The 55,259-nt window shown below is 68.5% G+C and carries 61 protein-coding genes (1 of these 61 running past the window's edge); 44 read left to right on the forward strand and 17 right to left on the reverse strand.

What is annotated here, in order from left to right; all coding sequences use genetic code 11:
• The 4 genes from infB to MHN84_RS24505 all read left to right on the forward strand — a co-directional run.
• A partial coding sequence (gene infB / locus MHN84_RS24490) for a translation initiation factor IF-2 (protein WP_241207118.1) occupies window positions 1-1,972 on the forward strand: 1,972 nt, incomplete at its 5' end.
• Window positions 1,972-2,487 carry a 30S ribosome-binding factor RbfA gene (gene rbfA / locus MHN84_RS24495; RefSeq protein ID WP_241207119.1) on the forward strand — a complete coding sequence of 172 codons (516 nt, stop codon included), beginning with the start codon at window positions 1,972-1,974 and terminating at the stop codon, window positions 2,485-2,487. The genes infB and rbfA, both read left to right, overlap by 1 nt.
• Complete coding sequence (locus MHN84_RS24500; protein WP_241207120.1) at window positions 2,468-3,460, forward strand: bifunctional oligoribonuclease/PAP phosphatase NrnA; 993 nt, start codon at window positions 2,468-2,470, stop codon at window positions 3,458-3,460. The genes rbfA and MHN84_RS24500 overlap by 20 nt, the downstream gene beginning before the upstream one ends.
• A gap of 6 nt (window positions 3,461-3,466) precedes the next feature.
• Window positions 3,467-4,789 (forward strand): MATE family efflux transporter, encoded by a 1,323-nt coding sequence (locus MHN84_RS24505; RefSeq protein WP_241207121.1) that lies wholly within the window; start codon window positions 3,467-3,469, stop codon window positions 4,787-4,789.
• A 150-nt stretch (window positions 4,790-4,939) separates the two neighbouring features.
• Here MHN84_RS24505 and MHN84_RS24510 read toward each other — a convergent pair whose 3' ends face one another.
• Window positions 4,940-5,701, reverse strand: coding sequence for an enoyl-CoA hydratase (locus MHN84_RS24510; RefSeq protein WP_241207122.1), 762 nt, complete (start codon window positions 5,699-5,701; stop codon window positions 4,940-4,942).
• Window positions 5,702-5,746: 45 nt separating this feature from the next.
• Here MHN84_RS24510 and MHN84_RS24515 point away from each other — a divergent pair, with 45 nt between their 5' ends.
• Together MHN84_RS24515 and MHN84_RS24520 are read left to right on the forward strand one after the other, a co-directional pair.
• The gene (locus MHN84_RS24515; protein WP_241207123.1) at window positions 5,747-6,013 is read left to right on the forward strand and encodes a DUF2277 domain-containing protein; all 267 of its coding nucleotides are present in this window, start codon (window positions 5,747-5,749) and stop codon (window positions 6,011-6,013) included.
• A complete protein-coding gene (locus tag MHN84_RS24520) occupies window positions 6,010-6,570 on the forward strand; it encodes a DUF1802 family protein (protein ID WP_241207124.1) in 561 nt (186 codons plus the stop codon). Before MHN84_RS24515 ends, MHN84_RS24520 begins: the two co-directional genes overlap by 4 nt.
• Here the strand turns inward: MHN84_RS24520 and MHN84_RS24525 are convergent.
• The gene (locus MHN84_RS24525) at window positions 6,559-8,196 is read right to left on the reverse strand and encodes a CocE/NonD family hydrolase (RefSeq protein WP_241207125.1); all 1,638 of its coding nucleotides are present in this window, start codon (window positions 8,194-8,196) and stop codon (window positions 6,559-6,561) included. The genes MHN84_RS24520 and MHN84_RS24525 overlap by 12 nt on opposite strands.
• Before the next feature lie 21 nt (window positions 8,197-8,217).
• Complete coding sequence (locus MHN84_RS24530; protein ID WP_241207219.1) at window positions 8,218-8,790, reverse strand: DUF3558 domain-containing protein; 573 nt, start codon at window positions 8,788-8,790, stop codon at window positions 8,218-8,220.
• 138 nt (window positions 8,791-8,928) lie between these two features.
• On the opposite strand from MHN84_RS24530, the gene MHN84_RS24535 reads away from it, so the two are divergent.
• From MHN84_RS24535 to MHN84_RS24550, 4 genes are read left to right on the forward strand one after another with little or no spacing between them, the layout of a single operon-like run.
• Window positions 8,929-9,876, forward strand: a complete 948-nt coding sequence (locus tag MHN84_RS24535; RefSeq protein ID WP_241207126.1) for a metallophosphoesterase — start codon at window positions 8,929-8,931, stop codon at window positions 9,874-9,876.
• Window positions 9,873-10,550 carry a 4'-phosphopantetheinyl transferase gene (locus MHN84_RS24540; RefSeq protein WP_241207127.1) on the forward strand — a complete coding sequence of 226 codons (678 nt, stop codon included), beginning with the start codon at window positions 9,873-9,875 and terminating at the stop codon, window positions 10,548-10,550. Before MHN84_RS24535 ends, MHN84_RS24540 begins: the two co-directional genes overlap by 4 nt.
• A complete protein-coding gene (truB, locus tag MHN84_RS24545; protein WP_241207128.1) occupies window positions 10,547-11,428 on the forward strand; it encodes a tRNA pseudouridine(55) synthase TruB in 882 nt (293 codons plus the stop codon). Before MHN84_RS24540 ends, truB begins: the two co-directional genes overlap by 4 nt.
• 11 nt (window positions 11,429-11,439) lie before the next feature.
• Complete coding sequence (locus tag MHN84_RS24550) at window positions 11,440-11,631, forward strand: hypothetical protein (RefSeq protein ID WP_241207129.1); 192 nt, start codon at window positions 11,440-11,442, stop codon at window positions 11,629-11,631.
• 28 nt (window positions 11,632-11,659) lie between these two features.
• Here MHN84_RS24550 and MHN84_RS24555 read toward each other — a convergent pair whose 3' ends face one another.
• Both MHN84_RS24555 and mntR read right to left on the reverse strand, forming a co-directional pair.
• Window positions 11,660-12,091, reverse strand: a complete 432-nt coding sequence (locus tag MHN84_RS24555; protein ID WP_241207130.1) for an SRPBCC family protein — start codon at window positions 12,089-12,091, stop codon at window positions 11,660-11,662.
• A 13-nt stretch (window positions 12,092-12,104) separates the two neighbouring features.
• Window positions 12,105-12,818: a manganese-binding transcriptional regulator MntR gene (gene mntR, locus MHN84_RS24560; RefSeq protein ID WP_241207131.1), complete on the reverse strand. Its 714-nt coding sequence runs from the start codon at window positions 12,816-12,818 to the stop codon at window positions 12,105-12,107.
• Between the two features lie 93 nt (window positions 12,819-12,911).
• Here mntR and MHN84_RS24565 point away from each other — a divergent pair, with 93 nt between their 5' ends.
• From MHN84_RS24565 to bla, 6 genes are all read left to right on the forward strand, one after another.
• Window positions 12,912-13,886 carry a bifunctional riboflavin kinase/FAD synthetase gene (locus MHN84_RS24565; RefSeq protein ID WP_241207132.1) on the forward strand — a complete coding sequence of 325 codons (975 nt, stop codon included), beginning with the start codon at window positions 12,912-12,914 and terminating at the stop codon, window positions 13,884-13,886.
• Between the two features lie 119 nt (window positions 13,887-14,005).
• The gene (gene rpsO, locus MHN84_RS24570; protein WP_060999682.1) at window positions 14,006-14,275 is read left to right on the forward strand and encodes a 30S ribosomal protein S15; all 270 of its coding nucleotides are present in this window, start codon (window positions 14,006-14,008) and stop codon (window positions 14,273-14,275) included.
• Window positions 14,276-14,293: 18 nt separating this feature from the next.
• Window positions 14,294-15,109, forward strand: a complete 816-nt coding sequence (locus MHN84_RS24575) for a class I SAM-dependent methyltransferase (protein WP_241207133.1) — start codon at window positions 14,294-14,296, stop codon at window positions 15,107-15,109.
• Window positions 15,110-15,389: 280 nt separating this feature from the next.
• On the forward strand, window positions 15,390-17,651 hold the full coding sequence (locus MHN84_RS24580) for a polyribonucleotide nucleotidyltransferase (protein WP_241207134.1): 2,262 nt from the start codon (window positions 15,390-15,392) through the stop codon (window positions 17,649-17,651).
• On the forward strand, window positions 17,629-18,984 hold the full coding sequence (locus tag MHN84_RS24585) for a pitrilysin family protein (protein ID WP_241207135.1): 1,356 nt from the start codon (window positions 17,629-17,631) through the stop codon (window positions 18,982-18,984). Before MHN84_RS24580 ends, MHN84_RS24585 begins: the two co-directional genes overlap by 23 nt.
• Window positions 18,981-19,880 carry a class A beta-lactamase gene (gene bla, locus MHN84_RS24590; protein ID WP_241207136.1) on the forward strand — a complete coding sequence of 300 codons (900 nt, stop codon included), beginning with the start codon at window positions 18,981-18,983 and terminating at the stop codon, window positions 19,878-19,880. Before MHN84_RS24585 ends, bla begins: the two co-directional genes overlap by 4 nt.
• Here bla and MHN84_RS24595 read toward each other — a convergent pair.
• Window positions 19,863-20,420 (reverse strand): DUF4334 domain-containing protein, encoded by a 558-nt coding sequence (locus MHN84_RS24595; RefSeq protein WP_241207137.1) that lies wholly within the window; start codon window positions 20,418-20,420, stop codon window positions 19,863-19,865. The genes bla and MHN84_RS24595 overlap by 18 nt on opposite strands.
• 45 nt (window positions 20,421-20,465) lie before the next feature.
• Between MHN84_RS24595 and MHN84_RS24600 the strand changes: the two genes are divergently transcribed.
• On the forward strand, window positions 20,466-20,834 hold the full coding sequence (locus tag MHN84_RS24600) for a YchJ family protein (RefSeq protein ID WP_241207138.1): 369 nt from the start codon (window positions 20,466-20,468) through the stop codon (window positions 20,832-20,834).
• Between the two features lie 7 nt (window positions 20,835-20,841).
• Here MHN84_RS24600 and ald read toward each other — a convergent pair whose 3' ends face one another.
• Window positions 20,842-21,957 (reverse strand): alanine dehydrogenase, encoded by a 1,116-nt coding sequence (gene ald, locus MHN84_RS24605; RefSeq protein WP_241207139.1) that lies wholly within the window; start codon window positions 21,955-21,957, stop codon window positions 20,842-20,844.
• Window positions 21,958-22,051: 94 nt separating this feature from the next.
• Between ald and MHN84_RS24610 the strand changes: the two genes are divergently transcribed.
• Window positions 22,052-22,564: an Lrp/AsnC family transcriptional regulator gene (locus MHN84_RS24610; protein WP_241207140.1), complete on the forward strand. Its 513-nt coding sequence runs from the start codon at window positions 22,052-22,054 to the stop codon at window positions 22,562-22,564.
• A 5-nt stretch (window positions 22,565-22,569) separates the two neighbouring features.
• Here MHN84_RS24610 and hypB read toward each other — a convergent pair whose 3' ends face one another.
• Window positions 22,570-23,322 (reverse strand): hydrogenase nickel incorporation protein HypB, encoded by a 753-nt coding sequence (gene hypB / locus MHN84_RS24615; protein ID WP_241207141.1) that lies wholly within the window; start codon window positions 23,320-23,322, stop codon window positions 22,570-22,572.
• Entirely contained in the window at window positions 23,315-23,680 is a 366-nt protein-coding gene (locus MHN84_RS24620; protein WP_241207142.1) for a hydrogenase maturation nickel metallochaperone HypA, read from the reverse strand. The genes hypB and MHN84_RS24620 overlap by 8 nt, the downstream gene beginning before the upstream one ends.
• A gap of 121 nt (window positions 23,681-23,801) precedes the next feature.
• Here MHN84_RS24620 and hypF point away from each other — a divergent pair, with 121 nt between their 5' ends.
• Genes hypF through hypE form a run of 4 tightly spaced genes read left to right on the forward strand, consistent with a single transcriptional unit; the run spans window position 23,802 to window position 28,510 of the window.
• The gene (gene hypF / locus MHN84_RS24625) at window positions 23,802-26,111 is read left to right on the forward strand and encodes a carbamoyltransferase HypF (protein WP_241207143.1); all 2,310 of its coding nucleotides are present in this window, start codon (window positions 23,802-23,804) and stop codon (window positions 26,109-26,111) included.
• Window positions 26,084-26,359 (forward strand): HypC/HybG/HupF family hydrogenase formation chaperone, encoded by a 276-nt coding sequence (locus MHN84_RS24630; protein ID WP_241207144.1) that lies wholly within the window; start codon window positions 26,084-26,086, stop codon window positions 26,357-26,359. The genes hypF and MHN84_RS24630 overlap by 28 nt, the downstream gene beginning before the upstream one ends.
• Window positions 26,356-27,450: a hydrogenase formation protein HypD gene (gene hypD / locus MHN84_RS24635; protein WP_241207145.1), complete on the forward strand. Its 1,095-nt coding sequence runs from the start codon at window positions 26,356-26,358 to the stop codon at window positions 27,448-27,450. The genes MHN84_RS24630 and hypD overlap by 4 nt, the downstream gene beginning before the upstream one ends.
• On the forward strand, window positions 27,443-28,510 hold the full coding sequence (hypE, locus tag MHN84_RS24640; RefSeq protein ID WP_241207146.1) for a hydrogenase expression/formation protein HypE: 1,068 nt from the start codon (window positions 27,443-27,445) through the stop codon (window positions 28,508-28,510). Before hypD ends, hypE begins: the two co-directional genes overlap by 8 nt.
• A 3-nt stretch (window positions 28,511-28,513) precedes the next feature.
• Here hypE and MHN84_RS24645 read toward each other — a convergent pair whose 3' ends face one another.
• Window positions 28,514-29,575: an AraC family transcriptional regulator gene (locus MHN84_RS24645; RefSeq protein WP_241207147.1), complete on the reverse strand. Its 1,062-nt coding sequence runs from the start codon at window positions 29,573-29,575 to the stop codon at window positions 28,514-28,516.
• Between the two features lie 229 nt (window positions 29,576-29,804).
• Between MHN84_RS24645 and MHN84_RS24650 the strand changes: the two genes are divergently transcribed.
• The 9 genes from MHN84_RS24650 (at window position 29,805) to MHN84_RS24690 (ending at window position 38,130) form a co-directional block, all read left to right on the forward strand.
• On the forward strand, window positions 29,805-30,332 hold the full coding sequence (locus MHN84_RS24650) for a DUF1641 domain-containing protein (protein WP_241207148.1): 528 nt from the start codon (window positions 29,805-29,807) through the stop codon (window positions 30,330-30,332).
• Window positions 30,333-30,392: 60 nt separating this feature from the next.
• The gene (locus MHN84_RS24655) at window positions 30,393-31,358 is read left to right on the forward strand and encodes a hydrogenase (protein ID WP_241207149.1); all 966 of its coding nucleotides are present in this window, start codon (window positions 30,393-30,395) and stop codon (window positions 31,356-31,358) included.
• Between the two features lie 20 nt (window positions 31,359-31,378).
• Window positions 31,379-32,989: a nickel-dependent hydrogenase large subunit gene (locus tag MHN84_RS24660; RefSeq protein ID WP_241207150.1), complete on the forward strand. Its 1,611-nt coding sequence runs from the start codon at window positions 31,379-31,381 to the stop codon at window positions 32,987-32,989.
• Window positions 32,990-33,050: 61 nt separating this feature from the next.
• On the forward strand, window positions 33,051-33,827 hold the full coding sequence (locus tag MHN84_RS24665; protein WP_241207151.1) for a hydrogenase maturation protease: 777 nt from the start codon (window positions 33,051-33,053) through the stop codon (window positions 33,825-33,827).
• 5 nt (window positions 33,828-33,832) lie between these two features.
• On the forward strand, window positions 33,833-34,024 hold the full coding sequence (locus MHN84_RS24670; protein WP_255730905.1) for a hypothetical protein: 192 nt from the start codon (window positions 33,833-33,835) through the stop codon (window positions 34,022-34,024).
• Window positions 34,021-35,250: a hypothetical protein gene (locus tag MHN84_RS24675; protein ID WP_241207153.1), complete on the forward strand. Its 1,230-nt coding sequence runs from the start codon at window positions 34,021-34,023 to the stop codon at window positions 35,248-35,250. Before MHN84_RS24670 ends, MHN84_RS24675 begins: the two co-directional genes overlap by 4 nt.
• Window positions 35,247-36,110, forward strand: a complete 864-nt coding sequence (locus MHN84_RS24680; RefSeq protein WP_241207154.1) for a NifU family protein — start codon at window positions 35,247-35,249, stop codon at window positions 36,108-36,110. Before MHN84_RS24675 ends, MHN84_RS24680 begins: the two co-directional genes overlap by 4 nt.
• Complete coding sequence (locus MHN84_RS24685; RefSeq protein ID WP_241207155.1) at window positions 36,107-37,300, forward strand: NHL repeat-containing protein; 1,194 nt, start codon at window positions 36,107-36,109, stop codon at window positions 37,298-37,300. Before MHN84_RS24680 ends, MHN84_RS24685 begins: the two co-directional genes overlap by 4 nt.
• Window positions 37,297-38,130 (forward strand): hypothetical protein, encoded by an 834-nt coding sequence (locus MHN84_RS24690; RefSeq protein ID WP_241207156.1) that lies wholly within the window; start codon window positions 37,297-37,299, stop codon window positions 38,128-38,130. Before MHN84_RS24685 ends, MHN84_RS24690 begins: the two co-directional genes overlap by 4 nt.
• Here the strand turns inward: MHN84_RS24690 and MHN84_RS24695 are convergent.
• Together MHN84_RS24695 and MHN84_RS24700 are read right to left on the reverse strand one after the other, a co-directional pair.
• Entirely contained in the window at window positions 38,117-38,482 is a 366-nt protein-coding gene (locus MHN84_RS24695; protein ID WP_241207157.1) for a hypothetical protein, read from the reverse strand. The two genes, MHN84_RS24690 and MHN84_RS24695, sit on opposite strands and share 14 nt — an antisense overlap.
• A 23-nt stretch (window positions 38,483-38,505) precedes the next feature.
• Window positions 38,506-39,864, reverse strand: a complete 1,359-nt coding sequence (locus MHN84_RS24700; protein ID WP_241207158.1) for an HNH endonuclease signature motif containing protein — start codon at window positions 39,862-39,864, stop codon at window positions 38,506-38,508.
• A 125-nt stretch (window positions 39,865-39,989) separates the two neighbouring features.
• On the opposite strand from MHN84_RS24700, the gene dapB reads away from it, so the two are divergent.
• The 4 genes from dapB to MHN84_RS24720 are packed head-to-tail and all read left to right on the forward strand — an operon-like array spanning window position 39,990 to window position 42,114.
• Window positions 39,990-40,727: a 4-hydroxy-tetrahydrodipicolinate reductase gene (dapB, locus tag MHN84_RS24705; RefSeq protein ID WP_241207159.1), complete on the forward strand. Its 738-nt coding sequence runs from the start codon at window positions 39,990-39,992 to the stop codon at window positions 40,725-40,727.
• Window positions 40,724-41,191 (forward strand): hypothetical protein, encoded by a 468-nt coding sequence (locus tag MHN84_RS24710; RefSeq protein WP_241207160.1) that lies wholly within the window; start codon window positions 40,724-40,726, stop codon window positions 41,189-41,191. The genes dapB and MHN84_RS24710 overlap by 4 nt, the downstream gene beginning before the upstream one ends.
• Entirely contained in the window at window positions 41,188-41,643 is a 456-nt protein-coding gene (locus tag MHN84_RS24715) for an NAD(P)H-dependent oxidoreductase (protein WP_241207161.1), read from the forward strand. Before MHN84_RS24710 ends, MHN84_RS24715 begins: the two co-directional genes overlap by 4 nt.
• Window positions 41,644-41,655: 12 nt before the next feature.
• On the forward strand, window positions 41,656-42,114 hold the full coding sequence (locus tag MHN84_RS24720; protein WP_241207162.1) for a hypothetical protein: 459 nt from the start codon (window positions 41,656-41,658) through the stop codon (window positions 42,112-42,114).
• Here the strand turns inward: MHN84_RS24720 and MHN84_RS24725 are convergent.
• The gene (locus tag MHN84_RS24725; RefSeq protein ID WP_374238421.1) at window positions 42,108-43,028 is read right to left on the reverse strand and encodes a CoA ester lyase; all 921 of its coding nucleotides are present in this window, start codon (window positions 43,026-43,028) and stop codon (window positions 42,108-42,110) included. The two genes, MHN84_RS24720 and MHN84_RS24725, sit on opposite strands and share 7 nt — an antisense overlap.
• Before the next feature lie 5 nt (window positions 43,029-43,033).
• Window positions 43,034-43,771: a dienelactone hydrolase family protein gene (locus tag MHN84_RS24730; protein WP_241207164.1), complete on the reverse strand. Its 738-nt coding sequence runs from the start codon at window positions 43,769-43,771 to the stop codon at window positions 43,034-43,036.
• A 43-nt stretch (window positions 43,772-43,814) separates the two neighbouring features.
• On the opposite strand from MHN84_RS24730, the gene MHN84_RS24735 reads away from it, so the two are divergent.
• From MHN84_RS24735 to MHN84_RS24750, 4 genes are read left to right on the forward strand one after another with little or no spacing between them, the layout of a single operon-like run.
• The gene (locus MHN84_RS24735; RefSeq protein WP_241207165.1) at window positions 43,815-44,615 is read left to right on the forward strand and encodes a thymidylate synthase; all 801 of its coding nucleotides are present in this window, start codon (window positions 43,815-43,817) and stop codon (window positions 44,613-44,615) included.
• Window positions 44,615-45,094: a dihydrofolate reductase gene (locus MHN84_RS24740; protein WP_241207166.1), complete on the forward strand. Its 480-nt coding sequence runs from the start codon at window positions 44,615-44,617 to the stop codon at window positions 45,092-45,094. The genes MHN84_RS24735 and MHN84_RS24740 overlap by 1 nt, the downstream gene beginning before the upstream one ends.
• Window positions 45,091-46,299 (forward strand): winged helix-turn-helix domain-containing protein, encoded by a 1,209-nt coding sequence (locus tag MHN84_RS24745; protein WP_241207167.1) that lies wholly within the window; start codon window positions 45,091-45,093, stop codon window positions 46,297-46,299. Before MHN84_RS24740 ends, MHN84_RS24745 begins: the two co-directional genes overlap by 4 nt.
• A 4-nt stretch (window positions 46,300-46,303) precedes the next feature.
• Complete coding sequence (locus MHN84_RS24750; RefSeq protein ID WP_241207168.1) at window positions 46,304-47,200, forward strand: haloalkane dehalogenase; 897 nt, start codon at window positions 46,304-46,306, stop codon at window positions 47,198-47,200.
• 6 nt (window positions 47,201-47,206) lie between these two features.
• Here MHN84_RS24750 and MHN84_RS24755 read toward each other — a convergent pair whose 3' ends face one another.
• Window positions 47,207-47,800: a nucleoside deaminase gene (locus tag MHN84_RS24755; RefSeq protein WP_241207169.1), complete on the reverse strand. Its 594-nt coding sequence runs from the start codon at window positions 47,798-47,800 to the stop codon at window positions 47,207-47,209.
• Window positions 47,801-47,928: 128 nt separating this feature from the next.
• Here MHN84_RS24755 and MHN84_RS24760 point away from each other — a divergent pair, with 128 nt between their 5' ends.
• A complete protein-coding gene (locus tag MHN84_RS24760) occupies window positions 47,929-49,005 on the forward strand; it encodes a GGDEF domain-containing protein (protein WP_241207170.1) in 1,077 nt (358 codons plus the stop codon).
• A 2-nt stretch (window positions 49,006-49,007) separates the two neighbouring features.
• On the opposite strand, the gene MHN84_RS24765 is transcribed toward MHN84_RS24760, so the two are convergent.
• Together MHN84_RS24765 and MHN84_RS24770 are read right to left on the reverse strand one after the other, a co-directional pair.
• Complete coding sequence (locus MHN84_RS24765) at window positions 49,008-50,411, reverse strand: APC family permease (protein WP_241207171.1); 1,404 nt, start codon at window positions 50,409-50,411, stop codon at window positions 49,008-49,010.
• Window positions 50,408-51,313 carry a proline iminopeptidase-family hydrolase gene (locus tag MHN84_RS24770; protein ID WP_241207172.1) on the reverse strand — a complete coding sequence of 302 codons (906 nt, stop codon included), beginning with the start codon at window positions 51,311-51,313 and terminating at the stop codon, window positions 50,408-50,410. Before MHN84_RS24770 ends, MHN84_RS24765 begins: the two co-directional genes overlap by 4 nt.
• 106 nt (window positions 51,314-51,419) lie before the next feature.
• Between MHN84_RS24770 and MHN84_RS24775 the strand changes: the two genes are divergently transcribed.
• The 4 genes in view from MHN84_RS24775 to MHN84_RS24790 are tightly spaced (at most 25 nt apart) and all read left to right on the forward strand, a layout consistent with a single transcriptional unit that may run on beyond the window.
• A complete protein-coding gene (locus MHN84_RS24775; RefSeq protein ID WP_241207173.1) occupies window positions 51,420-52,175 on the forward strand; it encodes a FadR/GntR family transcriptional regulator in 756 nt (251 codons plus the stop codon).
• A gap of 19 nt (window positions 52,176-52,194) precedes the next feature.
• Window positions 52,195-52,947, forward strand: coding sequence for an FAD-dependent thymidylate synthase (thyX, locus tag MHN84_RS24780; protein WP_241207174.1), 753 nt, complete (start codon window positions 52,195-52,197; stop codon window positions 52,945-52,947).
• A gap of 25 nt (window positions 52,948-52,972) precedes the next feature.
• Window positions 52,973-53,875 (forward strand): 4-hydroxy-tetrahydrodipicolinate synthase, encoded by a 903-nt coding sequence (gene dapA / locus MHN84_RS24785; RefSeq protein ID WP_241207175.1) that lies wholly within the window; start codon window positions 52,973-52,975, stop codon window positions 53,873-53,875.
• An 11-nt stretch (window positions 53,876-53,886) separates the two neighbouring features.
• Window positions 53,887-55,259, forward strand: partial view of a ribonuclease J gene (locus MHN84_RS24790; protein ID WP_241207176.1) — the 5' portion only. Its footprint extends 304 nt past the window's final position; the window shows 1,373 of its 1,677 coding nt (coding positions 1-1,373); it begins with the start codon at window positions 53,887-53,889; its stop codon lies beyond the right edge, outside the window.

Consider the following 55,259-nt stretch of genomic DNA (forward strand, 5'->3'; position numbering starts at 1 on the left):
CGGCTTCCGCGGACGCCCCGGCGGCGGTGGCGGACGCCCCGGCCAGCGCGGAGGCGCGGCAGGTGCGTTCGGTCGTCCCGGCGGTGCCCCCAAGCGCGGTCGCAAGAGCAAGCGCGCGAAGAGGGCCGAATACGAGAACATGCAGGCCCCCGTCGTCGGCGGCGTGCGGTTGCCGCACGGCAACGGCGAGACCATCCGGCTGGCGCGCGGCGCATCGCTAAGCGACTTCGCCGACAAGATCAACGCCAACCCGGCGTCGCTGGTGCAGGCGCTGTTCAACCTCGGCGAGATGGTCACGGCCACGCAGTCGGTGGACGACTCGACGCTCGAACTGCTGGGCGGCGAGATGAACTACGTCGTGCAGGTCGTCTCCCCGGAGGACGAGGACCGCGAGCTGCTCGAGTCGTTCGATCTCACCTACGGCGAGGACGAGGGCGGCGAGGAGGACCTCGAGGTCCGGCCGCCGGTGGTCACCGTCATGGGTCACGTCGACCACGGCAAGACGCGACTGCTCGACACGATCCGAGACGCGACGGTGCGCGAGGGCGAGGCCGGCGGCATCACCCAGCACATCGGTGCCTACCAGGTGACCGTCGATCTCGACGGCTCCGAGCGGCCGATCACGTTCATCGACACCCCGGGTCACGAGGCGTTCACCGCCATGCGTGCCCGCGGTGCCAAGGCCACCGACATCGCGATCCTCGTGGTCGCGGCCGACGACGGCGTCATGCCGCAGACGGTGGAGGCGGTCAACCACGCGCAGGCGGCCGACGTGCCGATCGTCGTGGCGGTCAACAAGATCGACAAGGAAGGCGCCGACCCGGCCAAGATCCGCGGTCAGCTGACCGAGTACGGCCTGGTGCCGGAGGAGTACGGCGGCGACACGATGTTCGTCGACATCTCCGCCAAGGCGGGCACGAACATCGAGGCGCTGCTGGAAGCGGTCATCCTGACCGCCGACGCGTCGCTGGACCTGCGGGCCAATCCGGACATGGAAGCCCAGGGTGTGGCGATCGAGGCTCACCTGGACCGCGGTCGCGGACCCGTGGCGACCGTGCTCATCCAGCGCGGCACCTTGCACGTCGGTGACTCGGTGGTGGCCGGCGACGCCTACGGTCGTGTGCGCCGGATGGTCGACGAGCACGGCGAGGACGTCGAGGCGGCGCTGCCGTCGCGACCGGTCCAGGTCATCGGCTTCACGTCGGTGCCCGGTGCCGGCGACAACTTCCTCGTCGTCGACGAAGACCGCATCGCCCGACAGATCGCCGACCGGCGCAGCGCGCGCAAGCGCAACGCGTTGGCGGCCCGCTCTCGCAAGCGGATCAGCCTGGAAGATCTGGATTCGGCGCTGAAGGAAACCAGCCAGCTGAACCTGATCCTCAAGGGCGACAACTCCGGCACCGTGGAGGCGCTCGAGGAGGCCCTGCTCGGCATCCAGGTCGACGACGAGGTGGAGCTGCGCGTCATCGACCGCGGCGTCGGTGGTGTCACCGAGACCAACGTCAACCTGGCGTCGGCGTCGGACGCGATCATCATCGGGTTCAACGTCCGGGCCGAGGGCAAAGCGACGGAGCTGGCCAACCGCGAAGGTGTGGAGATCCGGTACTACTCGGTGATCTACCAGGCCATCGACGAGATCGAGAGCGCGCTCAAGGGCATGCTCAAGCCGATCTACGAGGAGAAGGAACTCGGCCGCGCCGAGATCCGGGCGATCTTCCGGTCGTCGAAGGTGGGCAACATCGCGGGCTGCCTCGTGCAGTCGGGCATCATGCGCCGCAACGCCAAGGCGCGGCTGCTGCGCGACAACGTCGTGGTCGCCGAGAACCTCACGATCTCGTCGCTCAAGCGGGAGAAGGACGACGCCACCGAGGTCCGCGAAGGCTACGAGTGCGGTCTGACGCTGACCTACTCCGACATCAAGGAAGGCGACGTCATCGAGACCTACGAACTGGTCGAGAAGGCACGCACGTAATGGCTGATCCCGCACGGGCGAAGCGGCTGGCCAAACGCATCTCCACGGTGGTCGCCTCGGCGATCGAATACGAGATCAAGGATCCCCGGCTCGCCGGGGTGACCATCACCGATGCCAAGGTCACCAACGACCTGCACGACGCCACGCTGTACTACACGGTCATCGGGCGTTCGCTGGACGAGGAACCCGACTACGGCGGTGCGGCCGCGGCGCTGGACAGCGCCAGGGGCGTGCTCCGCACCAAGGTCGGGGCCTCGCTCGGGGTGCGCTTCACCCCGACGCTGGCGTTCGAACGGGACACCGTTCCCGACGCAGCCCACCGGATGGAGGAGCTGCTGGCTCGGGCGCGCGCCGCGGATGAGGATTTGGCGAGAGTTCGCGAAGGTGCCAAGCACGCAGGCGATGTCGACCCGTACCGTGTAACCGGGGCGGAGGACGAGGGCCGGGGGCCAGACGAGGCGGACGCTGAGGACACCGGTGACTTCGACACGCTCGATGACAGACACGACCACTGACGCGTTGATGACCGGTGCCCGGGTCGACGCCCGAGGCGCCGCGGAATTGCTCTCGGCGGCCGGCTCGGTCAGCGTGCTCTGCCACGTCCATCCGGATGCCGACACGGTGGGTGCGGGTCTGGCGCTGGCCCTGGTGCTCGACCGGGCCGGTACCAGCGTGCAGGTGACCTTCGCCGAGCCGGAGGATCTTCCCGACTCACTGCGGTCGCTGCCCGGCTGCGGGCTCCTCGTGGCGCCCGACGAACTGCGCCGCGACGTCGACCTGGTCGTCACCGTCGACGTGCCCAGTGTCAACCGGCTCGGGGCACTGTCGGATCTGGTGGCCGGCGACCGACCGGTGCTGGTCATCGATCATCACGCCAGCAACCAGCTGTTCGGTACCGCCAACTTCGTCGACGAGACCGCGGATTCGACCACCATGCTGGTCGCGGATCTGCTCGACGCCTGGGGTCGACCGATCGACGAGGCGATCGCGCACTGCGTCTACGCGGGCCTGACCACCGACACCGGATCGTTCCGCTGGGCCAGTGCCCGGGCGTTGCGGCTGGCCGCGCGGCTGGTCGAGCTCGGTGTCGACAACGTTTCGGTGAGTCGCGCGTTGATGGACACGCACCCGTTCGCGTGGCTGCCGATGCTGTCGCGCGTGCTGGGCACTGCGCAGCTGGTTCCCGAGGCCTGCGACGGGCTCGGCTTCGTCTACGCCGTGGTGTCGCATCAGGAATGGAACGACGCCCGGCCCGAAGAGGTGGAGAGCATCGTCGACATCGTGCGCACGACGCAGGAGGCCGAGGTGGCAGCGGTGTTCAAGGAGATCCGGCCGGCGCAGTGGTCGGTGTCGATGCGGTCGAAGGCACGCGATGTCGCGACCGTCGCCGCCACATTCGGCGGCGGCGGTCACCGGTTGGCCGCGGGTTTCTCGGCGACGGGCAGCGCCGAGGATGTCGTGGCGGCGCTGCGCAGGGTTCTTGGCTGACTTTTCTTGTCTGACACCGACGGGGCCGTGGCGCCCGCCACCAGCCGGCGGATCGCCGCTCTGGCTTTCCCGGCACTCGGCGTGCTCGCCGCTGAACCTCTCTATCTTCTGTTCGACCTGGCCGTGGTCGGGCGTCTCGGCGCTCTGAGCCTGGCCGGGTTGGCGATCGGTGCACTGATCATGGGTGTGCTGAGCTCGCAGCTGACGTTCCTGTCCTACGGCACCACTGCGCGTGCGGCGCGCTCCTACGGCCGCGGTGACCGTGCGGCCGCGGTCGCCGAGGGTGTGCAGGCGACGTGGCTGGCCGCTGCGATCGGGGCGGTCATCGTGGTCGCCGTGCAGATCTTCGCGGTTCCGCTGGTCACGGCGCTCGCCGCCGGCGGCGACATCGCGGCCGCGGCGCTGCCGTGGTTACGCATCGCGTCTCTGGCGGTCCCGGCCATCCTGGTGGCGGCCGCAGGCAACGGCTGGATGCGCGGCGTGCAGGACACTGCCCGCCCGCTGCGCTACGTCGTGATCGGGTTCGCGATCGCGGCGGTGCTGTGCCCGACGCTCGTCTACGGGTGGTTCGGCGCACCGGCTCTCGGTCTGGCCGGCTCCGCGGTGGCCAACGTCGTCGGTCAATGGCTCGCGGCGGCGCTGTTCCTGCGCGCGCTGCGTGTCGAGCGCGTGCCGATCCGTCCGCGCCCGGCGGTGCTCCGCGCCCAACTGGTGATGGGCCGCGACCTGGTGATCAGGACGATGGCGTTCCAGGCGTGCTTCATCTCGGCGGGCGCGGTGGCGGCGCGCTTCGGCGCTGCGGCCGTGGCGGCCCACCAGGTGGTGCTGCAGCTGTGGAGTTTCCTTGCGCTGGTGCTCGATTCGTTGGCGATCGCGGCGCAGGCGCTGGTGGGTGCCGCGCTGGGCGCGGGCAAACTGCGGCACGCGCAATCGGTGGCCTGGCGGGTGACGGCGTTCTCCGCTCTGGCGGCCGGGGTGCTCGCCGCGCTCTTCGCGTTCGGCGCCTCGGCGCTGCCTGCTGTGTTCACCGACGATCGCGCGGTGCTCGACGAGATCAGCGTGCCGTGGTGGCTCTTGGTTGCACAGCTGCCGGTGGCTGGGCTGGTGTTCGCGCTCGACGGTGTACTGCTCGGCGCGGGCGATGCCCGGTTCATGCGCACGGCGACGGTGGCCAGCGCGCTGCTGGGGTTCTTGCCGCTGATCTGGCTGTCGCTGGTGTTCGGGTGGGGGTTGCTCGGGATCTGGTCGGGGCTGAGCACGTTCATGGTGTTGCGGCTGGTGTTCGTCGGTTGGCGCACGCTGTCGGGCCGCTGGCTGGTCCCCGGCTGACCTCCCGTTGTCCCGCGAGCGCGCGCGTCTGCACAGCGGCGCGCCGCCTGCTCCGTACATCTGCGTGCGCTCGTCGAGCCGCGAGCGCACGCGTACTTTCGGCTGCACCCGCGTGTCGGCGTACAGACCCGCGCTCTCGCCGAAGGACCGTCAGCGCACCTGGCTGCGGCCGCGCTCGATCACCGTCGCGCGGCTCGCCGCGATGTCGTCGCCGGACGCGCTCTTCATCCACTCCCGCGCCGACGCGGCCTCCAACCACAGCGGCCCGCTGGTCTGCGTGTCGTCGATCAGGTGGTAGGACCGCATCAACGCACGCACGGCTTTCTGGTTGTTGCCGACGATCGACGTCGCGACTTGACGTGCGGTCTCGAGAAGCTGATCGTGCGGCACGACCTGCGTGACCAGGCCGGTGCGCAGCGCCTCGTCGGCCGACAGGTAATCCCCGGTCATGCTCATCCGCCGCGCCATCCCGACACCCACCTTCTGCGGCAGCCGCACCGACAGCCCCCACGTCGGCAGCAGCCCGACACGGGCATGGGTGTCGGCGAAGCGTGCGTGCTCCGACGCAATCAAGATGTCGCAGTACAGCGCGATCTCCAGACCCCCGGTGACAGCCGCGCCGTTGATCGCCCCGATCACCGGCTTGGACATCGGCGGCCATTTGGGAGAGATGTCGGGCAGCTCGGTGGTGTCGCCGAGCTCCTTGAGGTCGAGCCCCGCGCAGAACACCGGGTCGGCGCCGGTGACGATCACGACGTCGACGCTGTCGTCGTTCTCCGCCTCGCGCAGCGCCGCGTAGAACCGGCTGCGCAGCTCCGCGGACAGCGCGTTGCGTGCCTCCGGCCGGTTGAGCGTCAGCGTGCGGATTCGGTCGCGCGTATCGATGAGCAGAACGTCGGAGGCGTTGGTCATTCGCTCACCGTATCGGCACGTCGACGCGCGCCTATGGTGGAGGGCATGTGCCGAAACATCACCGAACTACGCGGTCTGGAACCGGCGGCGACCGACGAGGAGGTCGAAGCCGCTGCGCGCCAGTACGTCCGCAAGGTCAGCGGCATCACCCGGCCGTCCGGCGCGAACGCCGAGGCATTCGAGTCCGCCGTGGCCGAGGTAACGGCGACCACGCGGCGTCTGCTCGCCGGGTTGCAGCCGCGCCGGCAACCGCCGAAAACCGTTCCACCGCTTCGCCGTCCCGAGGTGCGGGCCCGGCTCGCGCAGACGTGACAGCCACCCTGACCAGTCCTGCGCTCAAGGAGTGGAGCGCGGCGGTGCATGCTCTGCTCGACGGCAGGCAGACGGTCTTGCTGCGCAAAGGCGGCATTCACGAGAAGCGCTTCGACGTCGCCGCGGAGCGCTTCCTGCTCTTTCCAACGGTCGCACACAGCCACCTCGAACGGGTGCGTCCCGAACACCGCGATCTGCTCGAGCCGGCTGCCGCGGACAGCACCGAGGACGAGATCGTGGTGCGCGCCGGTGCCCACGTGGTCGCCGCGATCGAGGTCGTCCACCCGGAACACCTGAATGCCATTGCCGCCGAACACATCTGGACGGCAGACTCCGTGCGCGAGGACCGTCTCGACTTCCGGCCGAGACATCGGCTGACCGTGCTCGTCGTGTCCGCCGCGGCGCTGGCCGAACCCGTGACGTTGCAGCGCACCCCCGACTACCGCGGCTGCACCAGCTGGGTGAATCTGCCGATCACGCCGCAGTGGGGCCCACCGGTTCACGACGACGCAACCTTGAACGACATCGCCGCACGCGTGCGCCGCTCAGTCGGCTGACGGCAGCACCAGCCGCGACCGGCCGTCCAGCGTCACCGTGTGCTTGGCCGTCGCCAATGACGTTGCCGTGGAGAGGCTTTCGCCGGTTCCCAGGTTGCGGACGAAGCGTGGATGCGATCCGCCGGCGATGAGGACCCGGATGCGTGAACCTGCCGGGAACACATGAGCCATCGCGTCGAGAGCGATTCGGACGCAGTCCACGTCGGGCACCGATGCGAGGTATCCGTCGCTGACATTGCGCGAACGACCCTGCGCGTCCACCTCGCTGATGCGCACGAACACGTCGTTGTAGGGGTTCGTGCATCGGTGACCGAGCTCCATGAACGGCTCGCCGATGACGCGAAGGTCCGCGGCCAGGGGAGTGCTGGTGAACGTGAGCACGTCGGCACGACGGGCCAGCGCGCTGTCGTCGCGGTAGCCGGCGGCGGGGGAGAGCAGCCTCCCGCCGATCGTCGGGGTGGGGTCGGAGGGGTTGAAGACGAAGGTGGCCTCCTCGCCCGGCGCAGGTGGCTGGTCGGCGAGGCGGTGGACCGGATGCAGATAGAACACCTGCTCGGTCGACGCGGGCGGCCAGTCCGGCAGGTCGTGCCAGCCCACCCCGTCGCCGGCGCCGCCGACATGGATGCGCACCGGTGATTCGCGGCGCAGTGGGGCGCCATCTGAATCGGCACCGAGGTGCGCGGCGAGCCAGTCCAACGATTCCCGCAGAGCGGTCGGCGCCGCGCTGGTCATCATGTGCGAATGGGTCCACGGGCCCACCGTCAGGCCGGTCGTCACGCCGCGCGAGCTCAGCTGTCGGTACTGCTCGAGCGTCTGCTCGAGGAACAGGTCCTGCCAGCCGCTGAACAGCAGCACCGGCACGTCGCTGCGCTTCAGCGCGCCGCCGAGGTGCAGACCCGTCCAGAACGGGTCCGTGCTCTCGGGGTGGTCGAGCCAGGATTCGAACCACCTCGCCCCGTCACCGAGCAGCGCCCTGCTGGACTCGCCGAGCGGAACGCCGAGCGACGCGGCGGTGACCTGCCGCTGCGCGCGGGCCTGCCGCACCAGCTGCCGCAGCCGATGACCGTCTTCCTGACGGCCGACGAGATCGCTCCAGCCCAGGAAGTCGTTGAGCGCGAACGATCCGGTGCCCCAGCGTGGCCCGGTGACGTCGTGCGGGCCGACGGTGATCACGGCGGCCTTCAGTTCGGGTGGCGGGTCGGCGAGCAGAGCCCACTGGGTCCACCCCAGATAGGACAGCCCGATGGTGCCGAACGTGCCGGTGAACCACGGTTGTTGGCGCAGCCAGACCACGGTGTCCGCGCCGTCGTCGACCTCATGGACGAACGGGTCGAAGACGCCGCCGGAACCGAAGGTGCCGCGCACACTCTGCAGCAGCACGTGGTAGCCGCGCGCGGCGTACACCCGCCCGTAGAGCGCGGCGAACGGCCAGGCCCGGCCATACGGGCCGCGCACCAGCAGCGTGCCCGCGGGCGCGCCGGTGCGCGGGACATAGTGGTCGGCGACGAGTTCGACCCCGTCGCGCATCGGCACCCGCAGTCCGTGCTCGACGTCGACTTCGGTGCTCGGCGGGGGAAGGTGGAGCAGGCTGGACAGCCGGCTCGTCACGGCATGCTTGACGCTCACCTGCGCCAGGTTACGGAGTGCTCAGAACTTGTAGAACGGAGCCAGCTCGTGCGCCCGCTGCAGGTTGGTCTGCATGCAGTCCGGATCGGGCTCGGAGTAGATGGGCGAGTAGAACAGCGACTGCTGGATCACGCCATAGCTGGTCTTGAACGCGATCATGCAGGTGATCCACCACCGGTTGTTCCAGTCGGTGGGCTTCATGATCCAGTACTGCGCAGCGCGGTGGCCGTCGATGTCGAGCTCGACCGCGTCGGGCGGCAGCGTCTGCTCATAGGTGCGCCAGACGAACGCCTCGACGGCCATCTGATAGTTGCCGGCGTCGTAATGGCAGCGCAGAGCGTCCTCCGGGTCGGGCGGGGTGTAGGCGAGCCCGATGCGCTGGACGACGTCGAGTGGGATGTCCCGGCACGGATCGAACGGATCGGGGTTCACCGTCTCGATCACCGGCGATTTGATCGTCGTCATCGGGATGTCGGTGGAGCGCAGCTGAACCGCGCCCGGACCGGCCGTCGGATCCGGCTGCGCCTGCCACACCACCACCACGGCGGCGACGAGAGCACACAGTGCCGACAGCAGTCGCGCCTTCGCGAGCATCGCACCCCTCATGTCCTGATCCGGCCCCGTCCCTGCCCGGAGTGTAACGGCCGGCGACCGGCCGCACGGCAAGACCTTAGAACCTGTTCTAGTTGCCGGGCGGCGGGGGTGCGCGGGCCACCAGTAGGCTGACGGGTTGTGAACTCCGAGGATCGCCGCCCGACGCTGTGGGCGGTCAGCGATCTTCACACGGGGCACACCGGGAACAAGCCGGTCACCGAGTCCCTGCACCCCGCCTCGCCGGATGACTGGCTGATCGTCGCAGGTGACGTGGCTGAGCGCACCGACGAGATCCGGTGGGCGCTCGACCTGCTGCGCAAGCGGTTCGCGAAGGTGATCTGGGTGCCGGGGAATCACGAATTGTGGACCACGACGCGTGATCCGATGCAGATCTTCGGCAAGTCCCGCTACGACTACCTCGTCAGCATGTGCGACGAGATGGGTGTGATCACCCCCGAGCACCCGTTCCCGGTGTGGACCGACGAGGGCGGGCCGGCGACGATCGTGCCGATGTTCCTGCTCTACGACTACTCCTACCTACCGCAGGGGGCAGGCACGAAGGCCGAAGGTCTGGCGATCGCCAAGGACCGCAACGTCGTGGCCACCGACGAGTACCTGTTGTCGGCCGAGCCGTACTCCACGCGCGACGCGTGGTGCCGAGAGCGGGTCGCCTACACGCGTAAGCGGCTCGAGGACCTGGACTGGATGGACCAGACCGTCCAGGTCAACCACTTCCCGATGGTGCGTGAACCCTGCGACGCACTGTTCTATCCCGAATTCGCGATGTGGTGTGGCACCACCGCGACCGCCGACTGGCACACCCGCTACAACGCGGTGTGCTCGGTGTACGGGCACCTGCACATCCCGCGCACCACCTGGTACGACGGAGTGCGCTTCGAGGAGGTGTCGGTCGGTTACCCCCGCGAATGGCGGCGCCGCAGGCCGTACCGCTGGCTGCGTCAGATCCTGCCCGATCCGCAGTACAGCCCCGGTTATCTCAACGAGTTCGGTGGGCATTTCCAGATCACCCAGGAGATGCGAGATCACGCCGAGAAGATGCAGCAGCGCATCCGGGACCGGGCATGATCGCCGCACAGCTGCTCGCCGGGGTGCTGCCCGGCGACGTCGACGGCCTCGCGGCGGCCGAATTGTATTCGGACCCGCAGGAATTGGCTCCGCTGCCCGAGGAGGAGCCGCTGATCGCCAAGTCGGTGCCGAAGCGCCGCCGGGAGTTCATCAGCGCGCGCTACTGCGCTCGGCAGGCGCTCGTCGAGCTCGGCGCGGACCCCGCCCCGATCCTGAAGGGGGAGAAGGGCGAACCGCGCTGGCCCGACGGCTTCGTCGGCAGCCTCGCCCACTGTGAGGGATTTCGCGGCGCCGCCGTCGGCCGCAGCGAGCAGGTCCGTTCGGTGGGTATCGACGCCGAACCCAACGGCGTGCTACCCGACGGTGTCTTCGACGCGATCAGCATCCCGGCCGAGCGTTCGGAACTGAGCACTCTGCCCTCTGGTGTGCATTGGGATCGAGTCTTGTTCTGCGCCAAAGAGGCAACGTACAAGGCCTGGTTCCCGCTGACCCGGCGCTGGCTGGGTTTCGAGGACGCCCACATCACCTTCGACGTCGACGGATCGGGCGAGGCCGGCACGTTCACATCGGAGATCCTGATCGATCCCGAGGCGCTGAACGGTCCGCCGCTGACCTCGCTCACCGGTCGCTGGGCGGTGCAGAGCGGCATCACGCTGACCGCGATCGTGCTGTGAGTGCGCCGGGCCTGGTCATCGTCGACAAGCCGGCCGGGATGACGAGCCATGACGTGGTCGGCCGGTGTCGCCGGTTGTTCGGCACCCGCAAGGTGGGCCATGCGGGGACGCTCGATCCGATGGCGACCGGCGTGCTCGTCGTCGGTGTCGACCGGGCCACCAAGATCCTCGGCCTGCTGACTGCGACCGACAAGTCCTACGACGCGACGATCCGACTGGGCCAGGCGACCACCACCGAAGACGCCGAAGGCGAACTGCTGCAATCGATTTCGGCGGCCGAGGTGACCGACGAGCAGATCGAGGCGGCGATCGCGCCGCTGCGGGGCGCCATCGAGCAGATCCCGTCGGCGGTCAGCGCGATCAAGGTGGCCGGCAAGCGGGCGTATCAGATGGTGCGCGAGGGCGACACGGTGGAGTTGGCGGCCCGCCCGGTCCGCATCGACCGCTTCGATGTGCGCGACGTCCGGCGGCAGGGCGACTTCGTCGACGTCGACGTGGTCGTGGACTGCTCCAGCGGCACGTACATCCGGGCGCTGGCGCGTGACGTCGGGGCGGCACTGCGTGTGGGCGGCCACCTGACCGCGTTGCGGCGCACGCGCGTCGGGGGATTCGGACTCGATCAGGCACGCACGCTGGAGCAGCTCGCAGACGACGCCCGGCTCAGCTACACCCTCGACGAGGCATGCCTACAGGCGTTCCCGCGCCGCGATCTCACCGAGGAGGAGGCGATCGACACCGGCCACGGCCGCCCGCTGGCAGCCGCCGGGATCGACGGCATCTATGCGGCGACGGCGCCGGACGGCCGGGTCATGGCTCTGCTGCGCGACGCCGGGCAGAAAACCGCATCGGTCGTCGTGATCCGGCCGGCCACGCTGTAGAACTGCTTCTCGTGAAGGACGACATCCTGTACTCGCCGGAGACGAGCGCGCTGCTGCTGGCGATGACGGCGCTGCAGTGCGTGCACGGCGCCGAACCGCGTGCAGCACTCGACCGGGCCTACGAGATCTGGCGCGACCACGACCGCCGGTCGTACGAGTTCTCCGAACTGGTTGCGCTGGTGGAGGAGCTGTCGAGCCGATGATACGAAATCGCCTCAGGGCCTTGAGTTTTCAGGCGTAGAGCTTCTCGAACTTCTTCACCGAGGCGTCGATGTCGCCCTTGACCGCCCGCGCGGCCGCGGCGCCGATCGGGCCGAACAGCGGAGCGCCGCCGAGATCCATCCGCATCGTGAACGTGCAGCCGTCCGTGGTGTCGGCGACACTCATCGCCAGCTTGTAGCGCGTGCCGCCGACGCCCTCGCCGCTGATCGCCAGCTTCTTCGGCGGATCGAACTCGCGGATCGTCCACGTCACCCGGTTGCGCATCCCCTTGGCGCCGGCGACCCCCACGATCGTCGTGCCGACCGCGAGCTCGTCCGGCAGATCCGAGCGCCAGCCCTGATGCATCACCATCCAGTCGCCGAGCGACGACAGGTCGGACACGTGCTGCCACGCCGTGTCGGCCGACATCGGCAACGACCGGGACAGTTCGAGTTTGGCCATCTGGTGTGCGCTCCTATGCAGTGTGTGCGGTGACCCAGATCGCGTCCGCGGCCGGGCTCCCCAGATCGACGGTCATCTCCTCCGGTCCGCCGCTGTCGTGCGGATTGTGCACGGCGACCGAGATCATCCCGGCGAAATCGCGGCGTGCCACCACGCGGATCTGCGAATCCAGGTTGATGCCGACGGAGTCGAAGTAACGCAGCATCTCCGGATCGGCGTCGGAGATCCGGGCGATCGTGCCCGCCTCACCGTTCTGGCACGCCGACAGCTGGCGGGCCGGTGGCGTCGGTACGCGGCCGTCGGCGGCGGGAATCGGGTCCCCGTGCGGGTCTCGCGTGGGGTATCCGAGCTTGGCGTCGATGCGGTCCAGCATCCGGTCGGAGACGGCGTGCTCGAGTACCTCGGCCTCGTCGTGCACTTCATCCCAGCCGTAGCCGAGCTCGCGCACCAGGAACGTCTCCATCAGCCGGTGCCGGCGGACCATGGCCAGCGCGGCCAGGCGTCCCGCGTCCGTGAGCGTCACCGCGCCGTACTTCTCGTGGTCGACCAGACCCTGGTCGGCGAGTTTGCGGATCGACTCCGACGCAGTACTCGCCGACACACCGATCCGCTCCGCGAGCAGCTTGGTGCTGACCTTCTCGTGGGACCACTCCTGGGCCGTCCAGATGACCTTCAGATAGTCCTGGGCCACCGTCGTCAACTCCGGCGGCTTGGCGTCAGGACTCATAAGTCCAAGAGTTTAGGCAAACATCACCTGATCCGGTGACGTCGCTTCGCCACTGTTCGAGCCTGCGTCGCCGGCACACCGTAGGCTTGCGGCGTGCAACGCTGGCGGGGTCAAGACGACATCCCCACCGATTGGGGCCGGTGCGTCGTCACCATCGGGGTGTTCGACGGTGTCCACCGGGGTCACCAGGAGTTGATCAACGGCGCGGTCAAGGCCGGCCGTGCCCGTGGGGTGCCCACGGTGCTGATGACATTCGATCCGCATCCGATGGAGGTCGTGTTCCCGGGCAGCCATCCCGCTCAGTTGACGACGCTGACCCGACGTGCCGAGCTCGTCGAGGAGATGGGCATCGACGTGTTCCTCGTCGTGCCGTTCACCGCCGACTTCATGAAGCTCACGCCTGAGCGCTACATCCACGAATTGCTCGTCGAGCGTCTTCACGTGGTCGAGGTCGTGGTGGGGGAGAACTTCACGTTCGGCAAGAAGGCCGCCGGCAACGTGGAGCTGCTCCGCAAGGCCGGTGAGCGGTTCGGGTTCGCGGTGGATTCGCTGAGCCTGGTCGCCGAACATCACCGCGACGAGACGGTCACCTTCTCCTCGACCTACATCCGGTCCTGCGTGGACGCCGGCGACATGGTGGCCGCAGCAGAGGCACTGGGCCGCCCGCATCGCGTGGAAGGCGTGGTGGTACGCGGCGACGGCCGGGGCCGGGGACTGGGCTTCCCGACCGCCAACGTCGCCCCACCCATGTATTCGGCCATCCCCGCCGACGGCGTCTACGCCGCCTGGTTCACCGTGCTGGGGCACGGACCGGTCGTCGGCACCGTGACGCCAGGTGAGCGCTACCAGGCCGCGGTGTCGGTGGGCACCAACCCGACGTTCTCCGGGCGCACCCGCACGGTCGAGGCGTTCGTGCTCGACACCAGTGCCGATCTGTACGGGCAGCACGTCGCCGTCGACTTCGTCGCGCGGCTGCGGGGTCAGGAGAGGTTCGATTCAGTCGACGAGCTGATCACCGCGATGAACGCCGACACCGACCGCGCCCGCACGATCCTGTCCGCGCGCTGAGCGGATTGGCGACCGCATCGCCGCCGCTGTTAGACTCCTCGCCGACCTGGCGCGCGCTGCAGTTCGCGGTGGCCGCGCCCTAGATTCTCACTCGCGGACCGAATCGATGGAGTTGTTTCGTGGCGCTCACTGCCGAACAGAAGAAGGAAATCCTGGGCCAGTACGGCCTGCACGACACCGACACGGGGTCGCCGGAAGCCCAGGTCGCTCTGCTGACCAAGCGGATCTCCGATCTCACCGAGCATCTCAAGCAGCACAAGCACGACCACCACTCGCGCCGCGGCCTGCTGCTGCTCGTCGGCCGTCGTCGCCGGCTGCTCAAGTACGTGGCCCAGGTCGACGTCGCGCGCTACCGCTCGTTGATCGAGCGCCTCGGCCTGCGTCGCTGACGCGCTAACGTCACACGGGTGGCGACACCCGATTACGTCCTGGGAAGCGACGACGCCGAGATCGAACGCCTGCAGGGGCAGGCCGCGATCATCGCCGAGCCGACCGAGGTGCTGTTCCGGCGCGGCGGCCTGCGCGCAGGCATGCGCGTTCTCGATCTCGGCAGCGGTCCCGGTGACGTGTCGTTCCTCGTCGCCGGCATCGTCGGCAGCGAGGGTTCCGTCGTGGGCCTCGAACAGGATCCGGCCCAGCTCGCGGTCGCCGAGCGGCGTCGCGACCAGCTCGGCCTGCACAACGTCACCTTCGCTCAGGGCGACGCCCGCACCTTCGCCGGCGACGAACCGTTCGACGCGGTGGTCTGCCGGCTGCTGCTGATGCACCTGCCCGATGCCGCCGACGTGCTGGCCCACCACCGGCGCAATCTGCGTCCCGGCGGGGTGTTCGTCGCCGTCGACTACGACATGACCGGCGCCCGCGCGCTGCCCGAGGTCGACCTGTTCACCCGCGTCGGAGGCTGGATACACGCAGGTTTCGGCCACGCCCAGGCCGATCCGAGCGTCGGCATGCGGTTCCCGATCCTGTTCGACCAGGCCGGTTACGCCGATGTCGGCACGCTGGGCCTGCAGGTGTACTTCCCGCCGCAGGCCCGTCAGGCGGCCGGTCATGTCGTCGGCGTCGTGCGAGCCCTCGAAGACGCGATCATCGCCTCCGGCGTCGTGACCGCGGACGAATTGGACGTCACGACGCTGGAGGAACGCCTGGCCGCAGCGATCGAGGACCGGGGCGCGGTCTGGACCATGCCGACCATCGTGGGTGGCTGGGGCAGGCGCGCCTGATCGCGTCGTTTTTCTTCCGACAGCGGCCGCAGAGTACGATGGCCTGGTTCGGCCCTGGTTTCATCGAGTCGGACACCTGGGTGCGGTCATCGCAGACCCGCGAGTGCCGTTCCCGCACGTCGCATCGCCGACCCGCTCGATCGCGCGGTCTTCGGTAGTGGCTGCCGGATACGAAAGCCGGCAGCTTCGATCGATGGCCGTAGCCGCATCGAAAGCGGTGGTTGACGCGCTGTGACGACGCAAAACAGCGAATTGACCCAGAGAGGCCGTACGGACGTCCATGTCTGTAGTTGAAATCGAAGACGGTGTGTTCGAATCCACCGCCACCATCGACAACGGGAGCTTCGGCACCCGCACCATCCGGTTCGAGACCGGTCGGCTGGCCCAGCAGGCCGCCGGCGCCGTCGTCGCCTACCTCGACGACGAGACCATGCTGCTCAGTGCCACCACCGCCAGCAAGGCGCCCAAGGAGCACTTCGACTTCTTCCCGCTCACCATCGACGTCGAGGAGCGGATGTATGCCGCGGGTCGCATCCCCGGCTCGTTCTTCCGCCGTGAGGGTCGTCCGTCGACCGACGCGATCCTGACCTGCCGTCTGATCGACCGGCCGCTGCGCCCGTCGTTCGTCAGCGGACTGCGCAACGAGATCCAGGTCGTGGTCACGGTGCTGAGCCTGGATCCCAAGGACCTGTACGACGTGTTGGCGATCAACGCCGCGTCGGCATCGACGCAGATCTCCGGTCTGCCGTTCTCCGGCCCGGTCGGCGGCGTGCGCGTCGCGCTGATCGACGGCCAGTGGGTGGCGTTCCCGACCGTCGAGCAACTCGAGCGCGCCGTGTTCGACATGGTGGTCGCGGGGCGCAAGGTCGAGGATGACGTCGCGATCATGATGGTCGAGGCCGAAGCGACCGAGAACGTCATCGAGCTGGTCGCCGGCGGTGCAGGTGCACCGACCGAGACCGTCGTGGCCGAGGGCCTCGAGGCGGCCAAGCCGTTCATCGCGGTGCTGTGCGACGCGCAGGCCGAGCTGGCCGGCTCGGCCGGCAAGGAGACCGCCGAGTACCCGCTGTTCCCCGACTACGGCGACGACGTGTACTACTCGGTCGCCTCGGTTGCCACCGACGCCCTCTCCGAGGCGCTGACCATCGCCGGGAAGAACGAGCGCAACGACCGCACCGACGAGATCAAGGTCGAGGTGCTGCAGCGGCTGGCCGAGCAGTACGCCGGCCGCGAGAAGGAGATCGGCGCCGCGTTCCGCTCGCTCACCAAAAAGCTTGTGCGCCAGCGCATCCTGACCGATCACTTCCGCATCGACGGCCGCGGTGTCACCGACATCCGTGCGCTCTCGGCCGAGGTCGCGGTCATCCCGCGCGCCCACGGCAGCGCGCTGTTCGAGCGCGGCGAAACCCAGATCATGGGTGTCACCACGCTGGACATGGTCAAGATGGCCCAGCAGATCGACTCGCTGGGGCCCGAGACCTCCAAGCGCTACATGCACCACTACAACTTCCCGCCGTTCTCGACCGGTGAGACCGGCCGCGTCGGCTCGCCCAAGCGCCGCGAGATCGGCCACGGTGCGCTCGCCGAGCGTGCCCTGGTGCCGGTGCTGCCGAGCGTCGAGGAGTTCCCCTACGCGATCCGCCAGGTGTCGGAAGCGTTGGGCTCCAACGGGTCCACCTCGATGGGCTCGGTGTGTGCCTCGACCCTGTCGCTGCTCAACGCCGGTGTGCCGCTGAAGGCGCCGGTCGCGGGTATCGCGATGGGCCTCGTCTCCGACGACGTCGAAGTGGACGGCAAGACCGAACGCCGCTTCGTCACGCTGACCGACATCCTCGGCGCCGAAGACGCGTTCGGCGACATGGACTTCAAGTGCGCAGGCACCAAGGACTTCGTCACCGCTCTGCAGCTCGACACCAAGCTCGACGGCATCCCGTCGCAGGTGCTGGCCGGTGCCCTGGCCCAGGCCAAGGACGCCCGGATCACGATTCTCGAGGTGATGGCCGAGGCCATCGACGCCCCCGACGAGATGAGCCCGTACGCCCCGCGGATCACCACGATCAAGGTGCCGGTCGACAAGATCGGTGAGGTCATCGGACCCAAGGGCAAGATGATCAACTCGATCACCGAGGAGACCGGCGCATCGATCTCCATCGAGGACGACGGCACGGTGTTCGTGGGCGCGTCCAACGGCGAGGCGGCGCAGGCGGCGATCGACAAGATCAATGCCATTGCCAACCCGCAGTTGCCCAAGATCGGCGAGCGGTTCCTCGGAACCGTGGTCAAGACAACCGATTTCGGTGCGTTCGTGTCGCTGCTGCCGGGCCGTGACGGGCTGGTGCACATCAGCAAGCTCGGCCGCGGCAAGCGGATCAACAAGGTCGAGGATGTCGTCAAGGTCGGCGACAAGCTGCGCGTGGAGATCGCCGACATCGACAACCGCGGCAAGATCTCGCTGGTTCTCGTCGCTGAGGAGACCACCGAAGCTGCCGGTACGGAAGCGCCGGAGGCCGCACCCGCCGATGCCGCGACCGCCAGCAGCTAGCACGCCGGCACTGCGCCGGGGGCACGGCAGCGGCGACGCGGTCGACAAGTCGACGGCGATCCGTCGGACGGATCTGCCCGGTGGCCTGCGTGTGGTCACCGAGCACATCCCGCACGTGCACTCGGCGTCGGTCGGTGTCTGGGTCAACGTCGGATCGCGTGACGAGGGCCGCAGCGTGGCCGGTGCCGCGCACTTCCTCGAGCACCTGCTGTTCAAGGCGACCCCGACCCGCACCGCCGTACAGATCGCGCAGGCCGTCGACGCCGTCGGTGGGGAGCTGAACGCGTTCACCTCGCGCGAGCACACGTGCTACTACGCACACGTGCTCGACACCGATCTCGCGCTGGCTGTCGACCTGGTCGCGGATGTGGTGCTGCGGGGGCAGTGCTTCGCCGACGACGTGGAAGTCGAACGCGACGTCGTGCTCGAAGAGATCGCGATGCGCGACGACGATCCCGAGGACACCCTCGGCGACGTCTTCTTGTCGGCGATGTTCGGCGATCATCCGGTGGGCCGGCCTGTGATCGGCAGCGTCGAGTCGATCTCGACGATGACTCGTGCGCAGCTGCACTCCTTCCACCTCCGCCGTTACACGCCCGACCGCATGGTGGTGGCGGTGGCCGGAAACATCGATCACCGCGAGGTGGTCGCGCTGGCGCGTGAGCATTTCGGCGGCCGGCTGGTGCGTGGCCGCTCGCCGGTGCAACCCCGTAAAGGCGCGGGACGCGTCGGCGGCCGGCCGACACTGCAGGTGATCAAGCGAGACGCCGAACAGACCCACCTGTCGCTGGGGGTGCGCACGCCGGGCCGGCACTGGGATCACCGCTGGGCGGTGTCGGTGCTCAACACCGCACTCGGCGGTGGGCTCAGTTCCCGTCTGTTCCAACAGATTCGGGAGACCCGCGGGCTCGCGTACTCGGTGTACTCGACGGTGGACACGTTCGCCGACACCGGCGCGCTGTCGATCTATGCGGGGTGCCTGCCCGAGCGATTCGACGAAGTCGTGCGGGTGACCACCGACGTACTCGACGAGGTCGCACGCGACGGCATCACCGCCGACGAGTGTCGCATCGCCAAGGGTTCCCTGCGCGGCGGACTTGTGCTGGGACTGGAGGATTCGGGTTCGCGCATGAACCGGCTGGGACGCAGTGAGCTGAACTACGGGCAACATCGCACCATCGCCGAGACGTTGGCCCGCATCGACGAGGTCACCCTGGACGACGTCAATGCCGTTGCCCGACAACTACTCACCCGTTCCTTCGGGGCGGCCGTACTGGGTCCGGTACGGGGCCGTCGGTCGCTACCGCGGCCACTGCAGACGATTCCGAGATGAGCGTCTCGCGGCGCGGACTCCTGATCGGCGGGCTGTCGCTGGCTGGTCTCCTCGGCTGCTCGCGGCCGACCGTGTCGGCTGACCCCGCCGAGCCCCTGCCGCCGGTCGGTGATCGGATTGCCGCGCTCGGTCGCCGGCACAACGCACGGATCGGTGTCTATGCCGCCGATCTCGGCTCGGATCGCACCGTGGAGCTCGGTGCCGACGACACGTTCGCGATGTGTTCCACGTTCAAGGCGTATGCATCAGCGGCGGTGCTGCAGCGCGCACAGCAGGGCAGGCTGGCTCTCACCGATCCGATCGCGATGCAACGCGGCGATATTCGCGAGCACTCGCCGGTGACCGAGCCGCGCGTGGGCTCGGCGATGACGCTGGCGGAACTGTGTCAGGCGGCGCTGCAGCAGAGCGACAACGCCGCAGGCAATCTGCTGCTGCGCACCTTGGGCGGGCCGCCGGCGATCACCGCGTTCGCTCGCAGCGTCGGCGACGAGCGCACGCGGCTGGATCGCTGGGAGACCGAGCTGAACACCGCGATACCCGGCGATCCACGCGACACCAGCACGCCTCGCGCACTGGGCGTCGGCTTCCGGGCCGTACTGATCGGTGACGTTCTCGACGTGGCGCACCGTCAGATGCTCGGGGACTGGATGCGGGCCAATCAGACGTCGAGCATGCGGGCGGGCCTGCCGGACGGGTGGGCGACCGCGGACAAGACCGGTAGCGGGGGATACGGCACCACCAATGACGTGGGCGTCGCCTATGGGACGCAGGGGCAGCGGTGGCTGCTGTCGATCATGACCCGTTCCGCCACCGACGATCCCGACGCCGAGAGCCTGCGGCCGCTCGTCGGGGAGATCGCCGCGGCGGTGGCGCCGGAGCTATCCCAGCCGGCGTGAATTGTCGCGGTGCAGCACGAAGAAGTACGGCGTGCGGATGCCGCGCAGATCCATGGCGCCCAGCACGCTCTCCTCGCCGAGCCGCCGGAACACGTCGTTGATGGGCAACTGGTCGTAGATCATCGTCGCGGTGTCCACTCCTCGGTAGCGCGTGGTGCGCAGCCGCGCCTTCGGTCCCCGCGCGGCGAGCACCGGTCGCAACGCGGCGATGACACCGGAGAGGTTGCGCTGCTTGAGCGCCGGGATCTTGGTGGCGATGCCGAGCCCGGCGAATGCGGGCAGCGGGTTCAGCGGCCACAACCCGGCGCCGTCGCGGGTGGGGAACAGCAGTGGGTGCACCGTTTCGCTGTCGGTGTACTGCTTGCCCCACCAGCCGCTGGCCTCGAGCATGCCGTCGAGGGGGTGGCCGGTCGGGACCTCGGCGCCGTGCCAGGTGCCGAGCATGAATTCGGTCTCGACGGCAGGCAGTGAGTCGAACAGCGCGAGCGCGTCGGACGTGGTCGTCGGGGCGCCGGGGAGGACGTCGGACAGAACAGACATGCCGGCATTCTACTTGACACCCGTCAAGTAGGGCAGACTGTGGGCATGTCCGAGTGCCCGTGCGGGCGCGGCGTGGCCGCGCAGCAGTGCTGCCTGCCGTTGCTCAAGGGTGAGCGGCAGGCGCAGACGGCGGAGGAGTTGATGCGCTCGCGCTACACGGCGTTCGCCGTCGGGGATGCCGAGTACCTCTGGCGTACCTGGCATCCGCGGACGCGGCCGGAGCGGGTGACGATCGATCCGGCCGTGCAGTGGACCGGACTCCAGATCCTGGACACCGGTACCGATACCGACACCGACACCGTCGAGTTCCGAGCGACCTACCGGGAAGGCCAACGAACCGGGACGCTGCATGAGCGGTCCCGGTTCGCTGTGAGAGCCCGTCGCTGGTTCTACATCGACGGGGAGGTGTCGTGACGGAGCGTCAGGCCAGCAGGCCGGCCGGATCGGTGAACGGCAGACCCAGATCGGTGGCGACCTGCTCGGAGAGCAGCGCCCCGTCGTGCGTCGAGAGTCCCTTGGCCAGAGCGGCATCGGAGCGGCACGCCTCGCGCCAACCCTTGCCGGCCAGCTTGAGCACATACGGCATGGTCGCGTTGGTGAGCGCGTAGGTCGAGGTGCGCGGCACCGCACCGGGCATGTTGGCCACGCAGTAGAACACGGTGTCATGCACCGCGAACGTGGGATCGTCATGTGTGGTGGGCCGCGAATCCTCGAAGCAGCCGCCCTGGTCGATGGCGATGTCCACCAGTACCGCACCCGACTTCATCGCTGCCACAGTCGAATTCGTGACGAGCTTGGGCGCCTTCGCGCCGGGGATCAGCACGGCGCCGATCACCAGATCGGCCTCGGTGACCGCGGCCTCGAGGTCGAGGCTCGAGGAGTAGCGGGTCTCGATCGCGCCGCCGTACTCCGCATCGATCTTGCGCAGGATGTTGATGTTCAGGTCGAACACCGTCACGTGAGCGCCCATGCCCCAGGCCACGGCTGCGGCGTTGTCACCGGCCATGCCGCCGCCGATCACGACGACCTTGGCCGGAGCCACGCCGGGAACGCCGCCCATCAGAACGCCGCGCCCACCTTGCGTGCGCATCAGGTGGTACGCGCCGACCTGCGCCGAGAGCCGGCCGGCAACCTCGCTCATCGGGGCCAGCAGGGGCAGAGCGCCGTCGGCGGTCTGCACGGTCTCGTAGGCGATGGAGGTGGTCTTGGACGCGAGGAGGGCGTCGGTGCACGGCTTGGAGGCGGCCAGGTGCAGGTAGGTGAAGAGCGTCTGCCCGGCCCGCATCTTGGCGTACTCCGGCTCGATGGGTTCTTTGACCTTCAGGAGCAGTTCCGCTTCACCCCAGACCGTGTCCGCATCGGCGACGATCTGCGCGCCGGCGGCCTTGAAGTCGCCGTCGGTGATCGCCGAGCCGTCGCCGGCGCCGGACTGGACCATGACCTCGTGGCCACGCTGGGTCAGCTCGGCCACTCCTGCCGGCGTGATCGCGACCCGGTACTCGTTGTTCTTGATCTCGGTCGGCACACCGACGCGCATTTTCGCTCCTGAAATCGGGGGGAAGTTCCCTCAAGTGTGAAGAAGCCTCGATACAGACACAATATTTATGACGAAAATTCGCTACGCTACGGTCATGGCGGAAGAATCGGCGACGACGTCGGCATCAGTACAGGCCTCCTCGAAGAATGTTCGGGCCGTGATCGACGACGTCGACCGCCGAATCCTCACCGCCCTGCACGCCGACGCACGGCTGCCCAACAGCGCGCTGGCCGATCTCGTCGGCATCGCGCCGTCCACGTGTCACGGACGGGTGCGTCGGCTCACCGAACTCGGTGTCATCCGGGGCTTCTACGCCGATATCGATCCTGCCGCGATCGGGCTCACGCTGCAGGCGATGATCTCGGTCAGCCTGCAAGCCAACGCTCGCGGCAAGATCCGCAACTTCATCGGCCAGATCCGGCGCAAGCCTCAGGTGATGGATGTCTACTTCCTCGCCGGCGCCGACGACTTCCTCCTGCACGTCGCCGCCCGCGACACCGACGACCTGCGAAAGTTCGTGGTGGAGAACCTCAACGCCGACGCGGATGTGGCCGGCACGCAGACGTCGCTGATCTTCGAGCACCTGCGCGGCGCCTCGCCGCTGTAGCGGGATCAGGCGCCTGCGAAGCGGCGTACCCACGAGAACCACTGCGCCATGCCCTCGCCGGTCTTCGCGCTGACCGGCAGCACCTCGGCGGTCGGGTTGACCTGACGGATCCGCTCGGTGTAGGTCGCCACGTCGGCATCCAGGTAGGGGGCGAGGTCGATCTTGTTGAGCAGCACCACATCCACGGCCCGGAACATCACCGGATACTTCAGCGGCTTGTCCTCGCCCTCGGTCAGCGAATAGACCATCGCCTTGGCGTGCTCGCCCACGTCGAACTCCGCCGGGCAGACCAGGTTTCCGACGTTCTCGATGATCACCAGGTCCAGCGCATCCAGGTCCAGTCCGGCCAGCGCCCGATTCACCATCGGGGCGTCGAGATGGCATTCGCCGCCGAAACCGTTGTCGGTGTTGAGCAGTGAGATCTGCGCGCCGCGCCCGGCCAGGCGCGCAGCGTCGAGATCGGTGGCGATGTCGCCTTCGACGATGCCCACCGACAGCTCACCGGCCAGTTCGTCGAGCGTCGCGCTCAGCACCGCGGTCTTGCCGGAGCCCGGTGAGCTCATCATGTTCAGCGCGCGAATTGCGTTGCTTGCGAAGATCTCCCGATTCTGCGCAGCGCGAAGATCGTTCTCGGAGAATATCGCCTCGAGCACATCGATACGCTGACCCGCGGTCTGGTAGCCGCTGTGATCGCCGTGATCGTGATCGTGATCGTGACTGTGCACGGTGCCGTCATCGTGGCGGTGGAACCTACCCACGGCGCTGCCCCGCCGCTGTTTCGGTGGCGACATCGATCGACGTCACCAGGAACTCCTCGCCGCGGATCACGCTCACCTCGGCGCTGTGGCAGGCCGGGCAGCACACCGACCACCGCGAGCTGATCTCCGACTCCCGTCCACACGCACGGCAACTCACGGCCGCCGGCACCTGCTCGAGTTCCAGCGCCGCTCCGGCCAACCCGTCGTGTTCGGCCACGATCGACCAGCAGAACATCAGCGAATCGGCGACCACCTGCCGCAGGGCCCCGACGCGCACTCGCACCACCTCGACCGGCCGGCCCTCGGCGTGGGTGCGCACCACGCCGGCGATGGCGTGGCACAGCGACAACTCGTGCACACCGCTCAGCGTAATCCCGACCGGGGGTCGGAAATGCGCAGAAGTCTGTGCCGGATTTCGATAGTTGGTCATGCCGTGCGGAGTTAGCCTGGGGCGTCTGACGGTTCGAGGAGTCCGCGCCATGAGCGCATGCACGCGTGTCCGGGTGAGCATCACCGGCGTGGTTCAGGGCGTCGGATTCCGCCCGACGGTGGCCCGCATCGCCGCGGCGCATCGGTTGACCGGGTTCGTGCTCAACGATGCCGGTTCGGTGCAGTGCGAATTCGAGGGTCCGAGCCCGCAGGTCGACGCGGCCGTCGACGCGCTGCGGACGGCTCCGCCGCCGCTCGCCCGCATCGAGACCTTCGTCGTCACAGCCCGACCGCTCCGCGACGACGGAGCGTTCCGCATCCTGGACAGCGCACGCCGAGGCAACGGGGGACATCGCACGTTGGTTCCTCCCGACATCGCGACCTGTCCGGACTGTCGCCGTGAGCTGTTCGATCCCGCCGATCGGCGCCACGGCCATCCGTTCATCACCTGCACCAATTGCGGGCCCCGCTACACGGTGATCACCGACCTTCCCTATGACCGGCCGGCCACCACGATGGCCGGCTTTCCCCTGTGCGCTCGCTGCGCCGTGGAGTATGCCGATCCGATCGACCGGCGCTATCACGCCCAGACCATCTCCTGTCATGACTGTGGGCCGCAGTTGACGTGGAACGGGCCCGTTCTCGGGCGATCTGCTCTCGAATCCGCGGCTGCGGCGCTGCGAGCCGGCATGGTGGTCGCGATCAAGGGCGTCGGCGGCTACCACCTCGCCTGCCGCGCCGACGACGACGCCGCCGTCGCGCTGTTGCGCCGGCGAAAGAACCGGCCCGCCAAGCCGTTCGCGGTGATGGTCGCCGATGTGGATGCCGCGCGGCGGATCTGTGTGGTCGACGCTGCCGCCGAGCGGGCCCTCACCTCACCGGCCGCGCCGATCGTGCTGCTGCCGGCACGCCGAGGCCGCGTCAGCGCGGACGTGGCGCCCGGCCTGGGCGATCTCGGGGTGATGCTGGCCTACACGCCGGTTCACCATCTCCTGCTCGCCGGGTTGGACGTTCCTGCGCTGGTGATGACGTCAGCCAATCAGGGCGGTTCCCCGATCGTCCATCGCGACGAGAACCTCGACTGGATCGACGGTCTGGCAGACGCCGTGCTCGGCCACGACCGCCCCATCCACGTGCCGTGTGAAGACTCAGTGGTGGGGATCGCCGACGACGGGCATGAGATTCCGTTGCGGCGGTCGCGTGGCTACGCGCCGCTGCCCGTCGCGCTGGACGTGCCGACGGGGGTGATCCTGGCGACCGGCGGTGACCTCAAGACCACCTTCGCGCTCACCGATGATCGCGGTCGCGTGCACCTGTCCTCACACCTGGGGGACATGGCCGACCCGCGCACCCAGGACTGCTTCACCGCGGCGGTCGATCACCTGATGTTCTTGACTGCCACGGTGCCCACCGTCGTGGCACACGACATGCACCCGCGGTACGCGACGACGGGGTGGGCACGGCGGCACGCCGATCGGCTGGAGGCCGTGCAGCACCACCACGCCCATGCGGTCTCGCTGTTGGCCGAGCACCGGAGGCTGGACCATCCGATGATCGCGATCGCCTACGACGGAACGGGTTTCGGCACCGACGGCACCATCTGGGGCGGCGAACTGCTCGCTCTCACCGGGACCGCTGGGTTCACCCGGGTCGCACACCTGGCACCGTTCTGGTTGCCGGGCGGCGAGGCGGCCGTCAGGCAACCAGCGCGCATCGCACTGGACCTGCTGCGCCGCGCAGGCATCCACCCGACCGACGACCTTCCTCCGGTCGCGGCGCTGGGGCCCCAGGGGCTTCATGTACTCACCCAGCAGTTCGCGCGCGGGGTGGCGTGTGTGCCCACCACCAGCATGGGACGGCTCTTCGACGCGGTCGCCAGCCTGCTGGGGGTCTGCCAGCAGGTGACCTACGAGGGTCAGGCCGCGGTGGAACTCGAGCATCTCGCACGCGGCGGGCGCGACCGCCGTGTGATGCGTTTCGACGTCGCCGGCGGTCTGCTCGATCCCGCACCGGTCGTCACGGCGGTCGTCGACGGCGTGCGCGCCGGCGCGGCGCGCGAGGACCTGGCGCGGTCGTTCCACGACGCGGTGATCGACGCGACGGTGCGGGCGGCCGTCGCTGCCGCAGCCGACGCCGGAATCCCGACGGTGGGTCTGACCGGTGGTGTGTTCGCCAATCGGCTGCTGCTCGAGGGAATCTCGGCGGGCCTGCGCGCCCGCGGACTGGAGGTGCTCACCCACCGGGTGGTGCCGTGCAACGACGGTGGTCTGGCACTGGGGCAGGCCGCGATCGCGGCCCTGCGCCGCTCGACCCATCGAGAGAGGAGTGAGTTATGTGCCTCGGTATCCCCGGCAGGGTGACCGCGATCTGGGACGAAGCGGGGACGCGGATGTCCACGGTCGACTTCGGCGGGACCACCAAGACGGTCTGCCTCGCGTATCTGCCGGACATGACGATCGGTGAGTACACCATCGTCCACGCCGGTTTCGCGATCACCCGACTCGACGAGGCATCGGCACAGCAGACGTTGCGCATGTTCGCCGAACTGGGTGTGCTGGACGAGGAGCTGGCAGGCGAGCAACCGGCGGGGCGAAGGGGCACGGCGTGAAGTACCTCGACGAGTTCCGCGACCCGACCGCCGCACGAGCCCTGGTCGACGCGATCCGCCGCCGGGCTACGAGAACCTGGACGGTGATGGAAGTCTGTGGTGGACAGACTCATTCGATCATCCGCAACGGGCTGGACCAGTTGCTCGACGGCGCGGTCGAGTTCATTCACGGGCCGGGCTGCCCGGTCTGCGTCACACCGCTGGAGATGATCGACCGTGCGCTGGAGATCGCCTCGCGCGACGACGTCATCTTCTGCTCGTTCGGCGACATGCTCCGGGTGCCGGGTAGCACCCGGGATCTGTTCTCGGTGCGGGCCCGCGGTGGGGACGTCCGCGTCGTGTACTCGCCGCTGGACGCCACGCGCGTCGCCGCCGACAACCCCGACAAGCAGGTGGTGTTCTTCGGTGTCGGCTTCGAGACCACCGCGCCGGCCAACGCGATGGCGGTGCTGCACGCACAGCGTCTGGGCCTGACGAACTTCTCGGTGCTGATCTCCCATGTGTTGGTGCCACCCGCGATGACGGCGATCCTGTCCTCGCCCACCAACCGCGTCCAGGGGTTCCTGGCCGCCGGGCACGTCTGCTCGGTGATGGGCACCTCGGAATACCAGCCGCTCGTCGACCGGTTCGGTGTCCCGATCGTGGTGACCGGGTTCGAACCGCTCGATCTGCTCGAGGGTGTGCGCCAGGTGGTCGACCTCCTCGAGGACGGCACACCGGAGCTCCGCAACGCCTACCCCAGGGCCGTCTGCCCGCAGGGAAATCCGGCGGCCCGCCAGACACTCGCCGAGGTCTTCGCCGTCACCGACCGGCAGTGGCGCGGTATCGGGATGATCCCGCAGTCCGGCTGGACGCTGTCGCCGCGGTACGCCGAGTTCGACGCTGAGCGCCGTTTCGGCGTCGGTCATCTGCAGGTCGCCGAGTCCGCCGAATGCCATGCCGGTGAGGTGCTGCAGGGCCTGCTCAAACCGCACGAGTGCCCGGCGTTCGGCCGCACGTGCACGCCGCGTACCCCGCTGGGGGCCACGATGGTCTCCAGCGAAGGCGCGTGTGCGGCGTACTACCAGTTCCGGCGCCTGGCCAATGTCTGAGGCGCCGCCGTCCGTCGACCCCTCGGACTGGGTGTGCCCGCTGCCGCTGCGGGAAACGGCGCGGGTGGTACTCGGCCACGGTGGGGGCGGGGTGCTGTCCGAGGAACTCATCGAGAATCTGTTCCTGCCCGCATTCGGGGGACGGTCCGGACCGTCGCGGGACTCGGCGGTGCTGTGCACCGGCGCCGGCCGCATCGCGATGACCACCGATTCCTATGTGGTGCAACCGCTGTTCTTTCCCGGTGGCAACATCGGGGACCTCGCGGTCAACGGCACCATCAACGACTTGGCGTGCAGCGGTGCCCGGCCGATCGGCATCACGGCGGGCTTCATCCTGGAGGAGGGTTTGGAGCTCGACGTGCTCGGCGCGGTGGCCACGGCGATGGGTGCCGCCGCCGCGGCGGCCGGCGTGCCGATCGTCACCGGCGACACCAAGGTCGTCGGAAAGGGCAGCGCCGACCAGCTTTTCGTCAACACCGCAGGCGTCGGCGTCGTGCCACCCGGGGTGGACGTCGGACCGGAACGCGTGAGGCCCGACGATGTGGTGATCGTCTCCGGTGCCCTCGGCGAGCACGGCGTGGCGATCATGAGCGTGCGCGAGGGCATCGACTTCGGCACCGAGGTCCGTACCGACAGCACCCCGCTGCACCGGCTGGTGGACTCGATGGTGGCCGCGGGCGGTGCCGGGGTGCACGCGCTGCGCGACCCGACCCGGGGCGGACTGGTCGCCTCGGTGGTCGAGATCGCGCTTGCCGCGTCCGTCGGCGTCGAGCTCGACGAGGCAGCGATTCCCGTTCCCGAAGCCGTCGCGTCGGCCTGCTCGTTTCTGGGCCTGGACCCGCTGCAGGTCGCCAATGAGGGCAAGATGGTGGCGTTCGTCGCCGCCGAGGAGGCCGAGGCCGTGCTCGCCGCGATGCGCGCCCGACCCGAGGGAGCCGAAGCGGCGGTGATCGGGCGGGTGGTCGCCCAACATCCCGGTATGGCGATCACGCGGACACCGTTCGGCACCACGCGGGTCGTGGAACGTGAACTCGGAGAACAGCTTCCGCGAATCTGCTGACGATCAGCGCCGCAAGGTCTCCGACGGCGCCTCGCCCCACCGTTTCCGGTACTCGACCGAGAAACTGCCGAGGTGGTGGAAGCCCCAGCGCTCGGCGACGGCCGTCACCGTGACACCGTCGGAGGGGATCGCATCGGTCAGCTCCTCGTGGACTCGTTCGAGGCGGCGCTCCCTCACGAACGCCATCGGCGACAGACCCAACTCGGAGCGGAAGCCCTGCTGGATCGACCGGACGCTCATGTGGACCGCCGACGCCAGCGAATCCATCGTGATCCGTTCGGCTAGATGGTCTTCGATGAAATCCATCGCCTGCTGGATCACGGTGCGCCGCGGGTCGGGAGGCGACGGCTGGGTGATGTCGGCGTGATAGTTCGACGGCTGCAGGTAGAGCAGGCTGCTCATGACCAGTTCCTCGACGGGCCCGATCGCGCGGCCCTTCTGGATCAGCGAGCCGGCGTGGTAGACCTCGGTGTGCACGAGCTGCACCGCGGCGTGCCACCGCATGGCCGCTTCTGTCGCGAGATCGAACTCCGGCTCGAAGACCAACGGCCGCATCAGGTTACGGCCCAGAAGCCGCGTCACGTGAGCTGTCATCGCCTGGGACTCGATCCGGATCAGCAGCTGCGGGGTGTCGACGCCGAGCTCCAGCCGCAGCGGTACTCCGGGGCTGGACACCAGGGACCGCATGGTGTTGGCCTGGAACGTCGCCGACGGATGGACCACGGTGGCGACGCCGTTCATGGGCATGTGCACGCCGTAGTAGCGGCCCGACTCCGGGATCTCGATGGTGGCGGGTACGTGCAGGTCCAGATACAGCATGCTCACGTTGCGCAATCGCACGCCGTGCATCGTCGCAGCGAATCCGTGCGCCTCCGCGGGATCCACCGTCAGGCTCAGCGGGGACAGGGCGCGGCCCATCAATCGCGCCGCCTTGGCGATGTCCTCGGTATAGAAGATCTCGTGTCCGGTCAGTGCCGGCGGGACGCCGCGGGAGCGCACCTTGCGGCGTACCGGGTCGCTGGTGCGGCGGATGTCGATGTAACCGAGACGGGTCAGGCGGGACATCAGGCGTGGGGTGCGCGGGCTGCAAAGGCAAGGCTAACTTCGCACTCTGCGAAGAGGTTTCGGTTCCGCACGGCAATACTCCTAAACATCGGCCTCGTTTCAGCGTAGCCATCTGTGCGCAATCCTGATAGGAGTTGCGCGAAAGCGATAGGCAGCGCGGGGTCGGCTGAGTACCTTTGGGGAGCAGTGAGCTTCCCTCGCACGGGGGAGCCCTTGTGGGAGGTTCAGCATGGGAGCCAACGGAGAAGCCGGAATCCCCGTCCTGGATCCGCCGGTTCCGGCCGGACCGTCGGCCGCGGTGCGCGACCGTCTCGACGATCCCCGCGTGGCCGACGCCCTCACCACGTTGCTCGAGCACGCCGACCTGCTCGCCGTGCTCGTCTCCGGGCTCGACGCCTTCGTGCGCCGCGGCGACGACATCACGGCGAACCTCACCTCGGCTCTAGGCGAGTTCAAGGGCCAGTCGGTACCGCTGAGCCAGTTGTCGGCGAGCCTGAGTGAACTCTCCGGCGGGCTCGTCCACGCCGCGCCGGCGCTGACCACGCTGTTGCGATCACCACTGGCCGACCCGGCCGGAGCGGAGGTGATCGCCGCGCTCGGCGAGGCCATGGTGTCGGCGCGCCGGTCCGCCCCGCCGGCGCCCCGCGGAGTGCGCGGCCTGTGGAAGACGGTGCGCGGTGCGGCCAAGGACCCCGACGTGACACGCGGCGTGGTCTATCTGCTCGAGATGGCCCGCGTCTTCGGTCGACGAGTCTGACAAGAGCACAACGGAATTCGCTCCGCAGGGCAGGCCCTGCGGTGATCGAGAGGAGTACTCATGGCATCGGTGCTGTGGTTCCAGGGTGGTGCGTGTAGCGGTAACACCATGTCCTTCCTCAATGCCGAGGAACCGAACGTCGTCGACCTGATCGTCGACTTCGGTCTGGACCTGCTGTGGCATCCATCGCTGGGGCTCGAGCTGGGCCAGAACGCGCAGAAGTTGTTCTCCGACTGCGCAACCGGTGAGCGACCTCTCGACATCTTCGTGTTCGAGGGAACCGTCATGGAGGCCTATGGCGGCCGCGCGGACATGTTCGCCGACCGTCCGATGAAGGACTGGGTCACCGACCTCGCCGGCGCCGCCCAGATCGTGGTCGCCATCGGGGATTGCGCCTGCTGGGGCGGCATTCCGGCGATGGAGCCGAACCCGTCGGGGTCCACCGGACTGCAATTCCACAAGCGGGAGAAGGGCGGCTTCCTCGGCCCGGACTTCCGGTCCAAGATGGGTCTGCCGGTCATCAACGTGCCCGGGTGTCCTGCTCACCCGGACTGGATCACCCAGATACTGGTCGCACTCGCCACCGGGCGCGCCGGCGACATCACCCTCGACGACCTGCACCGGCCGGAGACGTTCTTCAAGACTTTCACCCAGACAGGGTGCACACGCGTGCAGTTCTTCGAATACAAGCAATCGACGATGTCATTCGGCGAAGGAACCCGAACCGGTTGCCTGTTCTACGAATTCGGCTGCCGCGGCCCGATGACGCATTCGCCGTGCAACCGCATCCTGTGGAACCGGCAGTCCTCGAAGACGCGGGCCGGCATGCCGTGCCTGGGCTGCACCGAGCCGGAGTTCCCGCATTTCGATCTCGCGCCGGGGACGCTGTTCAAGACCCAGAAGGTCAGCGGCATGATCCCCAGGGAAGTGCCCGAGGGAACCGATCACCTGACGTACATGGGCCTGGCCGCGGCCGCGCGCATCGCTGCGCCGCAGTGGTCCAAAGAAGACATGTTCGTGGTCTAGGGCCACTGAAAGGACTCGCAATGACGTCACAATTGGATCTGTTCGTCAGCCCGCTGGGCCGCGTGGAGGGTGACCTCGACGTTCGCGTCACGATCGACGACGGAGTCGTCACGTCGGCGTGGACCGAGGCCGCGATGTTCCGCGGCTTCGAGATCATCCTGCGCGGCAAGGACCCGCAATCCGGACTGGTGGTCTGTCCGCGCATCTGCGGCATCTGCGGCGGCAGCCATCTGTACAAGTCGGCCTACGCCCTGGACACGGCCTGGCGCACGCACATGCCCCACAACGCGACGCTGATCCGCAACATCTGTCAGGCATGCGAGACGTTGCAATCGATTCCGCGCTATTTCTACGCGCTGTTCGCGATCGACCTGACCAACAAGAACTATGCGAAGTCGTCGCTGTACTCCGAAGCCGTCCGCCGCTTCGCGCCCTACGTGGGTACCAGCTACCAGCCGGGCGTCGTGCTGAGCGCCAAACCCGTTGAGGTGTACGCGATCTTCGGTGGCCAGTGGCCGCATTCGAGTTTCATGGTGCCCGGCGGGGTGATGTGCGCCCCCACGTTGAGTGACGTCACCCGCTCGATCGCGATCCTGGAGCACTGGAACGACAACTGGCTGGAGAAGCAGTGGCTCGGCTGTTCTGTGGAGCGCTGGCTGGAGAACAAGACCTGGGAGGACGTGCTGGCCTGGGTCGACGAGAACGAGGCGCAGTACAACAGTGACTGCGGATTCTTCATCCGCTACTGCCTGGATGTCGGCCTCGACAAGTACGGCCAGGGAGTCGGCAACTACATCGCCACCGGAACCTATTTCGATCCGACGCTCTACGAGAACCCGACCATCGACGGACGAAACGCCGCGCTGATCGGTCGATCCGGCATCTATGCCGGGGGCCAGTGGCACGAGTTCGACCAGGCCAACGTCCGCGAGGACGTGACGCACTCCTTCTACCAAGGGGATCGGCCCCTGCACCCGTTCGACGGAGAGACCATCCCGATCGATCCGGAGCTCGGTCGCAAGCAGGGCAAGTACAGCTGGGCCAAGTCGCCCCGCTACGCCGTGGGCGATCTCGGCAACATCCCGCTCGAGGCGGGGCCCCTGGCGCGGCGGCTCGCTGCGGCGGGTCCCAACGCGGCTGCCCATCAGGACGACGATCCGTTGTTCCTGGACATCATGAACAAGATCGGCCCGTCGGTGATGGTGCGCCAGCTCGCTCGTATGCACGAGGCGCCCAAGTACTACCAGTGGGTTCGGCAGTGGTTGGACAACCTGGAGCTGAAGGAGAGCTTCTACTCGAAGCCGACCGAGTACGCCGAGGGCAAGGGGTTCGGCTCCACCGAGGCCGCGCGCGGTTCGCTGTCGGACTGGATCGTCATCGAGGACAACAAGATCAAGAACTATCAGGTGGTGACGCCGACCGCGTGGAACATCGGGCCGCGGGACGGTTCGGATGTCCTCGGCCCGATCGAACGGGCGCTGGTCGGTTCCCCGATCGTCGACGCCGAGGACCCGGTGGAACTCGGTCACGTGGCCCGCAGTTTCGACTCGTGTCTGGTGTGCACCGTGCACGCCTACGACGGCAAGAGCGGCCGCGAGTTGAGCAAGTTCGTCATCAACGGGATGGTGTGACCTGTCTTCAGCAGAGGGGGTCGACACCCCGGAGGCGCTGCTCGAGCCGCCGGGATGCGACGTGCTCGTCGTGGGGTGCGGGAATCTGCTGCGCGGCGACGACGGAGTCGGCCCGGTCCTGGTTCGGCACCTGTGGGAGCGCGGCGTTCCCGACGGAGCGAAGTTGGTCGACGGCGGCACGGCGGGAATGGACGTCGCCTTCCAGATGCGGGGTGCCGGTCGGGTCGTCATCGTCGATGCGGCGGCGACGGGATCGCCGCCCGGCACCCTGTTCCGGGTGCCCGGCTCCGAACTCGCCGAGCTGCCCCTGCAGGGTCTGCACACCCATTCGTTCCGGTGGGACCACGCCATCGCGTTCGCGCGCTGGGCTCTTGGTTCCGACTGCCCGACCGACATCACCGTGTTCCTGATCGAGGTCGCCGGCGTGGAGATGGGCGCCGAGCTGTCGGCACCGGTGACCGCGGCCATGGAGCAGGTGATCGACATGATCGACCGGGAGTTCCTGGCACCGTTGCGGCCGGATTCCGAGCGCGAGGTCACCGTCGAGTTCACCGCCGACGGTTATCTGCGGCTGGACGCCGCCACCGCGGCCGCCCGCTTCCCCTCCGACGCGGTCGCCGCGGTGCTGCGCGACGACGAGTTCTGGTTGATACCGCTGCGGGGACCGCGCAGCGGCGGACTGCTGCTCAAGCAACGCACTCCCGCCGGTGACCGTTGCGTCCTGGTGAGCGAAGTGCTGCGACACGCTCCGCTGCAGGGCGTGTTCCGTGGATGCTGGGACGATGAGAACACCGCGCTGCGGATCCCGGTCGCGCCTAGCCGGGAGCGGGACGGGTGATCGGGTTGGCTGAGCCCTCCGAGGTCGCACGCACCGTCGACACCGTGGTGGTGCCCGAACGGGGCCATTGGGCGGTCGAGATCGTGGTCGTGTTCGACGACGGGGTGGTGCGCAAACGGATCAGCACTCACCGCAGCCGCCGGCGGGCCGAACTGGCGGCCGATCTCATCAAGCGGGCCGCGGAGCGTGAGGTGTGAAGCTGCAGGGAAGCGCCGTGACCGACGCCGCCGTGGTGACGCGGCCGCAACCGCTCGGTGTCTTCGGCCTGCCGCTGGCGTATCTGCTCGTTCCCGCGGGTGCAGACACCGAGGAGGCTCGCCGTGCGCTGCTCTCCGGGCGGCTGCCGGACGTGTGGCCGGAGCGCCTGACCGCCCATCGGCACGCCCATGAGGGAGATCGAGAGGCCGCGCTCGCCGCGCTCGATGGAGATGATCCGGTCACGCGGTACAACCGCTTCGTACTCGACCCCGACGCTGCTGACCCGGCGGTGGTGCGGGAAGGTCTCGGGACTCTCGGTGTGCTCGTCGACGTCGTCCAGTTCGTCCTCGGTCGCAGCGACACCGTGCCCGACGCGACCGGTCTGGACGGTGAAGTGTCGGCCGCCGTCCTCGCGGTGGCCGCGTCGGCGGCCATCGACGAGGGGCGGCACAGCGACGCGGTCGCGCTGCTCGACACCGCCGCCGAGGCTGCGACGTCGGTGAGCCGTGCGCTTGCCGGTGTCCTGGTGGGCGCGGGCGCGGTGCTGTGCAGCGACCTCGGGGAGCCGATGGCGCTGCCCCGCCTGCAGCGCGCGCTCGCCCTGCTCGACGAGGCCGACGGGCTCGCGGTGACCCGGGCCGAACTGCACCTCACCGCGGCCGGCATCCTGCACGAGCAGGCCGGGGAGCACCCCGAGATGATGCCGGCGGCCATCCCGCACTATCACTCTGCGCTGCAACTGATCCGGCGGGACGACGCCCCCGTGCTGTGGGCCTCCGCGCACGCCGACCTCGCCATCGCCTACCTGACGATGCCGATGGTGGAGGCGTCAAGCCAGTTGCGGCTCGGCATCGCCGCGCAGTCGTTGCGCCAGGCGCTGACCGTGTTCACCCGTGAGGACCACCCGCAGCGGTGGGCCAGCGTGCAGCTCAACCTCGCGAACTCGTTGGTGTACAGCCCTTCTCGGCACCGGCAGGAGAACCTGGTGGAAGCGGTCGAGATCTACGAGGCCGTGCTGGCGACCCGCGATCGCGACCGCGATCCGCAGGGCCGCGCCCGGGTACTGGCGAACCAGGGCAACGTACTCGCCCATCTCGGCGTGTTCGATCAGGCCAAGGCGAAGCTGTACGAGGCGAGGTTCCTGTTCGAGGAAGCGGGTGACACCGATTCGGTGCGGTCGGTCCGCGGCGTGCTCGACGAGATCTCCCGGGAGGGTGCGCGATGACCGTCACCGACGGTGTGGGTCTCGAGGAGCTGGCCGCGCGCGTCGACGCGGCGGTCGCGGCGGTGGCCGAGTTGGAACCGGGGGCGCGGGCCGCTGCTGAGGAATTGAAGGCGGCGCTGGAAGAGATCCATCGTGTCGGGCTGACGACCATCGTGGCGCGCATGCGTGCCGACGACGGGGCGCGTCCGCTGCTGTTCGACCTCGTCGACGACCCGGTGCTCCGCATGCTGCTGACGCTGCACGGCATCCTGCGGCCCGATCCGGTGACGCTGGCCGAGCGTGCGTTGGCCGCGGTGCGTCCCCAGCTGCACAGTCACGGCGGCGACGTGGCGTTGGTGCGCGTCGATGCGCTCGACGGCGGGTACGTGGCCGTCGTTCGGCTGGAGGGTGCCTGCAACGGCTGCTCGATGTCATCGGTGACGCTGAGGGAACTGGTCGAAGACGCCCTGCGCCAGGGTCTTCCGGGTCTTCGGGCAGTCGAGGTGGCGCCGGCCGAGCCTTCCCCTGCGCTGATTCCGGTCGAATCGCTGCGCATGCCGGCGCGGCCGGTCGAGGACGGCTGGACACAGGTCGCGCGCGTCGAGGACATTCCGGTCGACGAGATCGCGGCACCCTGCGACGGAGTGATCGTGGTCAACGTCGGGCAGCGGCTCGCCGCCTACCGCAACGAGTGTGCGCATGAGGCGCTGCCGTTGGACGACGCGATCATCGATGCGACGGCCGGAACGCTGATGTGTCCGTGGCACGGGTTCTGCTTCGACGCCGCGTCGGGGGAGTGCGTCTCGGTTCCCGGCGTGCAACTGGAGCAGTTACCTCTGCGGATCGACGGGGGAGTGATCTGGGTTCGGACCGGCCGATGAGTCGCTACACGGTGCGGCACATCGTCTCCGGCCGCCCCGCCGGGCACTCGCCCACTGCGGTGCTGGCCGACGACCACACCGGCGGCTGGCGCCCGACGACCTGGTTGGGTGCACCCGCGCCGGGTGGACTGGCACTACCGCAGGCGGCACCGAGTATGTCGTGGATGTACTCGCCCCGAGGCGTTTTCGTCGACGACTCTCACCTCGTCGTCGCGGATTCCGGCAATCATCGGGTGCTCGTCTGGCACGGTGTGCCGAGCACCGACGAGCAACCGGCCGACGTGGTGCTGGGGCAGGCCGATGGGTGCACGGAGGGCCGTGCGGCGGCGGGCCGTGGCCCGGAGCGCGGCATGAACCTGCCCACCGGCGTCGCGATTGTCGACGGGCGGTTGATCGTCGCCGACGCGTGGCATCACCGCATCCTGATCTGGAATGCGGTGCCGCAGAGCGACGATGTCGCGCCCGATGTCGTGCTGGGGCAGCGCGACGCCGTGTCGGTGGAGCCGAACGCCGGCGGCGAGTGCTCGGCCGCGACGTTCTATTGGCCGTTCGGCTTCGCAGTGCTCGGTGGTCGGTTCTGGGTCGCCGACACCGGCAACCGGCGCGTGCTGGGTTTCGAGGGCGGCGTTCCTGAGTCCGGGCGCCCGGCTGACATCGTGCTCGGGCAGCCATCGCCGAATGCGCGGGAAGAGAACCGGGGCGAGGCGCCCGGCCCGGCGAGCTTCCGCTGGCCGCACGCCATCGCCGGCACCGACGAGCTGATGCTGGTGGCCGATGCGGGCGATCACCGGGTGCTCGGCTGGTCGCCGCACCCTGCGTCCGATCGCGCAGCGAATTCAGTTCTCGGGCAACATGATTTCTGCTCGGCGGAGGAATGGCCGTACGGGCCGCACTCCGGGGACCGGTTTCGCTTTCCCTACGCGGTGGATCTCGCTGGTGACACGCTGGTGGTGGCCGACACGGCCAACAATCGGGTGCTGGTGTGGGACGGGGTACCGACGGAGCCGCTGGGTGGCCGGCCCGCCGACCATGTGTTGGCCCAACCCGACTTCGCGTCGAACGGGGAGAACCGCTGGGCGCTGGTCGGACGCGACACCCTGTGCTGGCCGTACGGGCTGAGCCTGCACGGTGACGTGATGGCGATCGCCGATTCCGGCAACAACCGGGTCATGCTGTGGCGGCGGTCGTGAGGCCGCGCATCGTGCAGGGCGACGATCAGATCGGGTTCGCGTGGACGCGAGCCGACGGGTCGGCGACCACGCTCGCCGAGCTGGTCGCCGACGACGACGAACCGGAGCGCCTGCCCGCCACGCATCTCGCCGCTCTCGACGACGCGATGATCGACGCCGCCCGCCGCTTCGGTGAGCTGTTGGGGGCCGGCCGGCGCCCGACGGCCCGTGAGCGGGACGAGCTCGCCGAGCTGTATCGCTGTCTCGATGATGCCTGCGTGGACTACGCCCGAGCGGCTGAACGTCTCAGCATCACGCCCGACGGGCGGGCGGGTCGGATCGTGGGGACGGCCGTGCTGATGTCGATCCTGGCCCGGCAGGCGATCGACATGCTGGGCCCGGCGCCGCTGGACGGGGAGCTGGACGAGCCGGCGCTCGGCGTGGTCGGCGGATACGGGGAGATGGTGCAGGTCGATCCCGATCGCCCGTGGAAGGGCGGCCGGTGGGTGGTGCGCATGGAGGCCGGTGCGCGGCTGCCGCTGACACTGTCGATGATCCTGTTCGACAGCTCGGGAACCAACGCCGATGCGGCTCGGGATGAGCACTGCGAGGCGCTGCGGACGGTGACATCAGCGGTGGGACAGCCGGATTCGGACTGCTACGATGCGGCCTGCGCGCTGGACTGGCTGCTCTACGACTACCTGATGGCCCACCGTGACGGACCCGACAGTGCCGAGATCGTGTTCGCCAAGGGTCGCGACGGTGACGCCGCCGTGGTGGTAGCGGCCGCGGCGGCGTCGGTGCAAGCCCGGGCGACGTTCGACCCGGCGCTCGCGCTCAGGCGGGGGTGAGCGTCACGTTGTGCAGGGAGACCGCGACGTCGGTCGGCAGGATGTCGACGAACGTCGGCGCATCGCGCAGCGCATCGCCCGTGGCGATGATGTTGCCGCCCACACACGGGAAGTCGCGGCACCGGAACCAGTACCCCGGCGGGCTCTGGTACGGCTGCATGCTGGGCGACTGATCCACTCGGTAGCGGCCCGGCGGGATGAACGACGTCGACCAGCCGTCGCGCGGCTGCGTCGTCACGCCGAAGACACCGTTGCTGCCGTAGCTCGGTGCGGCGCTCGCGGTCGCGGCAAGAACGCACCCCGCGGCGACGATGCCGATGGCAGCGGTTCCGACGACGAGGGCGACCTTCATACGGTCGACAGTAACTTCCGCCACTACGGTCCGTGGTCGTCTTCGGGCAGGAGGTGGCGTTCGGGGTGGTGGTAGCCGTTCACGCGCCGTTGCCCGGTATCCAGGTCTGGCGGAGGGAGCCATTCGGTGTGGCCGCGGTGGTTGACCTTCGTTGTCCAGCCGGTCTGCTCGACCATCCGATTGTCCGTCCCACAGGCGAGGGTGAGGTTGGTGATGTCGGTGGCCCCGCCGCGCTTCCAGTCCTCAATGTGGTGGACCTGGGTCCAGTAGCCGGGCACCGTGCAGCCGGGTCGGGTGCAGCCGCGGGCGGAGGAGTGCAGCACGATTCGTTGTGCCGGGGAGGCGAGCCGCTTGCTGCGGCCGAGGTAGAGCGGCTGGTTGGTGTGCTGGTCGAACACCGCCAGATAGTGGTGCGCGTGGGCGGACATCCGGATCAGGTCGGCCATCGGCAACAAGCTGCCGCCGCCGGTGAGCGCTGCCCCCGCGGACTTCTCCAGTTGCTGCAGTGTTGTGGAGACGATCACCGTCACCGGTAACCCATTGTGAGAACCGAGATCTCCGGAACTCAGCGCCATCCGGCCCACGGCCAGCCACGCGTCATGGTTGCGTTGTGCCGCACTCCGGGTGTCCGAGCGCGCTTGTTCGGGCGCGGGTTCTGCGTCGACGCAGGGTGTCTCGTCGTCGGGGTTGCACATGCCGGGGGCGGCGAGTTTGGCTTGGATGGCCTCGTAGGTGGCGCGTGCTTCGGGGGTGATCCAGCCGGTGAGCCTGCTCATGCCGTCGGCCTGCTGCTCGCCGAGGGTGATGCCGCGCTTGCGGGCGCGGTCGGCGTCGGTGGGTTCGGGGCCGTCTTGGTCGATCATCGCCGCCAACCGATCCGCCGATTTCTTCAGATCCTCGGGCGTGAGCCCGGATCCCAGCGAGGCGAGCTGGCGGTCGGCGGCGGCGTGGGTGTCGACGTCGACCCACACCGGCAGCCCGTCGTGGAATTTGGCGATCACCGCGACGTGTTTGGCGTCCAACGATCCGGCGGCTTGCGCGGCCGCTGTTGCCTCCCAGGCCGGTGGCAGCGGTTCGCCGGTCAGGGCTTGCCGGGGCCCCAGGTTCTCGGCGTCAGCCAGGCGTCGTTTCGCCTCACGATCGGTCACCCGCAGCGCGGTGGTGAGTACTTTCTTCCATGACGCTTCCCCGAGCCGACGGGGCTCCGTCTCGGTGGTCAGACGGGACAGGATCTGATGTTCCAGCGATGGGACAGACCGGATCACTGACGTGACCTCCGACATCAACGCCACCAGCTCGCGGTGGGTCAGGGTGTCGCAGGCCTGCGACAGGATCGCGAGCTGAGCCCGCATCCCCGCCACCGCATCCGCGACCACATCCATGACTCGAACACTAGTTCGACCCACCGACAGAAATTAATCACCGTGTGACTGCAGGGGTCAACGGTGCGAGCGAGGCCAACGAGTTTCGACGAAGGGCGCGACGGCCGACACGTTAGGCTCGGCGCATGCGAGTCGGAGTGCTGGGCGCCAAGGGCAAGGTCGGCGCCGCGATGGTGGCAGGCGTGGAGGCCGCCGACGATCTCACGTTCACCACGGGCGTCGACGCCGGCGACGACCTGTCGTCGCTCGTCGACACCGACACCGAGGTCGTCATCGACTTCACCCACCCCAGCGTCGTCATGGACAACCTGAAGTTCCTCATCGACAACGGAATTCACGCTGTCGTCGGCACCACAGGCTTCACCGACGAACGCCTCGACCGGGTGCGTGCCTGGCTCGACGGCAAGCCCGACGTGTCGGTGCTGATCGCCCCGAACTTCGCGATCGGCGCCGTGCTGTCGATGTACTTCGCCCAGCAAGCCGCCAAGTACTTCGAGTCGGTCGAGGTCATCGAACTGCACCATCCCCACAAGGCCGATGCGCCATCGGGGACCGCGGCTCGCACCGCGAAGCTCATCGCCGAAGCGCGAAAAGGCATGCCGCCCAACCCTGATGCGACCAGCACCGGTCTAGACGGGGCGCGCGGCGCTGACGTCGACGGAATCCCGGTGCACTCCATCCGCCTCGCGGGGCTGGTGGCCCACCAAGAAGTCCTCTTCGGCACCGAGGGCGAGACGCTCACCATCCGGCACGACAGCATCGACCGCACCTCGTTCGTCCCCGGCGTGCTGTTGGCCGTCCGCAAGATCCGCGACCGTCCCGGGCTGACCGTCGGTCTGGAACCGCTGCTCGACCTGGCATGAACGAGGGTCGCCGCGCGCTGCGCACCCAGCTTCTGATCGGCTTCATGAGCGTCGCGCTCGTGGTGTACTTCGTGCTGCTCGGCCGAGCCGCGGTCATCCTGATCACCTCCGGCGAGGCAGCTCCCATCGGCCTCGGTGTGGCAATCCTGATCCTGCCCGTCGTCGGCGCCTGGGCGTTGATCGCCACTCTGCGTGCGGGTCTCGCGCATCAGCGCCTGGCCCGGCTCGCCCGCGAACAGGGCATGGAGCTCGACATCAGCGACCTGCCCCGCAGACCCTCGGGCCGCATCCAGCGGGACGCCGCCGACGCGCTGTTCGCTTCTGTGCGAGAGGAAGTCGAGGCGCAGCCGGACGACTGGCGCCTCTGGTACCGGTTGGCACGCGCCTACGACTACGCCGGCGACCGCAGCCGTGCCCGCGAGACCATGAAGAAGGCGATGCAGATGGAGGAGGCTGGGCGATGAGCAGGACGCTGCTCGTCGTGCACCACACGCCCTCGCCGGCCACCCGCGAGCTCGTGGACGCGGTGCTGGCCGGAGCCCGCGACCCCGACATCGACGGAGTCGAGGTCACGGTCAAACCGGCACTGGCCGCGACGCTGCCCGACATGCTCGACGCCGATGGGTATCTGTTCGGCACCACCGCCAACTTCGGCTACATGGCGGGCGCGCTCAAACACTTCTTCGACAGCGTCTATTACCCGAGCCTCGATCACGTGGCCGGCCGCCCCTATGGCCTGTGGGTGCACGGCAACGACGACACCGTGGGCGCGGTCGCGTCCGTGGAGAAGATCGCCGCGGGGCTCGAGCTGCGGGCTGTCGCCGCGCCGCTGACGGTCACCGGGCCGATCGATCGCGCCGTTCGCGAGCGGGCCGTGGAACTGGGCGGCACACTGGCTGCGACATTGATGGACTGATGAAGGAGCGTCGTGCCAGGTCTTGCCGAAATCGCGCTCGCCGGCGCGCCGATCGCCGGTGGTGCCCTGCTCGGTGTCGCCGCCGGCAACCTGCGGCCGCCCGACGTCCGCGCGCTGATCGCGAAGGACATGGACCTGCTGGATCGGATACCAGCCGAGCAGGTGGAGCGGCGAGCAGAACTGCAGCGCGTCATCGACCAGCGGATCGATGATCTGATCGGCGCTGTCGACAAGAACAGGGAACTGCGCCAGCTCGCCGCGTCCTACGAGGGGAACTGGCGCGACATCGTCGTATTCGTCTGTGCAGTGCTCTTCACGATCGTGTGGTGGAACGTCGACCACGGCCGGACGAACTGGGTGCTGATGTTCGTCGTGATGATCCTGCTGTCGATCCTGGCGGGCGTCTACGCCGCCCGCGGCATCTTCCGCGGCCTGGCGACATTCCTCAAGGGCCGCCGTCGAACTCAGTAGTGGTAGGTATCTGACGGCGCCGGGATGTGCACCGGGTCGTCGACGTCGTCGAAATCCGAGGGCTCGATGCCGTAGGCGCGCGCCAGGTCGAGGATCTTGTTCGCGCGCGCCATCCTCGGAAGGTCCGAGCCGTTGCGGATCTCACCGCCGTCGCGTTCGAATTCGACGAGAAACTCCTTGGCCCAGCTGATTTCCTCGACCGACGGAGACAACCCCTCGTTGACCGTCGGGCACTGATCCGGGGTCAGGCAGATCTTGCCGGTCATTCCGAACTCGGCCGACACCGCCGTCGCCTCGCTCAACCGCAGAGCCGAAGAGCCGACGGTCGGTCCGTCGATCGCCCCCGGCAGATGCGCGGCCTTGGCTGCGATCGTGAAGCGCGACCGCGCATAGGCCAAAGTGGTGGGATTGTCGCCGAAGCCGGTGTCGCGGCGAAAGTCGCCGATGCCGAAAGCCAACCGGAAAGTGCCCTTGGCCGAGGCGATCTCGGTGATGCGCTCCAGCCCGCGCGCCGTCTCGACCAGCGCGACCACCGGCACGTTCGGGAGCCTTTTGGCGGTCTCGGTGACGTGATCGACCGACTCCACCATCGCGAGCATCACCCCACCCACCGAGGTGCCGCCCAGCATGTCGAGGTCACCGGCCCACCACTCGGTGCCGAAGCCGTTCACCCGGACCCAGTCGTCGTGGCCGTCGGCGAGCCAGCGGATGACGTTGTCGCGCGCGCGGACCTTGTCCTTCGGCGCGACGGCATCTTCGATGTCCAGTACCACGATGTCCGCCCGCGACTGCTCCGCCGGCGCGAACCGTTCGTACTGCGCACCGTTGACGAGCAGCCAGCTGCGCGCCAGCACCGGATCTATGCGGAAGCCGCGTTCGCCGGACTCCGATTCGCTGAAGGTCTGGTCATACACGCCGCTCACCCTAGGTGAGAGCCGAAAAACGACTGCATCGCCTCCCAGTGTCGCCGCGCTGCGGGCTCGTCATAGGGTCCGTTGTCGGGCACGGCGAAGCCGTGGAACGCGTCGTAGAACTCGACGGTGTGCTCGATTCCGGCCGCGGTGAGTGCCTTGTCCAGGGTCTCGCCGTCGTCGACCGTGAACGACCGGTCGTTCTTGGCCGCGCCGACGTACACCGCTGCCCGCATCCGATCGGCCAGCCGGTGCGGGCTGTTCGGTTCGTCGGTGACCAACCCCCCACCGTGAAAGGACATCGCTGCGGCAACCCGTTCGGGCACCAGACCGGCCACCGTCAACGACGTGCGCCCACCCATGCAATAGCCCGTGGTCCCGAACGCGTCGCCGCGCACCTCCGGACGGGCGGCCAGATAGTCGAAGAAGGCGGCAGCGTCAGACGCCATGACCTCGGGAGTCACCTTGCCCATCATCGCGAACAGCCGCGTGCGCTCGGCCTCGTCCTCGAACACGGTCGCCATCGTGAACGGCGCCCAGTCCCCGTCGCGGTAGTAGACGTCGGGCACCAGCACCGCATAGCCGTGGTCGGCCAGCTTGTCCGCCATCGCCCGGAAGGTCGCCCGGACACCGCCGGCATCGGGGTACATCACGACGCCCGGCCAGGGGCCGTCGCCGTCGGGCGTGTGCAGGCTGACGGGGCAGGAGCCGTCAGCGGTAGTGACAGTGTCGGTGATCCTCGGCATGGGTTCCGTTCTACTCCCGGTCCCGGCCCGTAAGCTATGGGCCGTGCCGATCCCGACGCCCTACGAGGACCTCCTGCGTCTGGTGCTGGACCACGGAACCGCGAAATCGGACCGCACCGGCACCGGCACCCGCAGCGTGTTCGGCCACCAACTGCGGTACGACCTGAGCGCGGGGTTCCCGCTGATCACCACCAAGAAGGTGCACACCAAGTCGATCGTCTACGAATTGCTGTGGTTCCTGCGCGGCGATTCGAACGTGCGCTGGCTGCAAGAGCGCGGTGTCACCATCTGGGACGAATGGGCCTCGCCCACAGGCGATCTCGGCCCTGTCTACGGTGTCCAATGGCGGTCCTGGCCGACGCCGTCGGGGGAGCACATCGACCAGATCAGCGCGGCCCTGGAACTGCTCAAGCGCGACCCCGACAGTCGGCGCAACATCGTCTCGGCATGGAACGTCGGAGAGATCCCGCAGATGGCGCTACCACCGTGCCACGCGTTCTTCCAGTTCTACGTCGCCGACGGCCGCCTGAGCTGCCAGCTCTACCAGCGCAGCGCCGATCTGTTCCTCGGCGTGCCGTTCAACATCGCCAGCTATGCGCTGCTGACCCACATGATGGCTGCCCAGGCGGGCCTGGACGTCGGCGACTTCGTCTGGACGGGCGGGGACTGCCACATCTACGACAACCACGTCGAGCAGGTCACCGAACAGCTCTCCCGGGACCCGCGGCCGTATCCTGAACTCGTTCTGGCGCAACGTGATTCGATCTTCGACTACACCTATGAGGACGTGGTCGTCAAAAACTACGATCCGCACCCGGCGATCAAAGCGCCGGTGGCCGTCTAGTGGGCCTGAATCTGATCTGGGCACAGTCCAGCTCCGGGGTGATCGGCCGCGACAACGGCATCCCGTGGCAGCTGCCCGAGGACATGGCCCGCTTCAAGGAGCTGACCATGGGCCACACGGTGATCATGGGCCGCCGGACCTGGGAATCGCTGCCGACGCGGTTCCGGCCGTTGCCGGGGCGCAGGAATGTCGTACTCACCCGGCATGCTGACTACGTGGCTGACGGGGCAGAGACGGTGACCGACCTCGGGGGAATCCCGCTCGAGGACGCCTGGGTGATCGGTGGGTCGGAGATCTACGGGCTGACGCTGCCGCAGGCGACGCGGTGCGAGGTCACCGAGATCGACATCGACTTGCGACGAGAAGACGAGGACGCCCTCGCTCCGGTCCTCGACGAGGGCTGGGTGGGCACGGTGGGTGCCTGGCAGGACAGTTCATCGGGCCTGCGCTACCGGTTCGCCACCTACCGGCGGGCATGATCACCGCCGCGCAGGCCCGGCGGGTGGCCGTCGCGGCGCAGGGGTTCGGCGAGGCGAAACCATCCGGCGCGGTCACCCGCGGACACCTCAAGCGGCTGATCGCCCGGATCCAGGTGCTGCAACTCGACTCCGTCTCGGTGGCGGTGCGGGCTCATTACGCCCCGGTGTTCAGCCGCCTCGGTCCGTACGACCGCGACCTGCTGGACCGCGCGGCGTGGAGTCATTCGGCACGGTCGCCGCGGCTGCTCGTCGAGTACTGGGCTCACGAGGCCGCGCTGATGGCCGTCGACGACTGGCCGTTGATGCGCTGGCGGATGGCCGAGTATGCCCATGGCCGATGGGGCGTCGAGATCGTCAAACGCAACGCGAAACTCGCCAAGGACATCGTCGCCGCGATCGCCGAGCTCGGGCCCGCGACCGCAGGCCAGATCGAGGCTCACCTGGAGTCCGAGCCGCGGGGCCGCAAAGGCCCGTGGTGGGACCGCAGCGACACCAAGTGGGTCGCCGAAGCTCTCTGGTCCGCCGGTGTGCTGACGACAGCCACGCGCATCGGGTTCGCCCGGCACTACGACCTGACCGAGCGGGTCCTGCCGGCCGACGTGGTGGCCCGGCAGGTCAGTGAGCCGGACGCGGTTCGCGAGCTCGCGCTGCGGGCGGCCACCGCGCTGGGGATCGCCACGGAGGCCGACATCCGGGATTATTTTCGGCTCAGCGCCCGGCAGGTGAAGCCGGCGCTCGCCGCGCTGGTGGCGGACGGTGAGCTGGAGCCCGTCGAGGTCGACGGCTGGACCGCGCCCGGCTACCTGCGCGCCGGCCAGATCATCCCGCGGCGTGACCGCGGCACCGCGCTGCTCTGCCCGTTTGATCCGCTGATCTTCTTCCGGCCTCGTGTCGAGCGGCTGTTCGGCTTCCATTACCGCATCGAGATCTACACCCCGGCCCCCAAGCGGCAGTTCGGCTATTACGTGTGGCCGTTCCTGCTGGACGGTCGGCTGGTGGGGCGGGTCGACCTCAAGGCGGACCGGACCGCGGGGGCTTTACAGGTGGTGGGAGCGTTCACCGAGGACGGCGAAACGCCGACGCGCGTGGCGCGCCCGCTGGCCGATGAGCTGACGACGATGGCGCGGTGGCTGGGGCTCGACGAGGTCGTCGTCGGGGAGAAGGGTGATCTCGCTTCCGCTCTGCGGACCGCTCTGCTTGGCTGACTCCATGGACATCCTGCGTACCCCCGATGAGCGTTTCGCCGATCTGCCCGACTTCCCGTTCGCGCCCCACTACGTCGATGTCGCGGGGATACGCATGCACTACCTCGACGAGGGGCCCCGCGACGCGGAGGTGGTGCTGCTCCTGCACGGGGAGCCGTCCTGGAGTTACCTCTATCGCACGATGATCCCGGTGCTCACCGGCGCCGGCCTGCGCGCGGTCGCGATCGATCTGGTGGGCTTCGGCCGCAGCGACAAACCGGCCCGGCGTGAGGACTACACCTATCAGGCGCACGTCGACTGGACCTGGGCTGCCATCGAGGCGATCGGCCTGACCGGCATCACGCTGGTGTGCCAGGACTGGGGTGGGCTCATCGGGCTGCGTCTGGTGGGAGAGCATCCCGACCGCTTCGCCCGGGTCGTCGCCGCCAACACCGCGTTGCCCACCGGAGATCAGCATCCCGGCGAGGCGTTCCTCGCGTGGCAGCGGTTCAGCCAGGAGAGCCCCGACTTCCCGGTCGGAGGGATCATCGACGGCGGCTGTGTGTCGACACTGCCGGCCGATGTCATCGCCGCCTACGACGCTCCGTTCCCCGACGACTCGTTCAAGGCCGGGGCGCGGCAGTTCCCGACGCTCGTACCCACGAGCCCGGACGACCCGGCCGCATCCGCGAACCGGGCGGCCTGGGAGGCGTTGCGGCGGTTCGAGAAGCCGTTCCTGTGCGCCTTCTCCGACTCTGACCCGATCACCCGGGGTGGAGACGCCGCGCTGCGGAAACTGATTCCGGGGGCGCACGGCCAACCCGAGGTGACCATCGCCGGTGGCGGGCATTTCCTGCAGGAGGACAAGGGCCCCGAATTGGCGACGGTCGTCGTCGACTTCATCGCCGCCAACCCTGGCTGAACCGGCCTAGTTCAGCGGTATGTCGTTGTCGCCCTTGCTCTTCTGATACTTCCGCGACAGGGAGTCATACCGGGCGCGGATGCTTTCACGCTGATTCAGCAGCGTCGAGCGCAGCGGCTCGTTCTCGCTCTCGATCAGCTCGACGATGGAGTGCGCGGTCCAGAACGCGTTGCTGCGCCGGTAACCACCGGGTTCGAGGCCGAACACCTCGCGCAGGATCACCAGATCGTGGGGGATCGCGAAGCTGTCGCGGGAATCCTCGTGGCTGTAGAAGTAGTAGTAGTTGTCGAAGCCTGCCCACGTGATCGCCGACATGCACAGCGTGCACGGTTCGTGCGTGGTGAGGAAGATCAAGTCCGTCGTCGAGGGACGATCGGGGCGCTCGTAGAACTGTCGGAGTGTGTTGATCTCGCCGTGCCACAGCGGGTTCGCCGTCTCGGCGTTGGTCCCCGCGATCACCAGGGACAGATCCGATTTCGACAGCAGCGCGGCCCCGAAGACCTTGTTGCCGCCGGCCACGCCATGTTCGGTCAGCGGCAGGATGTCGGAGTCGATGACGTCCAGGAGGCGCGAGGCGATCGTGGAGGCGCCCTCGGGCATGAAAGACACGCCCAACACTAACGTCGCTGCGGCGGGTTCGCTGACCACGACAAGGCGCGCACAGGCCTGCCGGGAGCGGGCACAATGAATCCGTTAGCACGACGAACAGAACACGACGGGACCCATGCATGTCCGGATGGCGCGACGCCGGTCGATTCGACGCGTTGAGCGCATACCTGCGCCGACGCGGCCTCGAGAAGCGATGGCGCATGGCCATATTCGCGTTCACCTGCGTCCTCGGCACGCTGCCGCTGATCCTGCTGACCAGCCCCGTCGGCCCGTCGACTCCCGTCGGGCGGGCGGTGGCGATCGCCGCCGGCGCCGGCGCGATCGCTGTCTCCACCGTGTGGCTACCCGGCTGGCCGACCCACACACGATCCCTGATCTACAACCTGGTGTGCTGTGCGTGCATCGCCGCGGGCTCCCTGTCGATGTCGTATGCCTATGCGGGTCTGATGGGCTGTGTGATGTTCGCCGTGCTCGGCGGATTCCTGGCGTACTTCCACCGGCTGGCCGACGTCCTGGTCAACGGCGCGGTGGCTGCCGTGTGCGCGGTGATCACCGCGACCCGACTCATCGTGGACACCGGCGACGTCTCGGTGACGATCAGCGCGGCGGTCACCGTGGTGGCGCTCAACGTCGGCGTACCTTTCGGCATCTACTCCCTGGTGCACTCCCTGCATGCCGACCTGGTGGAATCCGGCCGCGACTCGCTCACCGGTCTGCTGACCCGGCGCTCCTTTTATCAGGCGCTCCGGGAACTGGTCGGGCGTCAGGGCAGTGGCGGTGCGGTGAATGTCACGATGATCGACCTCGACGACTTCAAGGGCCTCAACGATTCCCGTGGACATGCGGCGGGCGACCGGGCGCTCGCCGACGTGGGCGACGTGCTCAGGCACACCTGCGGTGAGACCGCCGTCCTCGGCCGCCTCGGTGGGGAAGAGTTCGTCGTCGCCGACACCGACGCGCCGTCAGGTCACGCAGAGACCACCGACGCCGTCCGCGCGAACATCGCGGCGCTGCCGTTCGACATCACCGCCAGCCTCGGCAGTTGCACAGCGCTGCTCACCGACCACGACACCACCGCCCCGGACTTCCTCGACCGGATGATCGCCACCGCCGACGCCGCCATGTACCGGGCCAAACGGGCGGGCGGCGATCGCGTGGAGCACCGGCGCCTCACCACGTCGAGCCGGCAGGACTGAACTCAGCCCGTCGCCGCGGGCGACTCCACGGCGTGATCCGCCGACGGACCCGCGCCGATTCCGCGCATCCGGTTGACGACGTAGACGATCGCGCCGATCGCGAGCCACACGATGCCGCCGATCTTGGCCAACGAGTCGGCGTTGATCAGCACGTAGGCGATGATCACGAAGCCGAGCGCCGGCACCACCAGGTGCAGCAGGTAGTTCGTCGACTTCTTGCGGCCCAGGTAGTACCAGGCCACCGAGATGTGCAGCAGGCAGAACGCGAACAGGGCGCCGAAGTTGACCAGCGAGGAGATCAAGCCGATCTGGCCGACGAAGAACAACACGAGCACGATCGACAGCGCACTGACGGTCAGGATCGCCGCGATCGGCACCTGGCGCGCGCTGATCCTCGACAGGAAGTGGGGAAGTTGACGATCGCGGCTCATCGAGAACAGCAGCCGGCTGGTCGCGGCCTGGGCGGCCATCGCGTTGGCGAAGCCGACGGCCAGCACGTTGACGACGAAGAACGCGTCCATCCAGCCGGTGGACGACGCAGCCTGCACGAGATTGAAGAAGGCGTTGCCCACCTCGTCGTCTCCGAACGCCTCGCGACCACCGGCGAGCAGACTGGCCAGCCACGTCTGCACGATGAACAGGAACGCCACGATGAACAGCGCACCGACCATCGCCTTGCCGGCCGGATTGCGCGTGCCCGTGGACTCTTCGGCGAGCGTCGAAATCCCGTCGAAGCCGAGGAAGCTCAGGACCGCGATCGACAGCGCAGCAGCCAGCAGAGGTGCGCTGACGGTGTCCGAGTTCCAGATCGGGGTCGTGCTCCATCCGACGTCGGGCAGGCTGCCACCGCTGATCGCACGCACCGCGATCACGACGAACACCACCACGAACACCAGCTCGATCGCGAGGAACACCCGGTTGGCCATCTTCAGCGAGTCGACGCCCAACAGATTGATCGCGGTGTTGACGAGGACGAACAGGATCGCCCACATCCACCGCGGTGTGTCCGGGAACAATCCGATCATCGACTCCGCAGCGAAGACATACAGCAGCGTGGGCACCAGAAGGTAGTCCAGGAGCATCGCCCAGCCGGCGAAAAAGCCTGCCCCGGAATGTATTCCGCGACCCACATAGGAGAACACCGAGCCGGCGAGCGGGAACGATTTCGCCATCTGGGCGTAGGCGAGCGCGGTGAAGATCATCGCGACCAGCCCGATCACGTAGACCAGGGGCACCATGCCCGACGAGCTGTTGTAGACGGTGCCGAAGATCGCCCACGGGGCGATCGGCACCATGAACACCAGCCCGTAGACCAGCAGGTCGAAGGTCGACACCGAGCGGTGCAGTTCCTGCTTGTAGCCGAACGATTCCAGCGTGCGCTGGGCGGCGGGTTCGATGTCGGTCATGGGGTGTCCTCGTGTTCGGTGAGGAAGCTCGCGACCACGGCGCGGAACTCCTCGGGCTTCTCCAGATGGCTGCAATGGCTGCAGCCGGCGAAGACGTGACCGCGCGCGTCGGGGATGTGCTCGACGTAGGGCCGCCAGGTGGCGGGTGTGGCCTCGTCGAATTCACCTGCGACGACCAGAGTCGGCGCCTCGATGTCGGGCAGACGATCGATGATCGACCAGTCCCGAAGGGTGCCCACGACGTGAAACTCGTTGGGCCCGTTCATGGTGTGATAGACCGTCGGTTCGGCCTCCATCTGCGCCTCGGAGTCGAGGAAGTCCTGCGGGAACGGGTCCATCCGCGCGACGTGGCGGCGATAGAACTCCATCGTCGCGGCCAGATACTCCGGATCGGTGACGGTGCCGGCCGCCTCGTGCCGCTCGAGCGCATCCTGAGTCTGCGGCGGCAGCTGCGCGCGCAGTTCTGCCGCGCCCTGCACCCACAGCTCCATCGACGCCGGTGAATTGCAGATCGCCAGCGAGACCAGGCCGGCGGGGCGGCGCACGGCGATCTCGGCGCCCAGCATGCCACCCCAGGACTGTCCGAGCAGGTGATAAGTCTCGATACCGAGAGTGCCTGCGACGGTGTGGAATTCGTCGACGAACAGAGCGGGCGTCCAGAAGTCGGTCGGTGCGTCGGGTAGGTGGGTGGAGTTGCCACACCCGAGCTGGTCGTAGTGGATCACCGTCCGGCCCGTCTGGTCGGCCAGCTCGGCGATGTTGGCCACGTAGTTGTGTGCCATGCCGGGTCCGCCGTGCAGGACGAACAACGGCAACGCCCCGGGTTTCGGGCGATCCGGCGTGGTGATCTGTACCCAGGTCTGGTATTCGCAGAAGGCGACCAGACGGGTCTCGCGCTGCATCGCATCAGCATGAACCTCTAAAGGTCTCCCTGCAAGACCAATCAAACGATTTAACATGTCGGTGACTCGAAGGGGACTGGTGCTGATGGGGCACAACGGATCACCCATGGGTGAAGCACCGTCCGGCGTGCTGCACCGACAGCTGGATTCCTCGTCGCGGGTCGACGAGGTGACCGACCGGTTGATCACCGCGATCGCGATCGGCGAGTACCTCCCGGGCGCGCGCCTGCCCGGCGAGCGCGACCTGGCGGCCTACCTCGGCGCCGGCCGGATGACCGTGCGTGCGGCGCTGGCGCGGTTGGTCGATCGCGGGCTGCTCGAGACGCGCCGGGGACGGGGTGGGGGATCGTTCGTGCGCCAGCAGTGGCCGGATTCGTCGACCGAAGCCGTCGGGCGCACGTTGGCCGGCCGCCTCGACGAGCTGCGGGTCCAGTGCGACGCGGTGTGTCGCCTGCAGGGGGCGGTGTGCCGGGCAGCCGCTGAAGCCCGCACCGACACCGACATCGCGGTACTGAGGCAGCGGCTCGAGGAATATCGCACCGCTGCGACCGGCCTGGCGGCTCAGCAGGCGGACAGCCGGTTGCATGCGGCCATCTCCGAGGCGGCCCACAACGACGTGCTCGCCGGCGTGCTCAACGATCTCAAGGCGCGGGTGAGTATCGGCGCGCCGGCTCACCTGTGGGGGGAACCCGACACCATGCGGACCGTCGAGGCGCGGGCCCTGCGTGAGCACGAACTCATCGTCGCGGCGATCGCCGAAGGCCGGGCCGACGACGCCGACGCACTGGCCCGCGCGCACGGCACGATCGACTTCGGACACATCATGACCGCGATGCGTCGCGCCGGCGTGCCCGCCGAGTGAGAGCAGCTAGGCTGCGCCGGTGGCCGAGATCGCGCCGCTGCGCGTGCAGCTGATCGCCAAGACGGAATTCACCGCGCCCCCCGACGTCGACTGGAGCACCGATGCCGACGGCGGTGCGGCGCTGGTCGAATTCGCCGGCCGGGCGTGCTATCAGAGCTGGTCCAAACCCAACCCGAAGACGGCGACCAACGCCGCCTACCTGCAGCACATCATCGACGTCGGACATTTCTCGGTGCTCGAACACGCGACGGTGTCGTTCTACATCACCGGGATCTCCCGCTCGTGCACCCACGAGCTGATCCGACACCGGCACTTCTCCTACTCACAGCTCTCGCAGCGCTACGTACCCGACGGCGACGTGGCCGTGGTGGCGCCCCCGGGTGTCGACGGCGACCCCGAGCTGACCCGCATCGTCGCCGACGCGGCCGACGCCAGCCGGGCCGCCTACGTCGAGCTGCTGGAACGGCTAGAAGAGAGGTTCGCCGACGTGCCGAACGCCACGCTGCGGCGTAAGCAGGCCCGACAGGCCGCCCGCGCGGTGCTGCCCAACGCGACCGAGACCCGGATCGTCGTCACCGGCAACTACCGGGCGTGGCGACATTTCATCGCGATGCGGGCCAGCGAACACGCCGACGTCGAGATCAGACGGCTCGCCGTGGAATGCCTGCGCCAGCTCGCGAACACGGCGCCCGCCGTGTTCGCCGACTTCGAGATCACCGTGCTGGCCGATGGCAGTGAGGTCGCCACCAGCCCGTTGGCCACGGAAGGCTGAGGGCCACCGGGTAATCTTGGTGCCCGTGAGCACCAGCGCCTTCGACGTCACCGCCCGGCTGGGCACCCTGTTGACGGCCATGGTCACCCCGTTCAAGCCCGACGGTTCGCTGGACACCGAGACCGCGGCGCGCCTGGCGGGTCACCTCGTCGACGCCGGCTGCGACGGCCTCGTGGTCTCCGGCACCACCGGCGAATCACCGACCACCACCGATGCCGAGAAGCTGGCCCTGCTGCGCGCTGTGCTCGAAGCGGTCGGGGACCGCGCGCGCGTCGTCGCCGGCGCGGGCACCTACGACACCGCGCACAGCGTCGGGCTCGCCCGAGCGGCCGCCGCGGAGGGGGCGCACGGACTGCTCGTGGTGACCCCGTACTACTCGCGTCCGCCGCAGGAGGGCCTGCTCGCGCACTTCCGCGCCGTCGCCGATGCGACCGAGCTGCCGAACATCCTCTACGACATCCCGCCGCGCTCGGTCGTGCCGATCGAATGGGACACGATCCGGACCCTGGCCCAGCACCCCAACATCGTCGCGATCAAAGACGCCAAGGCGGATCTGCCCGGAGCCGGCCAGATCATGGCCGAGACGGGACTGGCCTATTACTCCGGTGACGATGCGCTGAACCTGCCGTGGCTGGCGATGGGCGCGACGGGCTTCATCAGCGTGTGGGGTCACGTCGCGGCCGGGCAACTTCGAGACATGCTGTCCGCCTTCGCCTCCGGTGATGTGGCGACCGCGCGCAAGATCAACGTGTCGTTGGCGCCCCTGATGGCGGCGCAGGCGCGCCTGGGCGGCGTCACGCTGTCCAAGGCGGCGCTCCGGCTGAAGGGCTTCGAGGTCGGCGACCCGAGGCTGCCGCAGGTGCCGGCCACCGACGACCAACTCGAGGCACTGGCGGCGGACCTGCGGGCCGCCGCGGTGCTTCGGTAACGGGATCGCCGGTGGAATCCGAACTCGTCGCACCCGGCCCGTTGGCCGCCGGAGCACTGCGGGTGACCGCTCTCGGCGGCATCAACGAAATCGGCCGCAACATGACGACATTCGAGCATCTCGGTCGGCTGCTGATCGTCGACTGCGGCGTGCTGTTCCCCACCCACGACGAACCGGGCGTCGACCTGATCCTGCCCGACCTGCGCCACGTCCAGGGCCGGCTCGACGACATCGAGGCGATCGTCGTCACCCACGGCCACGAGGACCACATCGGGGGCATTCCCTACCTCCTGAAGATGCGCGCCGACATCCCGGTCGTCGGCTCCAAGTTCACCCTCGCTCTGATCGCCGCGAAATGTCGCGAGCACCGACTCTCGCCGACACTGGTCGAGGTCGCCGAAGGGCAGCGTTCCACCCACGGCGTGTTCGAGTGTCAGTACTTCGCGGTCAACCACTCGGTTCCCGGATGCCTGGCCGTGGCCATCCACACCGGCGCGGGCACGGTGTTGCACACCGGCGACATCAAGCTCGACCAGCTCCCGCTCGACGGGCGGCCGACGGACCTGCCCGGGATGTCCCGCCTCGGCGACGCCGGCGTCGACCTGTTCCTGTGCGACTCCACCAACGCCGAGATTCCCGGGGTGGGGCCGTCGGAGAGTGAGATCGGGCCCGCGCTGCACCGTCTGATCCGCGGCGCGGACGGGCGCGTCATCGTCGCGTGCTTCGCCTCCAACGTCGACCGCGTCCAGCAGATCATCGACGCCGCGGTCTCGCTCGGCCGGAAGGTCTCGTTCGTCGGCCGGTCGATGGTGCGCAACATGGGCATCGCCCGCGAACTCGGTTACCTCACCGTCGCCGATTCCGATGTCCTCGACATCGGCGCCGCCGAGATGATGCCGGCCGACCGCGTCGTGCTGATCACCACCGGCACCCAGGGGGAGCCGATGGCGGCATTGTCGAGGATGTCGCGCGGCGAGCATCGCAGCATCACGTTGACCGCGGGTGATCTGGTGATCCTGTCCTCGTCGCTGATCCCCGGCAACGAGGAGGCGGTGTACGGGGTGATCGACTCGCTGGCCAAGGTCGGCGCCCGCGTGGTCACGAATCGTCAAGCGCGCGTGCATGTCTCGGGACATGCTTACGCGGGTGAACTGCTGTTCCTCTACAACGGGGTGCGCCCGCGCAACGTGATGCCCGTGCACGGCACCTGGCGCATGCTTCGCGCCAACGCCGCCCTGGCGGCCAGCACCGGCGTCGACGAGGAGAACATCGTGATCGCCGAGAACGGCGTCAGCGTCGACCTGGCGGCCGGTCGCGTCGCCGTCGCCGGGGCGGTCGCAGTGGGCAAGATGTTCGTCGACGGGCTCGTCACCGGCGACGTCGG

It is taken from the genome of Mycobacterium sp. PSTR-4-N, from assembly GCF_022348085.1.
Taxonomy (GTDB): Bacteria; Actinomycetota; Actinomycetes; order Mycobacteriales; family Mycobacteriaceae; genus Mycobacterium.

Excerpts from the sequence above, each read along its gene's own strand:
- rbfA (WP_241207119.1), top strand. The coding sequence starts at position 1,972 with ATGGCTGATCCCGCACGGGCGAAGCGGCTGGCCAAACGCATCTCCACG.
- MHN84_RS24500 (WP_241207120.1), top strand. The coding sequence starts at position 2,468 with ATGACAGACACGACCACTGACGCGTTGATGACCGGTGCCCGGGTCGAC.
- MHN84_RS24510 (WP_241207122.1), bottom strand. The coding sequence starts at position 5,701 with ATGACCAACGCCTCCGACGTTCTGCTCATCGATACGCGCGACCGAATC.
- MHN84_RS24515 (WP_241207123.1), top strand. The coding sequence starts at position 5,747 with ATGTGCCGAAACATCACCGAACTACGCGGTCTGGAACCGGCGGCGACC.
- MHN84_RS24530 (WP_241207219.1), bottom strand. The coding sequence starts at position 8,790 with ATGCTCGCGAAGGCGCGACTGCTGTCGGCACTGTGTGCTCTCGTCGCC.
- MHN84_RS24540 (WP_241207127.1), top strand. The coding sequence starts at position 9,873 with ATGATCGCCGCACAGCTGCTCGCCGGGGTGCTGCCCGGCGACGTCGAC.
- MHN84_RS24555 (WP_241207130.1), bottom strand. The coding sequence starts at position 12,091 with ATGGCCAAACTCGAACTGTCCCGGTCGTTGCCGATGTCGGCCGACACG.
- mntR (WP_241207131.1), bottom strand. The coding sequence starts at position 12,818 with ATGAGTCCTGACGCCAAGCCGCCGGAGTTGACGACGGTGGCCCAGGAC.
- MHN84_RS24580 (WP_241207134.1), top strand. The coding sequence starts at position 15,390 with ATGTCTGTAGTTGAAATCGAAGACGGTGTGTTCGAATCCACCGCCACC.
- MHN84_RS24585 (WP_241207135.1), top strand. The coding sequence starts at position 17,629 with ATGCCGCGACCGCCAGCAGCTAGCACGCCGGCACTGCGCCGGGGGCAC.
- bla (WP_241207136.1), top strand. The coding sequence starts at position 18,981 with ATGAGCGTCTCGCGGCGCGGACTCCTGATCGGCGGGCTGTCGCTGGCT.
- MHN84_RS24595 (WP_241207137.1), bottom strand. The coding sequence starts at position 20,420 with ATGTCTGTTCTGTCCGACGTCCTCCCCGGCGCCCCGACGACCACGTCC.
- MHN84_RS24600 (WP_241207138.1), top strand. The coding sequence starts at position 20,466 with ATGTCCGAGTGCCCGTGCGGGCGCGGCGTGGCCGCGCAGCAGTGCTGC.
- ald (WP_241207139.1), bottom strand. The coding sequence starts at position 21,957 with ATGCGCGTCGGTGTGCCGACCGAGATCAAGAACAACGAGTACCGGGTC.
- MHN84_RS24610 (WP_241207140.1), top strand. The coding sequence starts at position 22,052 with ATGGCGGAAGAATCGGCGACGACGTCGGCATCAGTACAGGCCTCCTCG.
- hypF (WP_241207143.1), top strand. The coding sequence starts at position 23,802 with ATGAGCGCATGCACGCGTGTCCGGGTGAGCATCACCGGCGTGGTTCAG.
- MHN84_RS24630 (WP_241207144.1), top strand. The coding sequence starts at position 26,084 with ATGTGCCTCGGTATCCCCGGCAGGGTGACCGCGATCTGGGACGAAGCG.
- hypE (WP_241207146.1), top strand. The coding sequence starts at position 27,443 with ATGTCTGAGGCGCCGCCGTCCGTCGACCCCTCGGACTGGGTGTGCCCG.
- MHN84_RS24645 (WP_241207147.1), bottom strand. The coding sequence starts at position 29,575 with ATGTCCCGCCTGACCCGTCTCGGTTACATCGACATCCGCCGCACCAGC.
- MHN84_RS24650 (WP_241207148.1), top strand. The coding sequence starts at position 29,805 with ATGGGAGCCAACGGAGAAGCCGGAATCCCCGTCCTGGATCCGCCGGTT.
- MHN84_RS24655 (WP_241207149.1), top strand. The coding sequence starts at position 30,393 with ATGGCATCGGTGCTGTGGTTCCAGGGTGGTGCGTGTAGCGGTAACACC.
- MHN84_RS24660 (WP_241207150.1), top strand. The coding sequence starts at position 31,379 with ATGACGTCACAATTGGATCTGTTCGTCAGCCCGCTGGGCCGCGTGGAG.
- MHN84_RS24680 (WP_241207154.1), top strand. The coding sequence starts at position 35,247 with ATGACCGTCACCGACGGTGTGGGTCTCGAGGAGCTGGCCGCGCGCGTC.
- MHN84_RS24685 (WP_241207155.1), top strand. The coding sequence starts at position 36,107 with ATGAGTCGCTACACGGTGCGGCACATCGTCTCCGGCCGCCCCGCCGGG.
- MHN84_RS24695 (WP_241207157.1), bottom strand. The coding sequence starts at position 38,482 with ATGAAGGTCGCCCTCGTCGTCGGAACCGCTGCCATCGGCATCGTCGCC.
- MHN84_RS24700 (WP_241207158.1), bottom strand. The coding sequence starts at position 39,864 with ATGGATGTGGTCGCGGATGCGGTGGCGGGGATGCGGGCTCAGCTCGCG.
- dapB (WP_241207159.1), top strand. The coding sequence starts at position 39,990 with ATGCGAGTCGGAGTGCTGGGCGCCAAGGGCAAGGTCGGCGCCGCGATG.
- MHN84_RS24710 (WP_241207160.1), top strand. The coding sequence starts at position 40,724 with ATGAACGAGGGTCGCCGCGCGCTGCGCACCCAGCTTCTGATCGGCTTC.
- MHN84_RS24715 (WP_241207161.1), top strand. The coding sequence starts at position 41,188 with ATGAGCAGGACGCTGCTCGTCGTGCACCACACGCCCTCGCCGGCCACC.
- MHN84_RS24730 (WP_241207164.1), bottom strand. The coding sequence starts at position 43,771 with ATGCCGAGGATCACCGACACTGTCACTACCGCTGACGGCTCCTGCCCC.
- MHN84_RS24745 (WP_241207167.1), top strand. The coding sequence starts at position 45,091 with ATGATCACCGCCGCGCAGGCCCGGCGGGTGGCCGTCGCGGCGCAGGGG.
- MHN84_RS24750 (WP_241207168.1), top strand. The coding sequence starts at position 46,304 with ATGGACATCCTGCGTACCCCCGATGAGCGTTTCGCCGATCTGCCCGAC.
- MHN84_RS24755 (WP_241207169.1), bottom strand. The coding sequence starts at position 47,800 with ATGCCCGAGGGCGCCTCCACGATCGCCTCGCGCCTCCTGGACGTCATC.
- MHN84_RS24760 (WP_241207170.1), top strand. The coding sequence starts at position 47,929 with ATGTCCGGATGGCGCGACGCCGGTCGATTCGACGCGTTGAGCGCATAC.
- MHN84_RS24765 (WP_241207171.1), bottom strand. The coding sequence starts at position 50,411 with ATGACCGACATCGAACCCGCCGCCCAGCGCACGCTGGAATCGTTCGGC.
- MHN84_RS24770 (WP_241207172.1), bottom strand. The coding sequence starts at position 51,313 with ATGCAGCGCGAGACCCGTCTGGTCGCCTTCTGCGAATACCAGACCTGG.
- MHN84_RS24775 (WP_241207173.1), top strand. The coding sequence starts at position 51,420 with ATGGGTGAAGCACCGTCCGGCGTGCTGCACCGACAGCTGGATTCCTCG.